A 55,143-nucleotide genomic window follows, 5' to 3' on the forward strand; every position below is an offset into this window, starting at 1 on the left:
AGCTGTTCGTGCCCGGCGCCACCGCGCTGCTGGCCAACGCCCTGGGCTTCATGGTGATCGCGGTGGTGGACATCCAGATCGTCCGCGAGCTGGCGTACATCTCGACCATCGGGGTCACGGTCATGATCCTGACCAACAAGATCCTGCTGCCGACCATGCTGTCCTACATCCACCTCTCGGAGCGGAAGATCGCCAGCCTGCAGAGCCACAGGACCGCGGGCTACGCGCTGTGGGAACGGTTCGGCGTGCTGGCCACGCGCCGGGGCGCGGTGCTGCCCATCCTCGCCGCGCTGGCGCTCACCGGCATCGGCATCTGGAAGGTCGGCGACCTGAAGGTCGGCGATCTGGGCAAGGGCGTCCCCGAGCTCAGGGACAGCTCGCTGTACAACCGCGACGTCGACGTCATCACCAGCAATTTCGCCATCGGGGTGGACCTGCTGCAGGTGATCGCCGAGGCCAAGGGCGAGGACTCGCCCTGCGTCCAGCGCGACGTCGAGGACAAGATCGCCGAGTTCGACTTTCTCATGCGCCAGACCGACGGCGTCGCCGCGGTGCGCAGCCTGCCCTCGTTCATCGCCGCCGTGACCCAGGACTTCGCCGAAGGCTGGTACGCCTGGCGCATGCTGCCCGAATCCACGCCGCAGATCGCCCAGGGCATCGGCGTCGCCACCCGGCTGGGCAACGAATACCGCAATTCCCAATGCACGGCGATCCCGATCTCGATCTACACGACCGACCACCAGGCCACCACGATCAATCACATCATCGACCGCATCAAGGCGTTCAAGGCCGAAAACGACACCGACACGCTGCAGTTCCGCCTGGCCTCGGGCAACGTCGGCATCATCGCGGCCACCAACGAAGTGGTTGCGCGCGCCGACAAGTGGGTGAACTTCACGCTCTTCACCTCGGTGGGGCTGCTGTGCCTGGTGATCTTCCGCTCGCTGCGCATCACCCTGTGCATCGTGGCGCCGCTCGCCCTCGTCACCCTGCTGTGCAACGCGACGATGGCCGCCCTGGGGATCGGCGTCAAGGTCAACACGCTGCCCGTGGTGGCGATCGCCGTCGGGGTCGGGGTCGATTACGGCATCTACCTGTTTGAATCCATGAAGCACGAGATGCGGGAGCACGGCCTCAAGCTCAGGGACGCCTTCGTCGAATCCCTTAAGGAGCGCGGCACCGCATCCGTGTTCACGGCCGTCACGATGACGCTGTCCGTCATGACCTGGGCCTTCTCCGCGCTCAAGTTCCAGGCCGACATGGGCATCCTGCTGGCCTTCATGTTCATGGTCAATCTGTTCGGCGCCATCCTGCTCATGCCCGCCTTCGCCGTCCTGCTGTTCGGCAAGACCCGCAACCTGTGAGCAGGGAGGCCATCCACCCAATGCACCCGGAGATCGAAAATGCCCCTGCGCGCTGATCCGAATGCGCTCCCGCGAGGCGCGGCGACCGCGCCCGACGCCGCGACGGTCGCGGCCAGCCACATGGCGCGGTTCGCCGCCGCCATGGAAGCCCGCCACGCGAGACGCTTCGACGACTACGACGCCCTGCACCGCTGGTCGGTCGAGCACCCGGACGAATTCTGGTGCGGCCTGTGGGACTACTGCGGCGTGGTGGCCGGCGCCCGGGGCATGATCGTTCTGGAACAGGGCGGATCGATGGAGGACGTGCGCTGGTTTCCCCAGGCCAGGCTGAATTTCGCCGAAAACCTGCTGCGCCACCGCGGCGACGCCGACGCGCTGGTGTTCTGGGGCGAAGACCGGATCAAGCGGCGCCTGTCGCGCGACCAGCTGTACGCCGCGGTGGCGAGGCTGGCGGCCGCGATGCGCGCCCGGGGCGTCGGCGCCGGCGACCGGGTGGCCGCCCTCATGCCGAACAGCCCCGACACGATCATCGCCATGCTCGCGGCCAGCAGCATCGGCGCGATCTTCAGTTCGGCCTCGCCGGATTTCGGCCCGCAGGGCGTGCTGGACCGTTTCAGCCAGATCGAGCCGGTCATGCTGTTCGCTACCGACGGCTACTACTACAACGGCAAGTCGCACGCCTGCCTGGAAAAGCTCGGCGAGATCGTCCAGGCGCTGCCCAGCGTCCGCACGGTGGTGCTCTGCCCCTACCTGGGGCTGGACCCCGCCGACCAGGGCATCCGGGACCTCGTCACGCTCGACGCCTTCACCGCCCCGCACGCGGCGGCGCGGGACATCCGGTTCGAGCAGCTGCCGTTCGACCATCCGCTGTACATCGTGTTTTCCTCGGGCACGACGGGCGTGCCCAAGTGCATCGTCCACCGCGCCGGCGGCGCGCTGCTGCTGCACCTCAGGGAACACCAGCTGCACGGCAACGTCCGCGAGGGCTCGCGCCTGTTCTACTTCGCCACCTGCAGCTGGGTCATGTGGAACTGGCTGGCCTCCGGCCTGGCGACGGGCGCGGCGCTGATGCTCTACGACGGCAGCCCCTTCGCCGCGGACAAGCAGATCCTGTTCGACTACATGCAGGCCGAACGCTTCACCCATTTCGGCACCTCGGCGAAATTCCTCGAAGCCTGCGCCAAGTACGATCTCGCCCCCCTGCGCACGCACGACACCGCCTCCATCGAGGTCCTGTTCTCGACCGGCAGCCCCCTGATGGCCGAAGGCTACGACTACGTCTATCGCGCCATCAAGCCGGGAGTGCACATCGCCTCGATCTCCGGCGGCACCGATCTGCTGGGCGCGTTCGTCGGCGGCAACCCCGCATTGCCCGTATGGCGCGGCGAGATCCAGTGCAAGCAGCTGGGGATGGCGGTGGACGTGTACGACGAAGCGGGCCGCCCCGTTCGTGGACAGAAAGGGGAGCTGGTCTGCACCGTCCCCTTCCCCACGCAGCCCCTCTATTTCTGGAACGATCCGGACCGGCGCAAATACCACGAAGCCTATTTTTCGCGCTTCGAGGGCATCTGGTGCCACGGCGACTTCTGCGAAGTCACCGGGCACGGCGGCTTCATCATCTACGGCCGGTCGGACGCCACGCTCAACCCCGGCGGGATCCGGATCGGCACCGCCGAGATCTACCGCCAGGTGGACCAGATCGAGGAAGTCCTGGAGTCGGCCGTGATCGGGCAAAGCTGGCCCCCCGACAAGCCCACCGACGTGCGCGTCGTGCTGTTCGTCCGCCTGCGCGACGGGCTGACGCTGGACGATGCCCTGGTCGCACGCATCCAGCGGCAGATCCGCGACAACACCACCTCGCGCCACGTGCCGAAGCGGGTGGTGCAGGTGCAGGACATTCCGCGCACCAAGAGCGGCAAGATCGTGGAGCTGGCGATCCGCCAGGCGGTGCACGGCCAGGAGGTCAGGAACACCGGCGCCCTGGCCAACCCGGAGGCGCTGGAACAATTCCGCCACCTGGCCCCCTCGCTCGCGGAAGACCAGCCATGAACTACGAGACGATCACCCTGGCGATCGACGCCGGCATCGCGCGCCTGACCCTGAACCAGCCCGACCTCGGCAACCCGTTCAACGCGGCGTTCTGCCGCGACTGGCTGGCCGCATCGGGCGAGCTCGCCGCGCGCACCGACCTGCGCGCCATCCTGCTCGCCGCCAAGGGCAAGGCCTTCAGCGTCGGCGGAGACATCCGCCTGTTCGCCGGCCAGCTCGACGCGCTGCCCGAACGCATCCGCGAATGGACCGCCGCGCTGCACACGGGCATGGCGCGCTTCGCCCGCCTGGACGCGCCGATGGTGGCCGCCGTGCACGGGATGTCGATGGGCGGCGCGACGGCCCTGGTCGGCAGCTGCGAGGTGGTCTACGCCAGCCGCACGGCGGTGCTCGGCGCGGCCTATCCCGGCATCGGATTCTCCTGCGACGCGGGCGCGTCGAGGTCGCTGACCTCGCGCATGGGCCACGCCCGCGCGCGGCGCTTCCTGATCTGCGGGGAAACCCTGGACGCGGAGCAGGCGTGCGCCGCAGGGCTGGTCGATTTCGTGGTCGAAGACGACGCGCTGTCCGCCGCCGCCGAGGCGATGGCCGCGCGGCTGGCCGCGGGCCCCACGCGTGCCTTCGGCGAGATCCGCCGCCTCTTCGCCACGGTGCTCAGCCAATCGCTCGAAACCCAGCTCGAGGACGAGGCCCAGGGGCTGGCCGCCGTCGCCCGCAGCGCCGATGCCCGGGAAGGCATCCGCGCCTTCGTGGAAAAGCGCCGGCCCCGCTTCGTCGGCGGCTGAGCCCTGGAAAGGCATTCATTCATAAAACGACATGGAAACGACATAGGGGACAGGACATATGTGGCTGCACACCGAGATCACCTCTCTGGCGGACATCCCCCGCCACTACGCGCGTACGGCCGGCGACCGGGTCGCCCTGATGAGCGCGACCCGGAAAATGAGCTGGCGGGAGCTCGACCTGGCATCGAACCGGCTCGCCAACCTGCTGATCGCGCGCGGCGTGCCGCCCGGCGGCATCGTCGCCTTCTTCGGCAAGAATTCCATCGAATACTTCATCGCGATCTTCGGCGCGAACAAGGCCGGCTGCGCCCTGCTGCCGCTGAACTGGCGGCTGGCCGCGCCGGAACAGGCCGCCGTGCTGCAGGACGCGCGGCCCCAGACGATCCTGGTCGATGCCGAATACGCCGAGGCGCTGCGGCAGGCCATCGAAGCCGGCGCCCCGCCGGCGGCCTCCATCGCATTCGACTCGGCCGGCGCGCAGGACACGGAACTGGCGGACGGCCTGGCGCAGTGCAGCGACGCCGATCCCCGCCTTGCGATCCGGCCGGAGGACACCGCGCTGCTGCTGTATACCTCCGGCACCACGGGCCAGCCCAAGGGGGTGCAGCTGACCCACGGCGGCCTGAACTACATGCGCCTGTGCGAGCATCTGGAGCCCTCGCTCGCCTGGCGGCCGGACGACATCATGATGCTCGTCATGCCGAACTTCCACATGGTCGGCACCGGCCTGTCGCTGCAGGGGCTCTACAACGGCGTGCCGCTCACCATCCTGCCCGCCTTCGAGGCCGGCAGCGTCCTGGCCGCGATCGAACGCGACAAGGCGACCGTCTGCTGCCTGGTGCCGACCACGATCCAGATGCTGATCGACCACCCCGACGCGGCGAAGGCGGACCTGTCCTCGCTGCGCCTGATCATGTATGCCGGCTCGCCCATCACGGCCGGCCTGCTGGGCCGCGCCATCCAGACGATCCACTGCGATTTCATGCAGTTCTACGGCGCGACGGAATCCGGCGGCGCCATCACCCTGCTGCGCCCGGAGCAGCACGACCTCGCCGCCGAGAAGAAGCTCAAGTCCTGCGGCTCGCCGGTCCCGCTGATCGAAGTCAAGGTCGTTTCCCCTTCCGGCGACACCCTGCCCGACGGGGAGGTGGGCGAATTCCTCGTGCGCTCGCCCACGCTGTTCAAGGGCTATCTGAACAAGCCCGAACTGACCCGCGCGGCATTCTCGGACGGCTGGTACATGACCGGCGACGCGGGCTACCGCGACCAGGACGGCCTGCTGTACCTGGTCGACCGCACCAAGGACATGATCATCACCGGCGGCGAGAACGTGTATTCGACCGAGGTGGAATCGGCCATCAGCAAGCATCCCGGCGTCTCGCAGGTCGCCGTGATCGGCCTGCCCGACAGCCAGTGGGGGGAACGGGTGGTCGCCATCGTCGTGCCGGCCGCGGACGCGTGCCCGACCGCGGAAGACATCATCGCCCACTGCCGCCGGCTGATCGCCGCCTACAAGGCCCCCAAGCAGGTCGTCTTCGCAAACCATCTGCCCATGACGCCCAGCGGCAAGATCCTCAAGGCCACCCTGCGCAAGCAGTTCAGGGAAATGGCGGAAACGTGAGGCCACGGATCCGGACGCATCCATGGACGACCCTGTGGACGCCCCTGCGGACGCCCCGACCAATGCCCCGGATCCGGACGCCCCGGATCCATACGCCACAGCAACCAGGAGACACTCAACGATGAACGACACCCAGGATTTCATTTCCGCGCAGGCCGCCGTGCTGCGCCAGGTCGGCGGGCCGCTCGCGGTCGAGCCCGTGCGCATCAGCATGCCCAAAGGCGACGAGGTCTTGATCCGCATCGCCGGCGTGGGCGTCTGCCACACCGACCTGGTGTGCCGCGACGGATTTCCCGTGCCGCTGCCGATCGTGCTCGGCCACGAAGGCTCCGGCACCGTCGAGGCGGTGGGCGAGCAGGTGCGCACGCTCAAGCCCGGCGACCGGGTCGTGCTGTCCTTCAATTCCTGCGGGCATTGCGGCAATTGCCACGACGGCCATCCGTCGAACTGCCTGCAGATGCTGCCCCTGAACTTCGGCGGCGCGCAGCGCGTGGACGGCGGCCAGGTGCTGGACGGCGCCGGCCATCCCGTGCAGAGCATGTTCTTCGGCCAGTCCTCGTTCGGCACGCATGCCGTGGCGCGCGAAATCAATGCGGTCAAGGTCGGCGACGACCTGCCGCTGGAACTGCTGGGCCCGCTGGGCTGCGGCATCCAGACCGGCGCGGGCGCGGCGATCAATTCGCTGGGGATCGGCCCGGGCCAGTCCCTGGCCATCTTCGGCGGTGGCGGCGTCGGCCTGAGCGCGCTGCTGGGCGCGCGCGCCGTCGGGGCGGACCGGGTCGTGGTGATCGAGCCCAATGCCGCGCGCCGGGCCCTGGCCCTGGAACTGGGCGCCAGCCATGCCCTCGACCCGCACGCCGAAGGCGACCTGGTGGCCGCGATCAAGGCGGCCACCGGCGGCGGCGCGACCCACTCGCTGGACACGACGGGCCTGCCCCCGGTCATCGGCAGCGCGATCGCCTGCACCCTGCCGGGCGGCACCGTGGGCATGGTCGGACTGCCGGCGCCCGATGCCCCGGTGCCGGCGACCCTGCTCGATCTGCTGAGCAAAAGCGTCACCCTGCGCCCGATCACCGAGGGCGACGCGGACCCGCAGCGCTTCATCCCGCGCATGCTGGATTTCCATCGCGCGGGCAAATTCCCGTTCGACCGGCTGATCACCCGCTACCGTTTCGACCAGATCAACGAGGCCCTGCACGCCACCGAGAAGGGCGAGGCGATCAAGCCGGTGCTGGTGTTCTGAGCAGGGCGCGACTCCCCACAGCGCACGCGATTCCCGGCACCACGAATCCATGGCAACGGCACCACGGCAACGGCCCCAAGACCACCCACGACACCCCAACGACAACCCACAACAACCTCACAACAACCTACGTCAACTCCAGGAGACAACCATGCACCATGTGAACGACGATCCGCTCTTTCGGAAGACCATGCGGTTCAGCGGCTGGTCCGGCATCATCGCCGTCATCCTCTTCATCATCGGCGGCGTCTGGCTGGGCGGCATGATCCCGTCCATGCTGCAAGCCAATTCCGCGCCCCAGGAAGTCGCCAGGGTATTCACCGAAAACCTGTTCGACATCCGGATTTCCTCGGTCATCATGATGACCTCGTTCGCCCTGTTCGGCTCCTACGGCGCCGGCATCGCCGCGCAGACCCGGCGCTTCGAGGTCAATCCCGCCTTTTCCTACCTCCAGCTGGTGTTCACCGCGGGCGGGATGGTGATCGCCCTGCTGGTGGCCTTCGCCTGGGGCCTGATGGTGTTCCGTCCCGAGACCTACGCGCCGGCCGCCATGCTGATGCTGATGGACTTCGCCTACTTCTGCGCGCTCTTTTCGGTGCCGCTGTTCGGCGGCTGGTGCGTCATGATCGCCCTGTCGATCCTTCTGTCGGAAGAAGGCCAGGAACCGTTCCCGCGCTGGGTCGGCTATTTCAACCTGTGGGCCGCCCTGCTGTACGTCCCCGGCCAGCTCATCCTGTTCTTCAAGGACGGCCCCTTCGCCTGGCACGGCATCGTCGCCCTGTGGATTCCCTACATCGCCTATTTCGGCTGGATCTGGGTCATGTCCTTCGCCCTGCTGCGCGTGGCCCGCGGCGCCGGCAACGAACCCGCCGCCCGGCGGACCGCGTCATGAGCCAGGCGAGGTCCCAGGCCAGACGGGGGATCGCGGCGGGGGGCGACCGCGCCGCCCCGCCGGCGGGCAGGCACATCCCGGGAGAACTCGGCATCTGGCTGTTCGTGGCCGGAGACCTCCTGGTCTTCGCCGCCTTCTTCATCGTCATCGCACTCGGGGACAAGCAGCAGGCCGACGTGTTCGCCCAGTCGCGCGCGTCCCTCGACATGTGGGTCGCCGTCGTCAACACCTTCCTGCTCCTGACGGGCTCCTGGTTCGTCGCCAAGGGAGTCGGGAAATGCCGGACGGCGCACGACGGCACCGTCAGCCGCTACTTTTCCCTGGGCATCCTGTGCGGGCTGCTGTTCGTGGTCAACAAGAACTTTGAATGGGGGAACAAGCTGTCGGCGGGGATCGGGCCGGGCACGAACGATTTCTTCATGTACTACTTCGTCTTCACCGGCATCCACCTGGTGCACGTGCTGGTCGGCCTGGCCGTGCTGCTGGTCGTCCGCGGCAAGAGCCGGCGCGCCGAGCTGCGGCCCCGGGACATCCGCACCATCGAGAGCGGCGCCACGTTCTGGCACCTGGTCGATCTTCTATGGATCGCCCTGTTCTCGCTGTTCTACCTGATCTGAAGCCACCCGACCCGAAGGAGAAGCATGATGGATTGCGGAAAACCCGGCGCGTTGCGCGATGGCACCAACCTGGCCTGGCTCGTTCTCGTGGGCTCCACGCTCGTCGGCTGGTGGCTCGGCCATGCGATCCAGACGGCGCAGGCGCCCATGCGCCTGGCGACCGCGGGCGTCCTGCTCATCGCATTCGCGAAGACCTGGCTGGTCGGGTACCAGTTCATGGAACTGAAGCATGCGCCCTGGTGGCTGCGCCACGGCTTCGACGCCTGGATCATCGCCGTGTGCGCCGCGCTCATGGCGCTCTATCTCGGATGAGCGGCGACGCATGGACGACGGCACATGGACAGCGGCACATGGACAGCGGCACACGGGCAACGACACACGGACGACGGCGGATGAGCGGCGGCACATGAACAGCGGCACGACGGCGCAGCGGCACGGGACCGCCCCGATGGACACCACGGACCCCGTCGCGTTCGGCCGATTCCTCGGTCGGCGCGCGATACACAGACACTGGCTGTCGGAACGCGTCCGCTGGTCGGACACCGACCACCTCGGCCACGTCAACAACCTGTCGATCACCAATTATTGCGAGATCGGCCGCACCGCGATGCTGCAGCCCTTCCTCGAACCGGGCGCGCCCCTGCGCGCGCTCTTCCTGGTGGCGCGCATGGCCACCAATTTCCACGGCGAGGTCCACTGGCCGGCGACCGTGGACGTGGGCACCAGCATCCTGGAATTCGGCACCAGTTCCTGCCGGATCGTCCACGGCGTCTTCGTCGGCGAGCGCTGCGTGGCCACCGCCGATTCGGTGATCGTGCACATCGACGAGGCGGCGCGGACGCCGCAACCGGTCCCGGAGACAGTACGGGCCCGGCTCTCGGCCTATCTGCTCGACCGATGAACCCGGCCGAGAAACCCGGCCGAGAAACCTGGCCGATGAAGCCGGCCGATGAAGCCGGCTGAGAGGTCCGGCCGAGGAAACCGGTCGGGGAATCCGGCTGGGAGATCCGGCCGAGGAAACCGGTCAAGGACGCGGCGGCCCGCAGGCCGCCGCGTCCCCCTTATTTCCCTGCGAGCTTGGCCGCCGGAGGCGGCATCCGAAGCAGGGCGCCAAAGCCGGCATGCACCTTGGCGAGGAACAGCAGCTCGTCGAACAGCAGGCTGCCGGGATGCTCGTACCGCAGCGAGGCCGAGACGATGCTCGGCTTGGCCGGCGGCTCCAGGTGATTCAGCAATTGGTCGAAGAGCTGCTGGTCGCCCATCTCGCGGGCCAGCAGCAGGGTGAACGCCGAAGCCAGGCCCACCCCGCCATCCGCGTCGTCCGTGCCGGCCGTCTCGCGCACCCGGGCCTTGCGGCCCTCGTCGTAGACCTCGACGAAGGTCTGCTTGAACCGGGGGTAGTAGCGCTCGGAAAAGGCGGGGTCCATGCCGTGCACCATGGCGAGCGTCCAGGCTGTCGTATACGCCGAGATCCACGGCTTCACCGCGCCGGACTCGGGGTGATAGGACAGGTAGAAGGCGCCCCGCTCGGGATCGATCAGGTCCTTCTGGATGAAATCCAGCCAGGCCCTGGTGGCCGCCCGGTAGTCGGTGCCATGCAGCCGGTCATAGACCCACAGGCTCAGGTAGGCGACCGAATTGCACTGGACAAAATAATTGTCCGGCTCGCAGACGATGCCGGCAAAGGGGTTGGCCGCGATCTCGTCATGGATGATGCGGGTGAGGTGGGCATGCTCGGCTTCGTACCGGCGGCTGCCGGTCACCAGCTGATAGAGGCCGTACATCAGGTTCAGGTGGCCCTTGTACATGATGTTCTCTTTCTCGATCGGGTCGGTGCCGAACCCGTCTTCCTCCCAGTCGCCCCAGACCCGCTTGCACTTCATCTTGGAGACCGCGATGTCCAGGTCATGGCCGGCGAGCGCACGCAGCTTCGGGTCGATGAGCGCCACGCTGGCCAGGCCATACGCATAGAAGGCGATCGAATACTTGATGACCCGCTGCGGCGTGTGCTTGAGCTCCCAGGCCTCGAAGGAGCAGCCCCGGCTGTAGAAGGGCGAGATGAAATCGATGTAGTTCATGTAGGCCAGCTGGGCCATCACGTCGGGGGTGACGGCCTGCTTCGCCTGCTGCGCGAAATAGTCCTCGGTGGTGGCGAGCCGCCCCGGCGGCAGTTCCGCCGCGCGGGGCGGCGGCCCGAAACCGGCCAGCAGGGCGGCGGCCGACACAATCGCCGTCGTCTTCAATGTGAACCGCATGTTCAGTCGCATGTCGTCTCCTCTGGGGAATGGCCCGGGGCCGGGTTCAGGACGTGATCTTCGATGAAGGCTCGGTCCAGTGCTTGCCCCGCTGCCGGTTGAGGCTCTGGACGGACTGGTTCTCCTGGGAGACGCCATGGCCCACCCGTCCGTCGGGCAGCGTCCAGCGCATCAGGGCGATGTAGACCATAGTGCTGACGTAGCAGACCCAGGGCGCGCCGACCTCGGCACTGCCATACATCCGCCATGTCTTGCCGCGCACGTCGGTCGCCTCGAACTCGTGCGCGCACGTGACCACGCCGGTGCGCACGGTGCGCAGTTTGAGATCGGTGAGGCCGTAGACCTCGCCCTGGTCGAGCACGTAGCCGTGGGCCAGGGTCTGCTGCCGGCCCACCGGCTTCTCGTAGTCGCACAGGACGATCCAGTGCAAGGCCAGGTCCTCGCCGAAGTGGGCATGCTGCCAGCCGATGCCCGGCATGTGCGTCTCGGGACGCGGCCCCCAGCTGTGGTCCATGGTCTCGATGCAGTCGACCGGATATTCCTTGCCGCGCACCTTCAGCGTTCCCGTGATGCGGCCGGTCAAATCGAAGTGGCCGCCGTAGCCCGTGCCGAAGCCGGAGCCTTCGATGCGTTTGACCGCGTCCGTGGTGGCCTTGGGACTGTGGGCGGGGTCATGGATGTCGAACGGCTCCATCAGCCCCTTGAAATCGACGTGGATCCCGGTGTCGTCGAAGCCGGCATAGTCGATCCGGTAGTCGCGCGGACTGAAAGCCTGGATCCGCAGGCCGGTGGGCGTCCGCACGTCGGAAAGGCGCTCCGGGGCCGGCAGATGCTGGTGATTGTCCACATACAGGCACTCGGCGCGCGTATCGACCAGCGCGCCATGGATGGCCACGTCGGCCGACATCACGCCCAGGCCCTTGCGATGGACGACGTAGACCGAAGCCAGCAGCCGTTCTTCGGGAATCGAGATGCTGAAGTAATTGGTTTCGGCCCACAGGTAGTCGGCGCCGGCGGGGGTGTGGAACTCGATGTCTTCCTGCTTGATCATGCTGATCTCCTATGCGGATGGGGAATGAACGGCGCAGTGATCCAAGGGGGCGCGCGCCTGATGCGCCAGAACGGTCGAGACATGCGGCACGTCCGCGGCGCCGGGAATGAATCCCGTGCGCCGCAGCCAGGCGGTTTCGCGCGCCAGCTGCCGCTCGATGCAGCGGTCCAGCAGGATGCGAAGTTCGCTGCCGGGAGACGGAGGCCACCCTTCCATCAGCGTGCGCAGGCATGATTTCCAATGCGCGATCAGCTCGCGCAGTTCGCGCGGCCCGGCCTCGCCGGCCGCGCAGCCGCTCTCATGCAGGGCGGTCCAGAAAGTCGCATCGCCGCTGTCCGGCCGCAGCCGCCGCCAGGCATCGAACAGCTGGCGCAAATCGGCCAACTCCTGCCTGGCATAGGCGAACTGGTGTTCCTGGACCTCGGCCAGCAGCTCCAGCGTGGCCAGCACGAGACCCGCCTGTTCGCGGGCGAAGGGCTTGCCCTCCAGCTCCGGCAAGATGATTCCGGACATGGCCTTGCACATGCTGCGCAGGTACTGATCGACATCGGGCGTCATGGACGGGCCTCCGTGGCATCGAGGATCCGGTAGAGGCCGGCAAGCGCGCCATACCCCAGTCCGGTGCTGAAATTCATCATCACGTCGAGATGGGTCTGGCCGTCCGCCGCGGCGCGCGCGTTGGTGGCCGAGCCCAGGACGGCGAGCTTGTAGAGGTTGAGGACCGTGTAGTAATGCAGGCGCCGCGGATCGACCGCGATGCCGGATTTCCGCTGATAGCGATCCAGGAAGGCTTCGCGCGTGCCCAGCCCGCAGATCAGCGGATTCCCCTGCTCGTCCTGCGCGGCGAAGCCCGGGAACAGCACCCAGGCGAGGTCTTCGTGGATATCACCCAGGCGGGCCAGTTCCCAGTCGAGGATCGCCGTGATCCTGCCGCTTGCTTCGTCGAACAGGAAATTGCCGTTGCGGTAATCGTTGTGCACGAGCCGGATTTCGTCGGCGACCGGAAGATGCTCCCGCAGCCACTGAGCGGCCAGGGTGATGACGGGATGCTCCTCGAAGGCATCCTCGGCCCAGACCCGGCTCCAATGGTCCAGGGCAAGGTGCGCCGCTTCCGTCGTGCCGGCGGAAGGGACATCGAACGAGGCCAGGCGGGCGGCGCGCCAGTCGAACCGGTGAATGGCCGCGAGGTGATCGACGAAGTCCTCGAACAGGCGCTCGCGCAGCCCCGCGGGGAACCCCGCGCCGATGCCGCTGATGCGGCCCCCCTCGCCCTGCACGGGCGTCGGCGCGGCGACGCCGGCCACGAATCCGCAGACCATGCCCGGGCTGCCCAGCGCGGAGCCGTCCGCATCGACCCAATGGACCGGCGGCACGGGAACCACGCCGTCCATCGCCGAAAGCACGTCGAATTCGCGCTGGCGATGGGTTTCGACGATGGACTCGCCCGGCGCCATGCGCAGGATCAGGTCTTCCTCGACCTGCGTCCCCCCGCCTTCGACGCGCCGGAGGCGGAAACGGAACATCTCTTTCGAGCCCCCGCCCGGCAGGCGCCGCAGCTCGTCGATCCGGAACGGACCCGAGACCCGGCTGGAAAGGAAGTTCCCGAGCCGGACCTCCAGTTCGCCGATCTGCGGCGGCCGGTAATCGGGACCCCGCCGCCGCAGCAGTTTCCAGGTCAGGGCCTCGTCTATGGTGCGCTCGACGCGGTAGGCGCGGCGGATGCGCTCGATCTCGGCATCCGCCAGATGGCGCTTGTCGATGGCCGGCATGGCTTGACGTCTCCTTCGTGGCCGCCCTTTGCGGAAATCCGCGAAAGGAGGCTAGATTATTGTATGTGTGCATATCATAGAGAAGAATAGACACTTCGTCTATAAAAATAGACATACTGTCTATTCCTGGCTGGGACGCCTCCGCCCAGGGCGGGGTACGGCGCTGGAAACGGCGCATGCGCGGCGATCCGATGGATCACCGACAAAACGTTCAATGGGAAGCCCGGGCAGGTCCGGAGGGAAGACCCGGACAGCCCGGCCGGAGGACGGATCAGCGCGCGCGGGACTGATCCGGGGAGAAGATCGCGCTGTTGCAGATGTGCGCGAACGTATCGATCAGCGCATCGAGCTGCGCCGGGTCGCACTGGCCCGCGAAACGGACGCAGTATTGCTCGACGCACCAGGTCAGCACGTCGGCCACGCTGTCCCAGGACACGCCGCCCGGGGGGCTGTCCGCCTTGACCGCCGCGAGCGCGCGCCGGCTGCGCTCGCACAGCTGCCGCATCATGTCCTCGTGCAGGCCTGCCACCGTCTCGTCCTGGCCGGCCATCGCGGCCACCGCGGACACGATGGCGTGGTGCTTGTGGAAGGTGGTGACGATTCCCCGCAGCGCCTGCTTCACCGTCTGCGGGCCGGACTGCCCCCTGGCCGCGAACCAGTCGCCCGCGCTGCCGACCACATCCTCGGTGAGCCGGCCCATCAGATGCGCGACCAGTTCGCCCCGATCGCGGAAATGGAGATAGAACGTGGCGCGGGATATGCCGGCCTCCCGCGCGAGTTCCTCGACCGTGATGGCGGAGAAGCCCTGGCCATTTTCGAGCAGGCGTTCCATCGCCGCCAGGAGCCGATCGTCGAGGGACGCCCTGGGCGTGCGGCTGCGGGATCGTCTCGGTCTGCTGGTCACGATGCCTTCATTCTGAACGACGTTGGCGCACGGCTCCCTCCGTGCTGCGTGCCGATAGTGTAATGGCCCGCGCCATGGGGTTCAAAGAGAACCGCATGGCGCGGGCGGATGGCGGGGCTGGGCGGGACGAGGCGGGGCCGTCAGGCGGCATAGACGGCGATCAGCACCGCGGTCACCAGCAGCAGCCAGCCCTCGAAGATGCCGCGCCATGCGCGCGGCGCGTGGCGCAATTCCATGAAGTCCAGCACCACCAGCCTGCCCTTGAGATAGGCGATGGCCAGCGTCGCCAGGCCGACCAGGACGTCGGCGGCCGCCTCGACGCGCAGGGCGTAGCCGGCGACGGTCAACCCGATCAGCAGCAGCCAGCCAAGATCGAGACGGTACATTGAGTGTGTTTTCATGATGTTCATCGCAGCAAGTAGAGGAGGGGGAACATGACCAGCCAGATCAGATCGACCAGATGCCAGTAGGAAGCGCCGGTTTCAAGGCCGGTCATATCGTGGCGATAGCGGCCGGCGCGCGTCTTGCGCCACAACAGGGCCAGGATGGCGCAGCCGCCCAGCACGTGCGCGGCATGCACCATGGTGAAGACGAAATAGAACATGTAGAACTCGTTGGTCATCATGGTGATGCCGACGGCGAACTTGGCGGAATACTCCAGATACTTGACCACCAGGAACCCCAGACCGAGCAGCATGCCAACCAGCAAGAGGCGGGCCGCCTTGTTGTCATGGCCCGCGCGCACGGCGGCAACCGCCCGTGCGACGCACCACGAACTGGTCACCAGCAGCACCGTGTTGAACGCGCCCATGAACTGGTCGAGCTCGAGCTGAGAGCGGTTGAACAATTCGATGGCCTGCGAGCGGTCGGAGATGTAGACGATGAAAAATGCGCCGAACATGAACAGTTCGCCACAGATGAACATCCATACACCCTGGTCCCCCGGCAGGGTCGGTCGCTGCGGGGCAGCGTGAGCGGGCATTGCAATATGACTCATGGCGAGGTCTCCGTTCAGGAATGTGCGCGGACGCGACGATCCACCGCATCATCGGCCAGCGGCATGCGGCGCATCACATCGCGGACCATGTAGCCGGAGACGACCAGGCACCAGATCAGCCACGCGGCCCAGGGAAGGTAGTAGCTAAGTACGCCATCCCACGCAAAGGGGCCGGTTTTCAGGAACATAGTCAGGCTGGCCGGAGCGAAGCTCAGGCTGCACCAGATCGACAGAAAGCATACCCAGCGGGGGAACAGCGGCGTCTTGCGCTTGTCGGACAGGCCGACGAGCGCCATCGCGACCATCTGCATGGTGGTCAGTATCCATTGCAGCTCGATCCCCAGCCAGCCCATGTCGATGAGCATGCGCAGTACCACGGGATCGATTTCCGGCCGGAAGGTCGCCGTGGCCCAGCACACCATGCCGAAGCACATCACGAACACAGTCAGCGCGCCGCCTATCAATTGCAGATTGGTCATGGTGTGGGAGTGGCGCTCCAGACGCGCCAACTGAGTGCCGATCTGGGCGGTCCACGGCATGTACAAGCTCATGACCAGCAGCGCCACCACCCAACCCACGCGCATGTTGCCGAGATTGTCGTTGATGCGTGCCGCGATCGCCTCCGCGCCCAGCGCCGGCGAGGGAGGCGACGGCAGGTTGAAGCCGAAAATCCCGAAAAAAATGACTAGGCCGATGGCGAAAGCCGGGCCACACCAGGCACTGATCAGTTCAAGGTTGAGACTGGATCGTTCGTTTTCGCTCATCGGCGAGGATGCGCACGGCGGTACGGCGAGGCCATCGGCCCCCCGAGGCTGGTTCTCTCATTCATGGCATGTCTCCATTGATCGTGTGAGGTACTGCGAGAAAAAAACGGGTGAATCAGGCTGCGGCCTCAATCGAGATCGCCCCTTTGTCGAAGGACAGGACAAGTCTGCGGATCAGCTTGCCGAGCACGGCGAATTCCTCAGGTTCGAGGTCGGAAAACGCGCGCCGGATGGGTTCCGCGATCAACGGCACCGTGGCACGCACCTTGGAGCGTCCCGAAGAGGTGACCGAGATCTCGTGGCGGCGCCCATCGTGCGACGTGACCGCACGCTCGATCCAGCCATCGCGCCGAAGTTCTTCGAGAATGCGGGTCATGTTCGAACGACTGGTGCCCACCATTTCGCTCAATTCGCTGGGCGAGGCGGTGCCATGCTCGCTGGCAGTCAGCAGGCACAGCACGTGGAAGGAATGTTCGGATAGCCCCGCCGAGCGAAACACCGGTTCGAAGAAATCGTTCAGGCCAGCGCCGCAGATGCGCAGCAGACGGACCATCACGGTGCCGTCCATAGGCAAATCCGGCAACGCCCTGGCCATGCGGGGGGTACTGGAATCAACCTTGAAAAGCCGAAGCTGTCCGTTCATAGAACACCTATAATTTATCGATAAACTATCGCGCTCAAAAAACAGTTCACAAAGAACAACGCGGCTTGAAAAGAGCGAGAAGAAGGGGGGCGCCGGCCAGCCGCGCGGCTGGCCGCCAGGCCTTCGGAACCGCTAGAAAGCCTGTGATTCAAAGGTTCCCTGGTGTCCGTCCATCCTAGCCAAGCAGGTACACTGACTTGTAACGCTGGTAGGCGCCAATCGATTCCGGCCCGAGTTCACGCCCCATGCCGCTGGATTTCACGCCGCCGAAAGGCGCATTCAGGTCAGGCATATAGCCGTTGATCCCAACGGTGCCGGTTTCCATGCGCCGGGCGATGGTCACAGCATGATCATGATCGGTGGACCAGACGGTCCCGCCCAATCCGTACTCGGAGTCGTTGGCAATCTCGACGGCCTCGTCTTCGCCTTCGTAGCGGATGATCGAGAGCACCGGCCCGAAGATCTCTTCGCGGGCGATGCGGGAACGGTTGTCCACATCGGCAAAAACCGTGGGCTGGACGAACCAGCCGCGGTCCTGCGACGTCCGGCCGCCGCCAACGACGAGCCGGGCTTCTCCGGTGCCCAGTTCGATATAGCGCTGCACACTGTCGCGATGGGCCGCCGAGGCCATCGGGCCGACGACCGTCGCACGGTCGAGCGCATCGCCGACGGAGTAGGCGCTCACCGCGCCGGCAATGGCATCGACCACTTCGTCATATCGCCCGGCCGGGGCGAGAATCCGGGTGCAGGAAAAGCAGGCCTGGCCGTTGTTGAGTACCGAGCTCATGGGCAGGCTCCGGATCAGCGCATCGAGGTCCGCATCCTCGAGCACGATCGCGGCGGACTTGCCCCCGAGTTCGAGCGTGACGGGACGCAGCAGGCGTGCGCACGCCTCGGCGATGATGCGGCCGGCCGACGTCGAGCCGGTGAAGGCCACCTTGTCCACCCCGGGATGGCTGACCAGATGCGAGCCGATCCCGCGATCGCCGGGCACCCAGTTGATCACGCCGGGCGGCAATCCGGCCTCGGCCGCCGCTTCGGCCAGGACATAGCTGTCGAGCACGGTGCCGGATGAGGGCTTGACGACCACCGCGCAGCCGGCCGCCAACGCGGGCGCGATCTTGAAGATCGACAGCGCGACCGGGAAGTTCCAGGGGATGATCGCACCGACCACCCCCACCGGATCGCGGCGCACCAGCGTGGTCGAGCCGGTCGGCGACGGCCGGGCCTCTTCTTCCACCAGGTTCTCCGCCAACGAGGCGTAATAGCGCAGGAGGCTCACCACAAAGGCCGATTCGAGCTGGTCGGCCACGTTGATGGGCATGCCGTTCTGCAGGCTGACGGAACGGGCGAGCTGTTGCCCGCGCCGCTCGACCGCGTCGGCGAATCGCCGCAGATGCTGCGCCCTGCCCTTCCCGTCGAGGCCGGCCCAGGCAAGGCTGCGCATGGCCTCGCGCGCGGCGGCCACCGCGCGGTCCATGTCCTCGTTGTTGCATTTCGGCACGCTGCCGACGAGTTCTTCGGTCGAAGCATTGAGGATGTTTGAACGCTGTGTCGATTTCGGGGCGATCCACTGTCCGCCGACGAAGATGTGCTGGTGATCGATGGTCATCGAGGGTGTCTCCTGAGTGATTTGTCTGTGACGGGGCGACGCTACAAGCTGCGCGCGATGAGTTCGCGCATGATTTCGGAGGTGCCGCCATAGATGCGCTGCACGCGCGCATCGGCATACAGGCGGCAGATTTCGTATTCCCGCATGAAGCCGTAGCCGCCGTGCAGCTGCACGCATTGATCGACCACGCGGCCCTGCATCTCGGAGCACCAGAGTTTCGCGGTCGAGGCGTCCTGCGAGCTCAGCTGCCCGGCGACGTGGCGCGCCAGGCACTGGTCGATGAAGGCCCAGCCGACCGCCAGGTCCGCCTTGAGATCGGCCAGCTTGTAGCGGGTGTTCTGGTATTCGGCGACGGCCTTGCCGAACGTCTTGCGCCCGTGCGCGTAGACGCAGGTGAGATCGAAGGCTTTCTGCGCGGCGGCGATCGACTGGAGGGCGATGGTCAGCCGCTCCTGGGGCAGTTCCCCCATGAGATGGGCCATGGCCCGGCCTTCCTCGCCCAGCAGGTTCGCCACCGGCACGCGGACGCCATCGAAGAACATCTCCGAGGTGTCGGCCGAGAGATGGCCGAGCTTGTCGAGATTGCGCCCGCGGCGGAAGCCCGGCCGATCGGTTTCGATCAGCAGCAGGCTCATGCCGGCCGAGCCTTCGCCTCCCGTGCGCACCACGGCGATCACCAGATCGCAGTGCTGGCCGTTGGAAATGAAGGTCTTCTGGCCATCGACCACGTAATGGTCGCCATCCCGCACGGCGCGGGTGCGCACGCCCTGGAGGTCGCTGCCGGTGCCGGGCTCGGTCATGGCGATGGCGCACACCGTCCGGCCGGAGACCATGCGCGGCAGCCAGGTGCGCTTCTGCGCCTCCGTGCCGAAAGACAGGAGATAGCCGCAGCAGACGTCGCTGTGCACCGAGAAATCCGCGCCCGGCCCCGCGTATCCCGCATACCAGAGCTCCTCGATGACCACCGCATTGAAGCGGAAATCGCCGCCCGCGCCGCCGTAGGCCTCGGGCACCTGGGGGCAGAGCAATCCCGCGGCGCCGCCTCTGGTCCAGTAATCCCGGTCGACCAGGCCGGCCGACTCCCAGCGCGAGAAGTGCGGCGCGATTTCCGCCTGCGCGAACCGGCGCACCGTATCGCGCAAATCCCGATGTTCCGGGTCGTAGACCGCTCGATGAGGGAGCATGCAACCTTCCATGAGAGAGTTCAGCGGCGCAGCAGGCCCGCCTGCCTGGCCTTGAAAATCGCGCCCGACCGGTTGCGCACCCGCAGCTTCGCGTACAGGTTGTGCAAGTGCCACTTCACCGTGCCGACGGTCAGGTCCAGCCGATCCGCGATCCCCTGGTTCGACAGGCCCAGGGCGACGTAGCCGAGCAATTCGATCTCGCGCACGGTCGGCGCCTCGGACCCGACGTCCTGATCGGCCCGCCCCGCCGGTCCCGCGCCGGCGCCGGCGTCATCCGCCAGGCCGAGCCGCTGGCGCAATTCGCCGAGAAAGCCGCGTTCCTGCTCGACCACCAGCGCCCGCTGCTTCTTTTCGTCGGCCGCGACCAGCGTGCGGATGACGTCGCCATATTCGATGAAGGGCTGATACAGATTGCGCGGCGCGGCCAGCCCGACCGCCCGCAGGAACGCCTTGCCCGCCTGGGCGGGCTGGCCGGTGGCCTGGAGGATCTGCGCCTGGACCAGCAGCAGGTGGACCGTCCACGGCGCGCAGACCGACTTGAGCGCGGTGCGCAGCCCCGCTTCGACGAGGGCATGGGCGGCATCGAAATCCCGCCGCGCCATGCGCCAGGCGATGCGCGCGGCCAGCAAGGCGCGCTGGACGCTGGCCAGCCGGCCCGCCGGGAAATCCGGCTGGCTCGCATCGAGCAGCGGTTCGAGGTTCTGCCGCCGCACCCAATCGGCCGCGGCCTGGTCGAGGCCGAGACGCACGAGCCGGACCAGGACCGCGCAATCATGCATCACCTGCAGGCGGGCGGGAAAGCTGGTCACGATCTCTTCGAGGCGGGCAGGCGCGAAGACCGAATCCTGGCGGCCGTCCCAGAGGCGGACCGCCACGCCCAGGGCGATCCGGACCGTCTCGATGAAGCCATGCTGCCTGGCCTGGCCCAGGCCGCGCAGCACGCAGGCGCGCGCCAGGTCGGGATCCCCCCGATCCAGGGCGATCCGCGCCATCATGATGTCCATGGTCGAGAGGATGGGCGAATTCGGGCCCAGTGCCCGGCCGGCCCGCTCCATCGCGTCCTCCAGGGCCGAAGGGTCCAGCGGCGCATCGCCTTCTTCGAGGTCGAGCAGGGTTTCCAGGCAGCTGATCCAGGCCATGCCGTATGCGCTGTCCGTGCGGCTCATGGCGATGCGGGCCCGCAGGATGCCGTGCCGGGCGGTCTGGAAATCCAGGTCCGCGATGCCCGCGGTGCCGACCACGCAGCAGACCCCCGCGGTCTCGAAGGGATCGAGCCCATCGTCGGCATTCAGCCAGCATTCGCTGCGCAGGCGGGCCTCGGACACCCGGTCGAGGGAAAAGAGGATGACGGACAGCAGCGCTTCCTTGCGCAGGAGCATCCGGCCATCGGCGGCGTCCGCGGCCCCGCCGGCGTCCTGCGCGGCGTCGCCGGACGGGATCGACGCCAGGGCCCGATAGGCCTTTTCGTATTGCCGCGCAAAGACCATGGCCCATACGTACCAGTACGCGGCCTCGTTCGCCGGGCTGGCGTCCAGCGCCTGCAGGCGTTCGTAGGCGGCGATGTAGGAATGCGGCTGGCCCTGGTCGCGCACCAGCAGTTGCGCGCACTCGGCGAGCAATCCGCCCGCCTGCCTGCCCTCGCGGATCGCCAGCGCCAATTCCAGCGCATCGTGGTGATAGCCGTGCCGGTGGTGCCAGCGCAGCGCCCTCGACAGCAGCGCCTTGCGTTCCGTTTCGGGGCGGGAGGAGCGGCGCTCGCGGCGCAGATAATCCCGGAACAGATGATGGAGGCGGTACCACCCGGGCCGGCCGGCGGCGGGGACGATCATCGTATTGTTGCGCACCAGCGCGGCCAGCGTTTCCCCCACGCGCGTATCGCCCAGCATGTAGACGCAGAGTTCCGCATCGAAGCATTCCAGCTCCGCGATCTCGAGCAGGAAATGGACGGCCGCCGGCTCCAGGGCGTCCAGGACCTGGCGGGACAAGGTATCCGTCAGGCTCAATTCGTAGCCTTCCCTGCGGCGCGTCGCATCGGATGCGCCGCAGGCGGACATGGCGACGTGCACGAGACGGACCGCCGCGGGCCAGCCCTCGGTCAGGGCCGCCACGGCGGCAAGCTGTTCGCTGCCGAGCACGACCGGATTGGTGGGCGCGTTCGAGAACAGCGCGCGGATTTCTTCATGGCCGAGGCTCAGTTCGATCGGCCCGATTTCGTGGATGCCCCCGAGCAGGCGCACCTTGTGCACGAGATCCACGGGCAGTTCGGTACAGGCGAAGACCATGCGCACCCGCGCCAGATCGCCCGCGGCCACGCGTTCGATCAGGGGATCGAGCGTGCGGTCGCGCGCGGGCTCGAAACCATCGAAGAACAGCACGACGTCGTCTTCGATGGCTTCCATCGCCCACAGGATGGCATCGATCCGCGCGGGCCAGCCGGCCATCGACGCATCCCGAGCCGTCACCGCGCCCGCGCCGGCCTCGCAGCCGAGCGCCCGCTCGACCCGCCGGAGCATGGGTTCGGACGCGGGCGCGCCCGCATCCGACGGAAAGACCGGCGTCCTGCACCCCTGGCTGCCCAGGGAGCGCGCCACGGAGGAGATGAACAGCGTCTTGCCGTAGCCGGAGGGCGCCAGCACCAGCAGAACGGGCGGCAAGGAGGCGAAATGGGAGAAGTGCCGGATGGCATGGGTCTCGATGGCCCGGGGGAAAGGCGCCGCCGGGCGCCGCCGGTCGTGCGCGGCGCTCTCCACGGCGGCGAAGGTTCCAGGTGCTGCGGTTCCGGCGTAGTCCATGTCCATTCCTTACCGGCCGCCCGGAGGCGGCGTCACCACACGTAAAGGAGCGCGAAGACCGCGATCCAGAGCAGGACCACCAGTTGCCAATACACGGCCCCGCTTTCGATGAAGCGGAGATATTTCCCGTCCCGCAGGCCTTCGTCGGTCGTCCTGCGCACGATCATGATCAGGGCGGCCATGCCCGCGAGCAGATGGACGAGCAGCGCGCCCGTCAGGGAAAAGAAGTACATGTGGAAGCCGCCGGTCGTCAGGCCGGCCCCCGCGCCGATCAGGCCCGCGTATTGAAAGGACATGCACACCAGGAAGCCGGCGCCCCACAGCAGGGCCAGGACCAGGCGGCTGTAGACGACGCCCGCGACGCCCGCGCCCTCCTCCCTGGCGGCATGGACCGCGCGCACGGCATGCCATGCGCTGGCCAGCAGCAGCACCGTGCCGATCGCCCCCGGAACCGGATGCAGGGCCGCCCTGGCGCGCCGGAACTGTTCGGCATCGCCGAGCCGGTCGTATGCGTAGGACGCGAAGAGCAGGATGAAAAGCAGCGCATCGATTGCGATGAAGAACCAGAACCCTGCGCTGCCCGGCAGCCTTTTCCGGATGGATTGCGCGGTCGAAGCCATCGGCACGATCTCCTTTTTCATACCGCCAGGGCGGTCACTTCCACCCGCGGATCGACGAGCTGCTCGCGCGAGAGCACCGACTTGCGCAGGATCATCTGCTTGCCCGCCGCGAATTCCAGCGGCGCATCGACCGTCTCGACGGCGAGCACCCGGCCGTCTTTCATGTGAAAGGCCGAGAAAGCCCCGGCCGCGGGGTCGCCGCGCAGCACGAGGTCGTCGGCATCGAAAGGCACGCCGGCGATCTGCACCTTGAGGTCGAACTGATGCGACCAGAACCAGGGCACCTCGGGCTTGGGGCGAGGCTTGCCCATCATGGCGGCCGCGGCCTGCTTCGCCTGTTCGAGCGCATTGGGCACGCTGCGCAGGCAGAACATGCGGTCGTCGTACAGCGGCATGGGACGGCAGGTCACGTCGCCGATGGCGAAGATCGCCGGATCGGCGGTGCGGGCATCGTGATCCACCACGATCCCGTTCGCGCCGTCCAGCCCGGCGGCGACCGCCAGCCCGGTATTGGGGACGACCCCGACGCACACGACCGCGGCGTCGCAGGGCACGAGACGGTCGTCGCCCAGGCGGATACCCGTCACGCGCCCCTTGCTGCCTTCGATGCGGGCGACCTGCACGCCCGTCAGGAACTCCACGCCGCGGTCCTCGTGGGCGCGGCGCAGGTAATCGGACAGCGGAACGCTGGCCACGCCGGCCAGGACCCGGTCCTGCTGCTCGATGACGACGGCGCTGCCGCCCAGGCCCACCACGCTGGCGGCGACCTCCAGGCCGATGTATCCCCCGCCGACGAGCGCGACGCGCTTGCCGGGGCCGATCGCGGCCTTGAGGCCGTCGGCGTCCTCGATCGTGTGCAGGCGATGCACGCCGGCCAGGTGGATGCCCGGCAGGGCGATCTCCCGCGGCCGGGATCCCGTGGCGATCACCAGGCAATCGTAGGAAACCTCGGTCTTGTCCGCCAGCCGGACGTATTTCCCGGCACGGTCCAGGGCCGCCACCGTCGCGCTCTGCACGAGCATGATGCCCTTGCTCTCGTAGATCTCGTCCGGCCACAGCTTCAGGGACTCGGCATCCTCTTCCCCCGCGAGATAGGCCTTGGACAGCGGGGGACGCTGATAGGGCGAGAACCGCTCGTCGCCCAGCAGGATGATGTCCCCGGCAAAATCCATTTTCCGCAGCTGCATGGCCACGGTCGCCCCCGCATGGCCGGCCCCCACGATGATGACACGCTCATTCGCATTCATCTTGCTTCACCCAATGTTGAACTGACGCCCCATTCGACATGGCCCGCCTTCGTTTCCGCGATGGAAACGAAGGGTTCATTCTTCCGGCTCCAGCGTGTGGATGACCAGGCCGTCCAGCGCTTCGCTGAGCGTGATCTGGCAGGACAGGCGCGAATTCGGCCGCCGCGTCTCCTGCAGGGACAGCAGCCCGTTCTCGACCTTGGAAGCCGTGCCCGTCTTGTCCACCCAGTCCGGATCGACATACACATGACAGGCCGCGCAGGTGCACACGCCGCCGCAATCGGACTCGATCTCGGGGATGTCGTTGGACCGGGCCGCCGCCATGACCGAAACGCCCGGCGCCACCTCGATCGTCCGGGACACGTTCGCCGAATCCACGTAGGTCACTTTCACCATCATTCGACACTCCCTTGAGGCTGCTTCACCCGGATCAATCCCAGCATCCTCGGGAAGCGCCGCAGGCCGAGCAGCACGATGAACTTGAGGATGTACCAGCCCATCTTCAGCGTGGCGCCGAAGCCGACCGACCGGGCGATGAAGTCGCCCGCATCGCGGCTGGTCGCGGTATTCAGGATGGCGAGCCAGTCGTCCAGATGCACCGTCACCTCGTATTCCCAGGGCGCCGGCGCATCGACGATGCCCGTCAGGAGGATGCCTTTCTCGTTGAGATCCAGCTTGGAGCGGTCGAGCCCCATGACCAGCTCCCGATCACCCAGACCTTCGGACCAGAAATTCATTTCGCCTCCTTTCTGCGGAATTTCCCGATGGTTTTTTCCGTCAGGACGTTGAAGACCAGTCGGGGCAGCACGGCGATCAGCTTGACGACGAAGGGAATCAGGATGCCTTCGCGCTCCGCGAGAAAGCCGATCGTCTTCGGATGCGTCAGAAGTTTCAGGAACGCCAGCAGGTCCTGCGGGCTGAGCTTGATCGAGTAATTCCAGAACACGGGCTCGATGATGCCTTCCATGGCCAGATGATCCGGTTCCCTGCGCAGCGCGGAATCCTTGAGTTCGATCGGGAGCCGCTGCTTCCCGAGGCCTCTGGACCAGACGATCATAGGAGGAGCCCCTTTTCCCGGGCGGCGATGACCTCGTCGGGCTCGGTCCACCAGATGTTCAGCCCCATGTCCTGGGCCACCGTCTTGGCCGCGTTGTATCCGCCGCCGAAGGTGATCATTCCGCCCGGGAAGGTGCTGGCGCCGCAGACGTACAGGCCCTTGATGGGCGTCTTGTTGGACGAGCATTGCACGTTCGGCCGGGAATAGCCCATCTGGGTCATGACGTACGCGCCGTGCTTGAACGAGCCGCGCTTCATCTGCGGGATCTTCATTTCGATGTAGACGGGCGTGTACTGGTAGCGCCGGATGATGTCGGCCGGGTCGAAATCGACCATGTATTCCGCCAGCTTGGCGATCAGGCGGTCGCCGTACGGGCCGGCGACGTCGGCCCAGTCCCCCTGCGCCGGCGCATAGGGCACGACCGCCTCGATCCGGGCCACCGCGCTGCCCGGCTCGGTTTCCTGGGGCGCCTGGTTGGGATCCAGGTCGGTGGTGAACGTCACGTGCCCGATGTCGTGCAGCAGGTGGCCTTCCATGACTTCGTTGAAGTGCTTCACGACGTCTTCGGGGGACTCCACGCCGAACACCCGGATGAAGGCAGTCTGCACGGCGGGGTCCTGGTCCTCGGCCTTGAAGCGGGGCTTCTTGCGCAGGCCCAGGTGGCACAGGAACAGGGAACTGTGCTCCCATTCCCAGTTGCGGGCGGTATTGAGACAGAGCTTGGACCGCTGCTGCATTTCTTCTTCGGAGATGAACGTGCCGAAGGTGGTGGTGGGATCCGTGGAGGTCACGATGGATTTGGCGTCGATCCTGATCAGCGGCCCGTCCGTGCCGGTGGGGGCGACTTCCACGCCGACGGCGGCGCCGTCTTCCATGATGATCCGCTTGACCTCGTGGTTTTCCATCACTTCCATGCCGGCGAGGATCCCGGCCTTCTGGAGGGTGGAGGACAGGCGGTGCGAGCCGCCGCGCACCAGCGTGGCGTTCAGCATGCGGTTGAAGTAGAGCGGCACCAGGTAGCTGGAGTTGGTCTCGGTGGGATCGATGCCCCACATGCAGATCAGGTAGAGCAGCAGGGCGCCCAGTTCGGGGGTCTCGAATCCCCAGCTCTGGCAGATCTGATAGGGCGTGAGTTCGGAGACCTCGAGGATTTTCTTGCCGAGTTCGGTTTCCATGTAGGTGCCGGCGAGCTGCGCGGAACCCACGGGCTTGCCATAGGTGGCCGGTATCAGATATTCATCGGACATCTGCTTGTATTCGAGATAGATCTCGCGGAAGCGCTCCGCATCGCGGGGGGATATCCTGCGGATCGACTCGACGCTCTTTTCCAGGTCGCCGTGCAGCGTGACCGCCGTGCCGTCCTTTTTCAGGATAGAGGCCGCCACGTCCGGCCGGATGTAGACGCAGCCGTCGGCCTCCAGTCCCAGATCCTTATACGGCGGCGCCACGTCCAGCATCATCATGTAGGTGGCATGCAGATTGAAGCGGAAGCCCGAGAATTCCTCGGTCACCAGGGCGCCGCCGGTTTCGTGGCGCCGCTCGACGACCAGGACCTTCGCGCCGGCCCGGGCCAGGTAGGCGCCCGTCGTGAGGCCGTTGTGCCCCGCCCCGATCACCACCACATCGCATTGTTTGACTTCAGACATTTGGATTCATCTCCCAGAAGCTGTCAGGTTTCGTTTGCGTTCAATCGACACTGGTCCGTCGTTCGACGCCCTCGCGCCGCCAGAGCTCCTTGGCGCCATCCATCGCCTTGGCCCGCCACCAGTCGGGCCGCTCGATCCCCAGGTCGCCCATGAGTTCGCTGGCGGCGACGTAGGCCGCGCCCAGGTGGGTGAAATTGGACATGCCCATCGACTGGCAGATGTACAGGCTGTCGATCGGCGTTCTCGGCGCATCGCAGCCGGCGAACGGCTTCCAGCTCCACATCTGCGCCTCGGTGGTGGCGCCGCTCGGGTGCATGTTGCCGAACGAGTGGGCATTGCGGCGCACATAATCGTGCGGCGTGTTCACGTAGCGCGCGACCTTGGCGGTCTTCAGGTTGGGCAGATACTGGACCAGGACTTCCTCGGCCTTGTCCGCATAGGATTCCCGGATGTCGTCCCATGCCCCCGGTCCGCCCAGGGAATTGAGCTTGTACGGCACGAAGCACCAGGACATGACCGTATACATTCCCGGGGGCGCCTGGGTGGGGTCGGCGATGCAGTAATTGGCGCAACCGCCCCAGGCCACCGGAGGATCCGGCAGCACGCCCCGCACGTCGCAGCGGTCGAACAGATCGGCGGCCTGGTCCACGGTTTCGGCGCCGAAATTGAAGGAATAGGTATTGTTGGCTTCCGGGAATTTCTGCGCGCAGGCGAAATCGGGACGCTCGTTCATCACGTAGTAATTGGTGAACAGGGTGCCGCCGCGATAATCGTAGCGCTTCAGGGATGCGCGCGCGGAGACCGAAAGATGCTCTTCGCCGACCAGGCCGAGGAAGGTGGTCTGCGCGCTCAGGTCGCTGATCACGGCCTTGCCGGCCTTGAATTCGGCATCGGGGTAGCAGGAAATACTGGACAGCACGATGCCTTTCGCTTTCTTGTCCTCGATGATGATTTTCTCGACCGGGCAGTTGTAGAAAATCTTGCCGCCGTGCAGGACGAAGCACCGGACCAGCGCATGGACCACGTCGTGGCTGCCGCCGCGCGCCGTATAGAAATTCGAGGTGAAGCCGCACAGCGCCGCCAGGATCGACAGCGGGCCGGCCAGGCGGCTCTTGAGATCGTCCGCCGCCATCGCGGCGGAGCTGAGCAGGCCCACGCGGATCTGCTCGTGCTCGAACAGGTTTTCGACGAATTCAAATCCGCTCATGAAGAGCCAGTCTTTCGGGAAGACCGGGACGTCGCTGAATTCATCCAGAAACTGCAGGAAACTTTCGTCGGTATGCTTGGAACAGAGCGCCTGCTGCAGGATCACGTCCTGGCGCGGCCCCAGGAAATTCGCCACCTTGCGGTAGGTTTCGGCGTCCTTGGGGGAAATCCGCTGCCACATTTCATAGGTCTTGCGCGCATCGTAATGGGCGAACATCGCCGCATTGCCGTCCAGGAACGGATAAAAATAGCCATATTCGGCCCCGGCCGGCTTGCACAGTTCGAGGCCGAATTTTTCCAGTTCCAGGTCCACCATGGCGGGGCCAAAGTGGGTCACCAGCAGGGAGGCGTGAAGATTCAGCTTGACCCCGGGAAACAGGACCTCCTCGGTGGCGCAAAACGTGCCGGATTCATCCCTGCGCTCGAAAATGCCTACGCTGAGCCCCGCCTTCTGCAGATATGCCCCGGTGGCGAGGCCATTCAGGCCGCCGCCCACGATGATCACGTCATATTCGCTTTTCGGATTTGCCATTTCTGTTTATGTCCCTTAAATATCCACCCGGACACGATGGATAAACCGAACGGGTGTTTCCGTTTATCCACGTGCTTGGATCCATCAAATGGATTCATTAAAATTCGCAGATTTTTTCCTTGAATTCCACGGCCTCTATATGACCATGGATGCGGCTTCATTGCGATATTCAGGATGCCAACATTAGTTATATATTCTGCCAAGGCCGGAATACGGAACCACGCCGGGCATCCAGCCGCATGTTCGTCCTCCTTCGCGCCCGGCGGGCCGCCTTGCCGCGATCGCCGGGAGCATCAATCCGCCCGGAGGCGGTTCATACCCTTTCAAATATCGCCGCGATGCCCTGGCCGCCGCCGATGCACATCGTGACCAGGGCATAGCGCCCCTGGATCCGGTGCAATTCGTGGATCGCCTTGATCGTGATCATCGCGCCCGTCGCTCCCACGGGATGGCCGAGGGAAATGCCCGAACCGTTCGGATTGACGCGCAGGGGATCGAGATCCAGTTCGCGGGAAACGGCGCAGGCCTGCGCGGCGAAGGCCTCGTTCGATTCGACGACGTCCATGTCCTGCGCGGAAAGCCCCGCCCGTGCCAGCACCGCGCGCGATGCGGGCACGGGGCCGATGCCCATGTACCTGCGGTCCACCCCGGCATGCGCATACCCGACCAGCCGCGCCAGAGGCGCGAGCCCCAGCCTGGCCACGGCCGGCGTGCCGGCCAGGATCACGGCGGCGGCGCCGTCGTTGATCCCCGACGAGTTGCCCGCGGTCACGGTGCCGTCCTTCTGGAACACGGGCTTCATCGCCGCGAGCTGTTCGAGCGTCAGCCCCGACCGGACGTGCTCGTCGCGGTCGAAGACCACCGGCCCTTTCCGGGTCGGGACCGTGACCGGCACGATCTGGCCCTGGAAGCGGCCTTCCTCGATCGCGCGCTGCGCGCGGTGCTGGCTTTCGAGCGCCAGTTCGTCCTGCATCCGGCGCGTGATGCCATGGCGGCGCGCGACGTTTTCCGCCGTGATCCCCATATGGACGCCGTCCCAGGGATCGTGCAGGATGCCGTTCATGTAATCGACGACCGCCGAATCCCCCATGCGCGCGCCCCAGCGCTGGGCCGGCAGCAGGTAGGGGCCCCGGCTCATGGATTCGGCGCCGCCGCCCGCGGCGACGTCGGCGTCGCCGGCATGGATCACCTGGGCCGCGGAGATGATGGCCTGCAGGCCGGAGCCGCACAGCCGGTTGACGTTGAAGGCCGGGGTCGTGTCGGGCAGGCCCGCCTCGAGCGCGGCGAACCGGCTCAGGTACGCATCCGCCGGCTCGGTGGGAATCACGTTGCCGAAGACGACGTGCCCGACCTCGCCGGCGGGCACCCCGCTGCGATCCAGCGATTCCTTCAGGACGCGCGCGGCCAGATCGCGCAGCGGCACGTCCTTCAGCGCCCCGCCGAAACTGCCGATGGCGGTACGCGCCGCACCGACTACGAAGACATCACATGACGGCATGCGGACCCCCGATCCAAATTTATTAAACTAACCATAAAGTATCGTATCATACAATATGATTGTGTTCAATCGAATCGCGGCGCGGGGGTCGCGCCATCCGCGCAGGCGGGGAAAGGCGGGGGAAAAGCGGAGAGCGCTACTCGACGGCGCTGGTTTCCTGGGCCATCGTCTCGGAGAGCTCGTCGAGCGGCAGGTCGGACAAGGCGTTCTTGATCAGGGTGAGCATGCGGATCAGGGACTTGCGGTCCTCGGCGCTCAGGCCGGACAGGATCTGTTCGTTGAAGCGGGCTTCGACCTCGGACAGTTCTTCCAGCAGCTGCCTGGAGCTGCGCGACAGGAATACGCGCTTCACCCGGCGATCCACGGCATCGGGACGCCTTTCGATGAAACCCGTGGCTTCGAGGCGGTCCAGCAGCGAGCCCAGGCTCGCCTTGCCCACGTCCAGGATGGCGGCCAGCTGGGTCTGCGCCATGCCGTCCTGGCGCGAGAGGTGCGCCAGGACCCACCACTGCGCCCGGGTGACCCCCAGCGGCTTCATCAGATGATCGAAAGCGGTCCGCCGCATGCGCGAGACGTCGTGGATCAGATAGCCGAGGCGGATCCCGGTGCGCAAGGCATCCTGGTCGGCCTGGGCGCCGCGCGGGGCGGCCGGCGCCCTGGACGTGCTTTCCTTGGTCTTCCGACCGTTCGGCGTGTTGGACATTCCTTTCCTTTCCTGGTTGCTCATGGCGTGCGATCCCCTCTTTCCTGAGCCGGGGGGCCTGGAGGTTGCAAATGGAAATCGCCGGCGTCATTCCGGCCGACGATCAAACGAAAATTGTACGCTTAAATACCGTAATCTACGAGATTCTCGTCCTGAAAAGGAAGGCGGCGGCACTGCGCGGGCGGCGGCGAGGCAGGCGCGCATCCGGACGGCGCACCGGGCGCACCGAAAAAAAAGACGCCCATCGTGCGATCGCGCGATGGGCGCCATAAGCCGCCTCGGGGCCGGCCGCGCAAGCCGGATCACCCCCCTCCCCGAGGCAGTGCAGGAGAATGGTGCGGAGCGGAACCGGATTCAGCCTCCGGTGGCGGTCACGATCCAGAGGCCGGCGATGACCGCCGTGGTCGCGATCCCCCAGATCTCGAAGGTCGCGCTCCAGGCCAGGGGCGCCCGGGCCAGCTCCATGAAATGGCGCATGATCATGCGGCCCTTGACGAACGCCACCAGCATGATGAACACGGGAGTCCACGGGCCGGCGAAGGACTGGTGGCCGGACATCCAGACGCTGCTCAGCGTGGCGCCCACGAGGAACAGGAACACCAGTACGGCCGGACGAAGGGAAGGATGGGTATTCATTGCGACGCCCCCAGGAGATAGAGCATGGGAAAGATGAAGATCCAGAGCAGATCGACCATGTGCCAGTAGAGCGCGCCCGCCTCGATCGTCTTGTACAGCCGGTGGTCGGCCGGGTCGCGGCCCGCCTTGAACCACAGGGCGGCCAGGATGATCATGCCCGCGATGAAGTGAAAGAAGTGCGCGCCGGTCAACGTGAAATAGAACATGTAGAAGTCGTTGGTGTGCATGGTGATGCCATGCCCGAAGATCTTCTCGTTGTATTCGGTCATCTTGGTGACGCCGAAGCCGGCGCCGACGATGAACGACAGCAGCAGCCACCGCCGGGTCGCGGCCCGGCGGCCCGCATGGGCGGCGTGCACCGCGAGGACCACCAGGAATCCGCTGGCGATGAGGATCAGGGTGTTGAGCACCCCGAGGCGCACGTCGAGCGTCGCCGCGGACCGGTTGAACAGTTCGAGCTGGCCCATCCGCTCGATCATGAAGCCGGCAAATATCATGGTGAAGACGATCATGTCCGCGAGCATGAAGACGAGGACGCCGGACACCCGGTGATCCGCGGGCGAGGCGGCCGGCGCTGGTGTCCGCCGGCTCATGGCGTCCCGGATGGACGAGACGGACGAAAGCGTGGTTTCGGTCATGAGGATGATCTCCGATCGATGAGGCGTGCGCTCAGGCGCCGGCGAGGAAGGCCGTGCGTTCTTTTTCCAGGCGCGGAATGGCCCGGAATACGTAGTAGGTGACCAGGACGATGTAGGCGAACCACACCACGAACTCGACCCAGAAGTTCAGCCAGCCCTGGCGCGCGAACAGGCCGGACGTGTAGAACGGCATCAGCAGCTCGAACAGGAAGCTGATCCCCGCCCAGATCGTGTACCAGCACACCCAGCGGGGGAACAGGGGCTGGTCGCGCTGATCGGCCAGGCCGCCGACGCCCAGGGCGATCATGGCGACCGTGGTGATGGCGTAGAACATGTCGATCAGCAGCCACCCCTGGTCGTAGAGCATCTGCAGGGTGACCACGTCGAGCACGTCGGGCCGGTAGGCGCCCGTCATCCAGAAGACCGACGAGCCCACCAGGGGAACCACGGTCAGGCCGCCGCCCCACATCTGCAAGGTGGTCATGATGTTGTTTTCATGCGGATTGATCCAGGCCATCACCCGGGAGATGGACAGGGTCCACGGCAGGTAGAGCACGCCGAACAGCATGGCGCCGGCCATGCCCGCGCGCACCTCGTTGTAATGGCCACGGAAGAATTCCGCCATCTGGTCGGCCGTGCGATCGGCCGGAATGGGGGGGATGTTGTGCCCCAGCGCCCCCCAGAAGATCAGGAAGGCGGCCAGGAAGACCGGCCCCATGGCGGCGCACAGCCGCCAATAGCGGAAATAGGCCTCGTTGCTGAGCACGGGAGGGCGCGGGGCGAGGGGAACGGCGGCATCGTCGGGCAGATGGCTGCCGAGCGCCTGGCTGGATGGAGTGTTCATGGCATGTCTCCTGATCGTACCTTGTCGGTCTGTTGGAAAACGGATGAGGCAATTTATGTATGCCTGCTGATTATTAAATTTTTGAACAATTCTGTCAAGAGTGTCCGGGTGGGGAATCCCGCGGCACGGCGTCTCCTGCAAGAAGGCCTCCTGCAAGGAATCCTGGCGGAGGGCATCCTGGGGAGGCAGGGGTTCCCGCTCCCTCGCAAGAGGTCCGCCCTCCCCTTCCTCCCTAGCGATCCGGGAGCGTCGGCGGACCGAAGGCGCGGCCCAGGAAGCGGACGCCGTCGCGCAGTTCCCGGTCGGACAGATGCGGCAGCAGTTCCCTGAAGAAATCGATCGCGGCGCCGACCATGGTCTCGAAGTAGCTGCGGCCGGCATCGGTCAGTGCCACCAGCTTTTCCCGCCCCGAATCCGGATTGGTCTTCTGCACGACCAGCGCCAGAGGCGGCCGGGACAGGTCGTGCAGCAGCTGGGTGACGTGCGAGTTGCGCGACTCGAACCAGTCGCCCAGCGCCTGCTCGATGTGCTTGCGCCGTACCCAGCCGTACGGGCCGGCCTCGGATTCGATCAGCCAGATGATCGCGACCTGCTGGCGCGACAGCCTGCCCTGCGTCATGCAGCGTTCGAGCGCCATGCCGATCCGGTAGTGGATCGGATAGAAGAAGCCGAGCAGTTCGAGGAAGCTCGCATCGGTCGGCGCGCGGCGGGGGGGATCGGTCTTCGGGGACGGCATCGGTCCGGAACGGGCAAGGACGTGGGACAGGGTCAGGGCGCCATCAGGGCGGAACGTGCAGCCATCATGGCGGAAAGCATAATTATGCACCGGAGCATGCCCGAAACAAGTATTGACGCATACTATATTATAGGTGACAATATCGGCGTAACCCACCCAGACGCCGATCGCCGCGGCATGCCGCCCAGCCGCATGCCGCGGCACCCTCCGGAGAAGGAAGCGCAATGAACGACCGCACCCCGCCGGGCCAGACCTGGCCTCCCGTCGATCCGTCGCACGATCGGCGCCATCTGCTGCCCGCCGAGCCCCTGGCGCGCGAATCCCTGGTGTTCATGCTCCAGCTGCCCGAGCACGACGTCGCCTGCTTCGTCTACACCTGGGTCAGCGGACTGGGCAAGGCGGGCTCCGCCTTCGTCGTCTACGGCCCGGCCATCGGCGCGCCGCTGGTGGAAATCCACGACGGCATCGACGTCCCGGCGTCCGCCGGATTCGACGACTGGCGCGTCGGCGAAGTCCACGTGCGCCACGGCCGTCCCTTTGAAACGGCCGAGGTGCGGGCGGCCGCGGCGGGCCGCGCGGCGCTCGACTACCGCTTCGAGGCCGTGCATCCGGCCTACGCCTACGGCAGCCACCCGGACGGCTGCCCGGGATGGGTCGCCGACAACCGCATCGAACAGAGCGGCAAGGTCAGCGGCACGCTGACGCTCGACGGCAAATCGATCCCCTTCGAGACCATGGGCCATCGGGACCACTCCTGGGGCACGCGCAACTGGCTGTTCTCGCAGCACTGGAAATGGCTGGAAGCGCAGGCGGGGCCGGACCGCGCCGTCCACTTCTGGCAACTGCACGCCCTGGGCCGCACCATGCTGCGCGGCTACGTCCTGCGCGACGGCGAGACCTGCGAGGTCGATGCGGTGGACTTCCGCTTCGAGCACGACGCGCAACTGGTGCCCACCCGCATCCACGTCGTCGTACAGGACAAGCTCGGGCGCGAGACCGTGGTGACCGGAGACACCTTCGCCACCTACCCCTTCGCGGTCAGCCCGGGCGTCATGATGCACGAGAACTCCATGCGCATCGCCATCGACGGCGTGCCGGGCGTGGGCCACGTCGAGACGTTCTGGCCCGCCGCCTACCTGGACCACGTCACGCAATCCGACCTGTCGGCCGGCTCGCCCATCACGCGCGGCCTGCCCGATGCCGAGGGACTTCACGAACGGACGCACGATGAGCGAACGCAGCCATAAGGCCCCCCAGGAAACCAGGCGCGGGATCCTGTCGATCGGCGCCTACGTCCCGCGCCTGCGGCTCGACCGCCGGGCCGTGGCCGATGCGCACCGCTGGATGGCGCCGGGGCTCAAGGCGCTGGCGCAGGGCGCGCGCGCCATCGCCCACTGGGACGAGGACGCCGTCACGATGGCCGTCGAGGCGGGCCGCGCCGCGCTGGGCAAAGACCGGCCGGCGAAAGTCGATACGCTGGTCCTCGCCTCGACCAGCCTGCCCTTCGCCGATCGGCTCAACGCCGCCATCGTCGGCGCGGCGCTGGGCCTCGATGCCGCCGTGGGCGCGCACGACACCGGCGGCAGCCTGCGCGCGGGCAGCACGGCGCTCATGGCCGCCCTGCAGGCCGGCGCCGGCAACGCGCTGATCGTCGCATCTGACCGCCGCATTCCGCCCCCGGCCAGCACCGCCGAACTCCGCTTCGGCGACGGCGCCGCCGCCCTGCTGGTCGGCGAAGGCCGGCCGATCGCCGTGCTGCTGGGCGCGGCCAGCACGACCGCCGACTTCGTCGACCATTTCCGCGAAAGCGACCGCCACGGCGACTACCGCTGGGAGGAACGCTGGATCCGCGACGAGGGCCTGTCCAAGCTCGTGCCTCCCGTGGTCAGGCGGGCGCTCGGCACGGCAGGCATCGAAGCCGGGGAAATCGATCATTTCGTCATGCCCGACACGCTGCCGCGCAGCGCCGCCCTGCTGGCGAAGAAACTGGGCATCCGTCCCGAAGCCGTCCACGGCGCCCTGCACGAGGAATGCGGCGACACGGGAACCGCCCACCCGCTGCTGATGCTGGCGCGCGTGCTGGCCCAGGCCGGCCCCGGCGAGCGGATCGTGGTGGCGCAGTTCAGCAGCGGCTGCGACGTGCTGGTGCTGGAGACCCGCCCCGAGATCGCGTCCCGCCCGCCCGAGCCGGACTGGCTCGGGGGCGGACGCGCCGAAAGCCAGTACCTCAAATACCTCTCCTTCACCGGCCAGCTCCAGCCGGATTGGGGGATGCGCGCCGAAATGGACAACAAGACCGCCCTGTCGGCCGCCTGGCGCGCCGCGGCGATGACGAACCGGTTCGAGGGGGGGCGCTGCGGACAGTGCGGCACCACCCAGTTCCCCGCCGGACGGATCTGCGTCAATCCGGCCTGCGGCGCGACCGACACGCAGACCCCGCACCGCTTCGCGGACGAGCCGGTGCGGATCCGCAGCTATACCTGCGACTGGCTGTCCTACCGCCCCTGCCCGCCCTTCATGTTCGGCCACGTCGAATTCGAGAGCCGGGCCCGGGTGCTCATGGAATTCGTCGATTGCGACCCCGGCGAGCTCGCCGTCGGCCTGCCGCTGGAGACGGTATTCCGCATCAAGGACTTCGACGCCGCGCGCGGCTACAGGCGCTATTTCTGGAAAGTGCGCCCCCAACACAAGGCTGGAGAATGAGCATGGCCACTGGAATCCGCGACCGCGTCGCCATTCTCGGCATGGGGTGCTCGCGCTTCGGCGAGCGCTGGTCGGACAACGCCGAAGACCTGATGCTCGAAGCCTATTCCGAGGCCCTGGCGGACGCCCGCATCGAGAAGAACCAGATCGAGGCGGCCTGGCTGGGCGTGTGCCTGGAGGAAAACAACGTCGGCAAGACCGCCGGCCCCCTGGCCCAGGGCCTGCGCCTGCCCTTCATCGCCGCGACCCGCGTGGAGAACGCCTGCGCGACGGGCACCGAGGCGCTGCGCGGCGCGGTCTACGCCGTCGCCTCGGGCGCGTACGACGTCGCCCTCGCGCTCGGGGTCGAGAAGCTCAAGGACACCGGATACGGCGGCCTGCCGGTGCGCACGCGCGGCATCGTGCCCGACCTCTGGCAGCCGAACGCCTCGGCGCCGGGCGCCTTCGCCCAACTCGCCACCGCGTACCAGGCCCGCTACGGCATCTCGCTCGAAGACCTGAAGCGCGCGATGGCGCACGTGTCCGTCAAGAGCCACGACAACGCGGCGCTCAACCCCAAGGCCCACCTGCGCAACCGCATCACCATCGAGGACGTGCTGAAGGCGCCCACGGTGGCCGCCCCGCTGGGGCTCTACGACTGCTGCGGGGTGAGCGACGGCGCGGCCTGCGCCATCGTCACCACGGTGGAAACCGCGAAAAGGCTCGGCCGGCGCGACATGGTCACCGTCAAGGCGCTGCAGGTGGCGGTCTCCAACGGAGAAGAGGCCCAGTTCAACACCTGGGACGGCGCCTCGATCCGCACGGCCGAAGTCGCCGCGGCGCGCGCCTACCGCGAGGCGGGCATCGACGATCCGCGCGCCGCGCTCGACCTGATCGAGGTGCACGACTGCTTCTCGATCACCGAGCTGGTGCTGATGGAAAGCCTCGGCCTGAGCGACCCGGGCCGCGCGCCCTACGACATCCTGGACGGCCGCTACGATCGCGGCGGCGCGATCCCCTGCCAGGTGGACGGCGGCCTGAAGTGCTTCGGCCACCCCATCGGCGCCTCGGGGCTGCGCATGGTCTATGAACTCTACCAGCAGATCCTGGGCCGCGCGGGCGAACGCCAGCTGCCCAAGGCGGACCTCGGGCTGACGCAGAACCTGGGCGGACATCCGCACCAGAACGTCTGCGCCATCTCCATCATCGGCCGCCTCGGCGCCTGAAGGACCGGCCATGATCGGCTCGCCGCCCCGACGCTCGGCCGAGGCCATCGTCGATACGCTCGAACCCGGCATGACCGTGTTCCTCGCCGGCATGACCGGCGAATCGCTGGTCCTCCGCGACGCCCTGCGCGCCCGTCCGGAAAAGGCCGCCGACGTGCGCTTCGTCGGCGTGTTCTTTCCCGGCATCAACGACGGCGCCTATGTCGGCCTGCATCCGCGGGCCCGCCAGCGGGCCTATTTCATGTCGCCCGCCTTCCGGCCCGGCTTCCAGGACGAGCGCGTCGAGCTCCTGCCCACGGACTATCTGGGCGCATGGCGGGACCTGAGCTCGCTGGAGATCGACCTGGCCGTCGTGCAGGCCAGCGAACCGGACCCGGCCGGCCGGTCGAGCCTGGGCATATGCCACGATTTCGCGCCGGCGGCCTGGTCCAGGGCGAAGCGCAGGGTCGCGCACATCAACCCGGCCATGCCCCGCACGCACGGAGCCGCCCACGTCCGGCTGGACGAATGCGACGCCGTGATCGAGGCCCCGGCCGACCTGCTCACCTACCCCGCCGAACCGGCATCCGCGTCCTATGCGTCCCTGGCCGGGCACATCGCCGGCCTGGTGCGCGACGGGGACACGATCCAGCTCGGCATCGGCAGGATGGTCACCGGGGTGCTCGATGCGCTGCGCGGGCACCGCGGGCTCAGGCTGCACGCCGGCATGGCCACGCAGGCCGTGGTGCCGCTCATCGACGGGCGCGTGATCGAGGGACGGGCCGCCGTGACGCTGGGCGTGGCGCTGGGCGACCGCGACTACTACCGGCGCGCCGCCCTGGACGACACCTTCCTGTTCGCCCCGGTCGACGAAACCCACGACCCCCGCAGGATCGCGGCGATCGACAACTTCGTCGCCATCAACGCGGCCCTGGAGGTCGATCTGTTCGGGCAGGTCAATTGCGACACGCTGGGCCGGCAGTTGGTGGCCGGCGTGGGCGGAATGCCGGCGTTCGCGGCCGGCGCCCGGCTCTCGCGGGGCGGCCGCGCGGTCTTCGCGCTGCTGTCCACGGCGGCCGCGGGCGCGCGATCCCGCATCGTGTCCAGGCTCTCCGGCGGCGCGCTCGTCGGCGCGCCGCGGCACGTCGCGGACCTCATCGTCACGGAGCACGGCGTGGCCGACCTGCGGGGGGCATCCATTCCGCAGCGCGCGCAGCGGCTCATGGCGATCGCCGCGCCGCAACACCGCGCCCTGCTGGAAGCCCAATGGAAAACGCTATGCGCATCGCTCTGATGCCGCGCCACGGCCGGCCCGCGGCCGCCTGAAACCACCGCCGAATTCCACATCCATGCAAAGAAGGGAGCAACATGAAGATTCTGGTGCCCGTCAAGCGCGTGCTTGACTACAACGTGAAGGTCCGCGTCCGCAAGGACGAAACGGACGTGGATCTGGACAACGCCAAGATGTCCATGAACCCGTTCGACGAAATCGCCGTCGAGGAGGCGGTCAGGCTGAAGGAGGCCGGAATCGCCAGCGAGGTCGTGGCGGTGAGCTGCGGCGCGGCCGCCTGCCAGGAAACCCTGCGCACCGCCCTGGCCATCGGCGCGGACCGCGGCATCCTGGTCCAGACCGAGGCCCGCCTGGAGCCCCTGGCCGTGGCCAAGCTGCTCGCGGCGGTCTGCGCGCGAGAAACGCCGCGGCTGGTGATCTGCGGCAAGCAGGCGATCGACGACGATGCGAACCAGACGGGGCAGATGCTGGCCGCCCTCATGGGATGGCCGCAGGCGACCTTCGCCTCCAAGGTGGAGGTCTCGCAGGACCGCATCGCCGTGACCCGCGAGATCGACGGCGGCCTGGAAACCCTGGAGGCGCGGCTGCCCGCGATCGTCACCACGGACCTGCGCCTGAACGAGCCGCGCTACGCCACCCTGCCCAACATCATGAAGGCCAAGAAAAAGCCGCTGGATGTCCTCCCGGCCGACGGGCTGGGCGTGGACACGAGGCCCCGGCTGGAAATCGTCAAGACCCGGGAACCCGTGCGGCGCGCCGCCGGGGCGCGCGTCGCCGACGTGGCCGAACTCATGGACAAACTCAAGAACGAAGCGAAGGTGATCTGAAAATGACGATCCTGATCATTGCCGAACACGACAACCGATCGATCCACGGCATGACGCGCAGCGCCGTGACCGCCGCCGTGCGGATGGGCGGCGACGTCCACGTGCTGCTGGCCGGCGCGGACTGCGCCGCCGCCGCGGCCCAGGCGGCCGGGATTGCCGGCGTCTCGAAGGTGCGAGTGGCCGACGCCGCGCATTACGGGACGCAGACCGCCGAGAACATCGCCGCCCTCGTCGTCCAGCACGCGGCGCAGTACAGCCACATCGTCGCGCCGGGCTCCAGCCACGGCAAGAACCTGATGCCGCGGATCGCGGCGCTGCTCGACGTGGCGCAGATCTCGGACATCGTCGCCGTCGAATCCGCCGACACCTTCGTGCGTCCGGTCTACGCCGGCAACGCGCTGCTCACGGTCCGCAGCGGCGATCCGGTCAAGGCGATCACCGTGCGGTGCGCGGCCTTCGAGCCGGCGGGACCGGGCGGCGCCGCCGCCATCGAGGCGCTCGCCGCCGGGCCGGACCTGGGCCTGGCCACCGTCACGCGCCGCGAACTGACGCGCAGCGCCCGCCCCGAGCTGGTGTCCGCCGACATCATCGTGTCCGGCGGACGGGGCCTGGGCAGCGGGGAAAAGTACCGCGAGGTGCTCGAACCGCTCGCCGACGCGCTGGGCGCCGCCCTGGGCGCTTCGCGCGCGGCGGTGGACGCGGGATTCGCCCCCAACGACTGCCAGATCGGGCAGACCGGCAAGATCGTCGCGCCGCAGCTCTACATCGCCATCGGGATCTCGGGCGCCATCCAGCACCTGGCGGGCATGAAGGACTCGAAGGTGATCGTCGCGATCAACAAGGACGAGGAGGCCCCGATCTTCCAGGTCGCCGACTACGGCCTGGCGGCGGACCTGTTCGCCGCCGTCCCGGAATTGACCGCGGCGCTGGCCTGAGCCATCCCCCCGGATCGGCACGGCCGCGGCAAGGAGACGCACCATGGATTTTCGCCTCACCGAAGAGCAACAGGCCTTCGCCCAGGCCGCCCGCGAGTTCGCCCAGGGGGAACTGGCCCCCTACGCGGCGCAGTGGGACGAGGAACACATCTTCCCCCGCGAGGCCTTCGCCAAGGCCGGCGCGCTCGGGTTCTGCGCCATGTACGCGCCCGAATCCATCGGCGGGCTGGGCCTGCCGCGGCTGGACGCCACGCTGGTGTTCGAGGAGATGGCCGCCGTCGATCCCTCCACCACCGCCTTCATCACCATCCACAACATGGCCACCTGGATGATCGGCTCCTGGGCCCAGCCCGGCGTGCGCGAGCACTGGGGGCCGCTGCTGGCCAGTGGCGAAAAGCTCGCCTCCTACTGCCTGACCGAACCCGGCGCGGGCTCGGACGCCGCCTCGCTCACCACCAGCGCGCGCCGCGAGGGCGAGCACTACGTCCTGAACGGCGCCAAGGCCTTCATCTCGGGCGCGGGCGACACCGACGTGCTGGTGGTCATGGCGCGCACGGGCGGCGAGGGCGCGCGCGGCATCTCCGCCCTGGTGGTGCCCGCCGACAGCGCCGGCATCGCCTACGGCCGCAAGGAAAACAAGATGGGCTGGAACAGCCAGTCCACGCGCCCGATCACCTTCGAGAACGTGCGGGTGCCGGTGGCAAACCGCCTGGGCGAGGAAGGCGAGGGCTTTCGCTTCGCCATGAAGGGCCTGGACGGCGGGCGCATCAACATCGCCACCTGCTCGGTGGGCGCGGCCCAGGGCGCCTACGAGGCCGCGCGCCGCTACATGGGCGAGCGGCGCCAGTTCGGCCGCGCGCTGGCCGACTTCCAGGCGCTGCAGTTCAAGCTGGCCGACCTGCTGGCCAATATCGTGGCCTCGCGCCAGATGGTGCGCCTGGCCGCCTGCAAGCTCGACGAGGGCGACCCCCAGGCCAGCGCCTACTGCGCCATGGCCAAGCGCCTGGCCACGGACCTGTGCTTCCAGGCCTGCCTGGATGCGCAGCAGATCCACGGCGGCTACGGCTACCTGAAGGACTACCCGCTGGAACGGCTGGTGCGCGACACGCGCGTGCACCAGATCCTGGAAGGCACCAATGAAATCATGCGCCTGATCGTGGCGCGCCACATCCTCACCCAGGAGGCCGATCTGCGATGAGCGCGTCCCCCCTTGCCGAATCCGCCGGCCAGGCGCCGGTACTGTTCCAGGAGCTTCCCGCGGGCGGCGGGCGGCGCATCGGCGTGGCCACGCTCAACAGCCCGCGCACCTTGAACGGCCTGTCGCTGCCCATGTGCCGGCTGCTGGACGACCGCCTGCGGGCCTGGCAGAACGATCCGGCCATCGCGGCCGTCCTGCTCGAAGGCGCAGGCGGCAAGGCCTTCTGCGCCGGCGGCGACCTGCACAGCCTGTACCGCGCCATACTCGAAAACGGCAGCGGCCAGGCCTGGAACAATCTCTACGCCCGGCGCTTCTTCGAGACCGAATACCGGCTCGACTTCCTGATCCACAGCTACCGCAAACCCCTGATCTGCTGGGGCAGCGGCATCGTGATGGGCGGCGGGGTGGGCCTCATGATGGGAGCCAGCCATCGCATCGTGACCGAGACCACGCGCTTCGCCATGCCCGAAATCGCCATCGGCCTGTACCCGGACGTAGGCGGCACCTGGATGCTCAGCCGCCTGCCGCGCGGCATCGGCACATTCCTGGCGCTCACCGGCGCGCAATTGGGCGCGTCGGACTGCATGCGCCTGGGGCTGGCCGACCGGGTCTGCCGATCCACGCGCCTGGAGGACCTGCGGGCCGCCCTGGCGGCCGCCGACTGGAGCGCGGATCCCCAGGCGCATGCGCGCCAGGTGGACCACGTCCTCGACGGCCTCTGCGATTCCGGACCGGCGCAGTCGCCGGGCCCGCTGCAGATCCGTTTCGACGAGATCCGGGCGGCCTGCGACCGCGCGGACTTCGACGAGATCCGCGCCCGGCTCCTGGCCTGGGCCGACCACGAGGATCCCTGGCTCGCGCGCGCCGCCGCGGCCTTCGCCGCCGGCTCGCCCGGATCGGCGCGCCTGGGCTACACGCTGATCGCACGGATGCGTCCCCTGTCGCTCGCCGACGCATTCCGCCAGGAATACGTGGTCTCGCTGCATTGCACGGTCCAGGGGGATTTCCAGGAAGGCATCCGCGCCCTGCTGATCGACAAGGACAAGTCGCCGCAGTGGCTGCCGGCCACGCACGAACAGGCCGACAGCCACTGGGTCGAACGCTTCTTCCGTCCGCCCTGGCCCAAGAGCGAGTCCCATCCGCTGGCGGACCTGGAGGGCTGAGCCGGCGGCCCGCGATCGCGGGCCGCGCGCATCGCCCCCGGCAGCCCGCGCATCCACAACCGCAACCCACGACCGCAACCCACGGCCGCACACCCGCGGGACCGGGCAGCCACAAGAATTCCACGCATCATCACAGGAGACACACATGAGCAGCACCATCGGATTCATCGGACTGGGCCACATGGGCGGCCCGATGGCACAGAACCTGGTCAAGGCCGGCCACCGGCTCCAGGTCTTCGACCTGGTCCCCCAGGCCGTCCAGGGCCTGGTCCAGGCGGGCGCCACGGCCGCGGCCTCGGCGGCCGCAGCCGTGGCCGGGGCCGACGTGGTCGTCACCATGCTGCCGGCCAGCCGCCACGTCGAGGGCCTGTACCTGGGCGAGGACGGCCTGCTCACGGCCATCGCCCCGCGCGCACTGGTGCTCGAATGCAGCACCATCGCCCCCGAATCGGCCCGCAAGGTCTCGGCCGCCGCCGCGCAGCGCGGCATCCGCATGCTCGATGCGCCGGTGTCCGGCGGCACCGGCGGGGCCGTGGCCGGCACGCTGACCTTCATCGTCGGCGGGGCCGCCGCCGACCTGGAGTCGGCCCGGCCCTACCTGCAGGCCATGGGCAAGAACATCTTCCACGCCGGCGACGCGGGCGCGGGCCAGGTCGCCAAGATCTGCAACAACATGCTGCTGGGCATCCTGATGGCCGGCACCGCCGAGGCCCTGGCCCTGGGCGTGGCCAACGGCCTGGACCCCCGGACGCTGTCGGACATCATCGCCAAGAGCTCGGGGCGCAACTGGGCGACCGAGCTGTACAACCCCTGGCCCGGCGTGATGGAGAACGCCCCGGCCTCCAAGGGCTACGCCGGCGGCTTCGGCGTGGACCTGATGCTCAAGGACCTGGGGCTGGCGGCCGAGGCATCCATGCAGGCGCGCGCGACCACGCCGCTGGGCGAACTGGCGCGCAACCTGTACGCGCTGCACAGCGCCCAGGGCCACGGCATGCTGGATTTTTCCAGCATCCTGAAGCTCTACAGGCGCTGACCGCAGGCGCGGGCCACGGGCGCCGATCAAAGGCGCCGATTACAGGGGCGCCGACCGCCGGCGCCGGCCCTGCAAGCGCCGGCCCGTCCCACGGTGCCGCCTCCCCGGGAAGCACGCCGCCCCCTCACCCCAGCGCCGTATCCAGGAACATCATCACCGCGAAGCCGCCCATCAGGCCGACGGTGGCCGCCGTCTGGTGGCCGTTGCGGTGGGTCTCGGGGATGACTTCGTGCGACACCACGAAGATCATGGCGCCGGCGGCCAGGCCCAGGCTGACCGGATAGGCGATGGGCAGACCGCTGGCGATGCCCACGCCCACCAGCGCGCCCAGGGGCTCCATCAGGCCGGAGGCGACGGCGACGAGCACCGCCCGCGCGAGCGGCAGGCCGATGGCGCGCAGCGCCAGGGCCACGGCCAGGCCTTCGGGGATGTCCTGGATGGCGATGGCCGTGGTCAGGGGCAGCCCGACCGCCAGGTCGCCGTGGGCGAAGCCCACCCCGATCGCCATGCCTTCGGGCAGGTTGTGCAGCACGATGGCCAGCACGAACAGCCAGACGCCGCCGATGCGCGCGGCGGCCGGGCCATGGGCGCCCGAGCTTTCATGCCGATGGGGCGTGAAATAGTCCAGTCCCAGCATCAGCAGCACGCCCAGGCCCAGGCCGATCGTGACCGTCAGGGCCGCGCCCGCGCCGCTGTCCAGCAGTTCGCGGGCCGCGTCCAGGCCGGGCAGGATGAGCGAAAACGAGCTGGCGGCCAGCATCATGCCGGCGGCGAAGCCCAGCATGCAGTCCTGGGCGCGGGTCTCGACGGCGCGCAGGCCCAGGGCCAGCAGCGCGCCCAGCGCCGTGGCGCCGAAGCCGGCCGCCCCGCCCAGCACCGCGTACCCGAGGAACTCGCGGTTGCCCTCCGCGAACGATTCCGCGCCGCCGCTGAGCAGCAGCCAGAGCACGGCCAGCAGGGCCACGCCCAGGCCGAAGGCCGCCGCCCGGTGCTCGCGCAGCTGCCGGCGCCAGGCCTGGGCGAAAGGCGCCGGGGCCGCCCGCGCGTCACTCATCGGCCTGCGCCCCCGTCGGCAGGGCCGCCATGGCCTGGGCCACCGCCGCCGTCAGCCGCCGGGCGTACGGCACGTGCAGGAATTCGTTGGGGCCGTGGGCGTTGGACTGCGGCCCCAGGACGCCGCACACCATGAACTGCGCGGCCGGGAAGCCCTGACGCAGCAGGTTCATCAGCGGAATCGTGCCGCCCTGGCCGATGTAGCCGCAGGGCGCGTCGAAATGCCGCCGCGACGCGGCGGCCAGCGCATCGCGCAGCCAGGGCGCGGACTCAGGCGCGTTCCAGCCGCTGGCCACGCCCGGATCGGGCTGGAACAGGACGCGCGCCCGGTAGGGGGCGTCCTGCTCCAGCAGGCGCTTCAGTTCGTCCGCGGCCGCGCCGGCATCCACCAGCGGCGGCAGGCGCAGGGACAGCTTGAAGGCGGTGCGCGGCCGCAGCACGTTGCCGGCGCTGGCCAGGGGCGGCAGGCCTTCGGCGCCGGTGACGGACAGGGCCGGCCGCCAGGTGCGGTTCAGCAGGGCCTGCTGCGGGTCGGTCGCCATCGGCAGGACGACGCCGCCCTCGGCGCCGCAGCTCCAGGGGAAGCGCTTCCAGACCTCGTCGCCCAGGATGCGGGCGGCCGCGCGGGCCTGCTCGGCGCGCTCGGCCGGGATCTCGCAATGGAAGCTCGCCGGCAGCACGCGGCCGGTGCCGCTGTCCTCCAGCCGGTCCAGCAGGTGGCGCAGGATGCGGAAGCTGGAGGGCACCACGCCGCTGGAGTCGCCCGAATGCACGCCTTCGTCCAGCACCTGGACTTCGAGCGTGCCGGTGACGAGGCCGCGCAGCGAGGTCGTCATCCAGAGCTGATCGTAGTTGCCCGCGCCCGAATCCAGGCAGACCACCAGGGCGACGCGGCCCAGGCGGGGGCGCAGGGCGTCGATGTAGGGCAGCAGGTCGTAGCTGCCGGATTCCTCGCAGGTCTCGATCAGGCCGACGCAGCGCGGACGCGGCACGCCCTGGCGGTCCAGCGCCTCGATGGCGGTGAGGGAGGCGTAGACGGCGTAGCCGTCGTCGGCGCCGCCGCGGCCGTAGAGCCTGCCGTCGCGCAGCACCGGGGTCCACGGCCCCAGGCCGGCGCGCCAGCCGGAGAATTCCGGCTGCTTGTCCAGGTGGCCGTACATCAGCACCGCGCCGCCATCGTCCCGGCGCGTCGCGGGGGCCTCGAACCATAGCACCGGCGTGCGGCCCGGCAGGCGGACGACCTCGACCGTCAGGCCCTGGATGGGCCGCGTCCGCGCCCAGCGGGCGGCGTCTTCCACCACGCGGTCGATGTAGCCGTGGGCGGCCCAGTCGGCGTCGAAGGCGGGGCTCTTGGCCGGAACGGCGATGTAATCGCTCAGCGCCGGGAGGATTTCACGGTCCCATTGCGTGTCGACGAAGGACCGGAGGGCGGCGGGATCCGGTCCGGCGGGGATGGCGGCCAGCGGCGTGTCCATGATGTTTCCTGGGAATGCGTCCAAAGGACCATTTTACGCCCGGCTCCAAGCCCCCGGATGACGTGGGGGATGATGCGGGCCGGCCGTTTTCATGTCATCCTTGGGCGGCAAACCCATCCACAGGAGACATCACCATGGCAGATACCTGGCTCACCTCTCTCATCACCGCCACCCCCCAGGAAGGCTTTGAACTGGCCATCAAGCTGGCGCGCATGGGCGTCAAATACACCCAGCCCTCGGCCGAAGTCCGCGACAAGCTCCGCCCCGTCTACGGCGAGGACGCCAACGCCCTGATCGCCTCGTCGCAGGTGGTCGCCATCAACTTCCAGACCATCGCGGCCGCCAACGGCTACTGGAAATAGATGGACGAGCAGGTCCTGGCCGCCATGGCCCGCTGGCCGGATGTGCCGGCGGTGCGCGGCTGGCTGTCGCTGTCGGCACGCGGCCAGTGGCGCCTGCATCCGCGCGGGCGCGGCTGGGGCGTGCCGGACGAGGAACCCGGCGAAGCCATCACCAGCCCGCAGATCCTCGCTTTCATCGGCCGCAACTACCTGTCGGACGACGCCGGGCGCTGGTTCTTCCAGAACGGCCCGCAGCGCGTCTACGTGCGCCTGGACGGCGCCCCCTGGATCCTCGGCATGGACGCCGATGCGCAAGGCCGCCCGCAGCTGCGCACCCATACCGGCCGGGACTACGGTCCCGTCGCGCACTGGTGGCTGGACTCCGGCGGCCGGCTGTACGCCCGGTCGGCCCAGGGCGCGGGCCTGGTGTCCGACCGCGACCTGGCCCGCGTGGTCGAGGCCCTGCGCACGGCCGAGGGCCGGCCGCTGGACGACTGGCTGGAGCGGCCCGATCCCGCCGGCATCGCCGTGCGCCTGACCGGAGACGCCGGGACGGACCGCGCCGGAGCCGCGACGCCGCTGGGCCTGCTGGCGGACGGCGCGCTCGAAGCCACGCTGGGTTTCGTGCGCCGGCCGTAGCCCCGCCCGCGACACGCATCCGCATGGGACGGCGCGCATCGGACGGCACGCATCGAGCCGCCCGGCCCAGATTCGATGTGTCAGGCCAGCGCGGCCCCCAAGCACCGCACCGTGTCCGGACCCATGATCAGGGTTTTCCCGAAATCCGAGAAAAGTGCCATGTTCGGGTGGAAATGTACATCAGGAAAATTCACTAACATATTTACAATTTTCGTGAGTCGTTCATCCGCCATCCGATTCTTCCGACCCAGGAGACAACAGCCATGACAAGCACGAACCCCATGCTGGAACGCATCCAGTCCATCCTCCCCGAACTCGCCTCCCGCGCCGCCCAGTCCGAGCAGGAGCGCCAGGTGCCCGCCGAGAGCATCGCCCTGCTCAAGGGCACCGGCCTGCACCGCGCCTTCCAGCCCAAGGCCTACGGCGGGCTGGAAATGTCGCTGCCCGACTTCGGCCAGTGCGTCGTGGCCCTGGCGGGCGCCGACGCCGGCGCGACCTGGGCCTTCAGCCTGCTGTGCACGCACAGCCATCAGCTCGCCATGTTCTCCAAGCAGCTCCAGGACGAGCTCTGGGCCGAGAATCCCGATGCCACCGCCAGCAGCAGCATCGCCCCCTTCGGGCGCACGGAGGAGGTCGAGGGCGGCGTGCTGTTCAGCGGCGAGATGGGCTGGAGCAGCGGCTGCGACCACGCCGAATGGGCCATCGTCGGCTTCAACCGCATGAATCCGGCCGGCGAGAAGACCTACTGCTTCGCCGTGGTGCCGCGCAAGGACTACACCATCCGCGACGACTGGTACGCCGTCGGCATGCGCGGCAGCGGCTCCAAGACGCTGGTGCTGGACAAGGTCTTCGTGCCCGAGCACCGCATCCAGGCCGCCAAGGACATGATGGAAGGCCGCTCCGCCGGCTTCGGCCTGTACCCCGACAGCAAGATCTACTACACGCCGTACCGCCCCTATTTCGCCAGCGGCTTCTCGGCCATCAGCCTGGGGATCGCCGAGCGCATGCTCGAAGCCTTCAAGGAAAAGACCCGCAACCGCGTGCGCGCCTACACGGGCGCCAGCGTGGGCACGGCCACCCCGGCCCTGATGCGCCTGGCCGAGTCCACCCATCAGGTGGCGGCCGCCCGCGCCCTGCTCGAAAAGACCTGGGAAGACCACCGCGTGCACGGCGAGGCCAAGCGCTACCCGTCCACCGACACGCTGACCGCCTGGCGCACCAACCAGGCCTACGTGGTCAAGATGTGCGTCGAGTCGGTCGACCGCCTGTTCAGCGCCGCCGGCGCCACCGCCTGGTTCGAGACCAACGAGATCCAGCGCCTGTTCCGCGACAGCCACATGACGGCCGCCCACGCCTACACCGACTACGACGTGTGCGCCCAGATCCTGGGACGCCAGCTCATGGGCCTGGAGCCCGACCCCACGATGATCTGAGGAGGACCGCCCATGGACGCCCCGCACCCCGCCGAACCCGCGGCATTCGACCCCCGCATCCTGCGCAGGGCCTTGGGCAACTTCGCCACCGGCGTCACCATCGTCACGGCCCGCGCCGGCGAGGACATGGTCGGCGTGACCGCCAACAGCTTCAGCTCGGTCTCGCTCGACCCGCCGCTGGTCCTCTGGAGCATCGACAAGCGCTCGGGCAGCCTGCCGGTGTTCCGGCGCGCCAGCCACTTCGCCATCAACGTCCTCGCCATGGACCAGATCGAGCTGTCCAACCGCTTCGCCCGGCCGCACGAGGACCGCTACGCGGGCGTCCCCTGGCGCCCGGGCGAGGGCGGCTGCATCCTGCTCGAAGGCACCAGCGCCAACTTCCAGTGCGAGAAGGTCGAAATCATCGAAGGCGGCGACCACTGGATCCTCATCGGCCGGGTGCGGGCCTTCGAGGACCATGGCACGGCGCCCCTGGTGTACCACCAGGGCTCGTATTCCATGGTGCTGCCCCACCCCCACCGGCAGCCGCCGCAGGGCGCGGCCGCGGGGGAGCCGGCCGACGGCCTGCAGTCCCGGCTGGCCGACCATCCCTACTACCTGATGACCCAGGCCGTGCGCAGCTACCAGGAAAGCTACCAGCCCAAGCAGATCCAGACCGGCTGGCGGCCCGGCGAGGCGCGCCTGCTGATGATCCTGAACGACGGCCCCGCGCGGGACATGGCCGCGCTCACGCGCCAGGCCGACATGCCGCAGCACCAGGTCGAGCACACCCTGGATCTGCTGCGCAGCCGCGGCCTGGTCGAACGCACGCCCGAGGGCGTGGCGCTGACGGCGGCCGGCGCCACGCAGGTCCGCGGCATCTGGGCGCTGGCGCGCAGCCACGAGGAACAGGTCTTCGCCCGCTTCGACCGCGCGCAGGTGGAGAACTTCAAGCTGGTGCTCCGCGGCATCATCGCCGCGGCGGCCTGAGCGCGGGCCGAAACCCCGGCCGGCGCCCGGGAGCGCCGGGGTGCCCGGGAAGTCCCCGGGCCCGGCTCAGCCGGCGTCCGCCGGGCCCGGGCCCGCGGCCCGGCGTCCGGGCGCGCCGGCCATGCGCGCCCGGTAGCTGCCGGGCGATTCGTCGGCCTGCCGCAGGAAGAAGCGGCCGAAATAGGCCGGATCGTCGAACCCCAGCGCATAGCCCACCTGGCTGACGGCCTGGCCGGAATAGAGCAGCAGGCGGCGCGCTTCCTGCATCAGGCGGTCGTTGATCAGCCGCTTGGGCGGCTTGCCGGTCATGCGGCGGCACACCTCGTTGAGCCGCTGCTCGCCGATGCCCAGCTCGGCCGCGTAGCGGGACAGCGTCCAGTGCTCGCGGAAGCGGGCTTCCATCAGCGCGCTGAACTGCTGGAAGAGCTGCAGTTCCTCGCGGCACGGCGGGGGCGAGCCCAGGGCCTGGGAGGACAGGCGCAGCAGGCTGATGAAGATCAGGCGCGCCAGCAGCAGCAGGCTCTGGTCCCGGCCCGGCCGCCACCCGGCGTGCTCCCGGCGCAGCAGGTCGAACAGCTGGTCCATGCGGCGCGCCTCGTCGGCGTGTTCGCCTTCCAGCGCGCCGATCGACAGGCAGACGGGCGCGATCTGGGCGCCGCTCGCGGGCCAGACCGTGTCGTCGTGCGGCATCGGCCAGAGCGACTGCGGCCTGACGGTGAGGACGTGGCCGTCGGCGTCGTCGTCGGTCACGAACGCATGCAGGAACGCCGGCGGCGTGAGGAACACCATCGGCCCGCGCAGGCGGTAGAGGCCGTCCTCCAGCTGCACGCGCACCATGCCCTCCAGGACGTAGTGGACCTGGAAGAACTGGTCGTGCCGATGCATCGCCATGCTGCGCCCCAGCTGGCTGGCCAGGGTGCCGAGCGCTTCGTAGTGCAGGTCGGCATCCGCGTGATCCGGACCCGCGATGTGGCTCAGATCGAGATTGGGAATGTCCTGCCGCGACATGCCGTTTCCGGGGGAGTTGTCCAGGCGTCCATTCTACGCCGGATGCCGGGGGGTCCCGCCGGGCATCCCTGCCGGACGTTCCCGTCCGGCATGCACCCGGACATCCCGCCGGGACATCCCGCCCGGGCATTCCCGCCGGGCATCGACCGGGCACCCACGGAGGCGGTCGCAGGCTAAAATCGCCGCATGACTTCGTCCGATCCCGCCTTCTACCACCCCGCCCCCCGCTCCCAGCAGTTCTGCTCGCAGTGCGGCCATGCGCTCAGCCGGGAAATCCCGCCGGACGACAACCGCATCCGCGACCTGTGCACCCACTGCGGCGCGGTCCACTACCAGAACCCGCGCAACGTGGTCGGCGTGGTGCCGATCCTGGACGACCGGGTGCTGCTGTGCCGCCGCGCCATCGAGCCGCGCCACGGCAAATGGACGCTGCCGGCCGGCTTCATGGAACTGGGCGAGACCACCGAGCAGGGCGCCGAGCGCGAGAACCAGGAGGAATCCGGCGCGCGCATCCGCATCCGCTCCCTGCTCACGGTGATCGACGTGCCCTCGGTCAACCAGGTCCACCTGTACTACCTGGCCGACGTCCTGGGGCCGCATCTGGCGCCGGGACCGGAAACCCTGGAGGCCGCCTTCTTCGGCCTGGACGAGATCCCCTGGCGCGAGCTGGCCTTCCGCACCGTCAGCACGACGCTGGAGCACTACCTGCGGGACCGCGCCCTGGGCACGTTCCCCACCCACCACTACGCCATCGACCTGCGGTTCCCGGACTGAACGGCCGCACGGAACGGCAACCGCGCAGCCGCCATGACGCTCGCCTGGGTCGAAGACCGCGATCCCCTGCCCGACCCGGCCCGCGCGCCGGTGCCCGCCAGCGGCCTGGCGGCGGCGGGGCTGGACCTCTCGCCCGCCCGGCTGGCCGAAGCCTACCGCAAGGGCCTGTTTCCCTGGTACGGCCCCGGCGAACCGGTGCTGTGGTGGAGCCCGGACCCGCGCATGGTGCTGCGCTGCGAGGATTTCCGCGTCAGCCGCTCGCTGGCCAAGCGCGTCCGGCAGTTCGACCGGGCCGCCGGCGGTGAGCCCGTCCCCGAACCCGCCACCGGATCCGCCTCTGAGTCCGCCACCGGATCCGCCTCTGAGTCCGCCACCGGATCCGCCTCTGAGTCCGCCCCCGGATCCGCCTCTGAGTCCGCCGACCGCCCGCCGCGCACCGACGCCCCGCCCGCCCTGTGCGTCACCCTGAACCTGGCCTTTTCCGAGGTGATCGCCCGCTGCGCGCGGCGCGGCGCCCCGCGCATCGGCCTGGGCGCCGCCCGCGCCGGCCGGGACTGGGCCGAACCCGGCGCGGCGCAGGGCCGGGACGCCACCTGGATCACGCCGGACATCATGGCCGTCTATACCGCCTGGCACCGCATGGGCCGCGCCCACAGCGTGGAAACCTGGATCGGCGGGCGGCTGGCGGGCGGCCTCTACGGCGTGGGCCTGGGGCAGTGCTTCTTCGGCGAATCCATGTTCAGCCTGGCCGCCGACGCCAGCAAGGTCGCCCTGGCCTACCTGGTGCGCCACCTGCGGGCTCGGGGCGCGCCCTGGATCGACTGCCAGCAGGAAACACCCCACCTCGCCAGCCTGGGCGCGCGGCCCGTGCCCCGCGCGCGGTTCCTGGAGATGCTGGCGGCCGGCCGCGACGCGCCGGCCCCGCCCTGGGGGCGCGGGCGCCTGCGGGCCGACGGCGGCCTGGAGCCGCCGCCCGCGGGCTGGCGGGCGCGCTGACATACGGACGGCGCACCGACCACGGCCGGCGGGCCGCCGCGGGCCGCCACAAGCCGCCGCGGGCCGCCCGGCGCTGGCCTTCGCGCGCCGCCGGTGCCACAATGAATCGGTCGCCACTCTGGGGGCCCTCCGGTCCGGAGGATCCCGGGCCCGATCCATGAGCAATCCCAGCGAATCCATCTTCCGCCGCCTGCAGTTCTACACCACGGCCAGCTATCCGTGCAGCTACCTGCCCGGGCGCATGGCGCGCTCGGAGGTGGCCGCCCCCACCCACCTGGTGGACGAGGCCGCCTATGCGCGGCTGATCGAGCAGGGATTCCGCCGCAGCGGCCTGTTCACCTACCGGCCCGCCTGCGAGCTCTGCCAGGCCTGCATTCCCATCCGCATCGACGTCGGGCGCTTCCGCCGCGACCGCACCCAGGGCAAGCTCTGGCGCCGCCTGCAGCCCGTGCTGAAGGCGCGCCTGGCGCCGCTGCACTGGGACGCCCGGCATTTCGACCTGTACCTGCGCTACCAGAAGCGGCGCCACCCCGGCGCCGGCATGGACCAGGACGACCAGGCCCAATACACCCAGTTCCTGCTGACCAGCCGGGTCCATTCCGAAATGGCCGAATTCCGCGACGACGGCGGCGCGCTGCGCATGGTGGCCATCATGGACCGCGTGGACCACGGCCTGTCGGCGGTCTACACCTTCTACGATCCCGACTGGCGCGCCAGCCTGGGCACTTACGGCATCCTCTGGCAGCTGGACTACGCCGCCCGCCTGGGCCTGCCCTGGCTGTACCTGGGCTACTGGATCGGCGAAAGCCGTAAAATGGCCTACAAATCGCGCTTCAGGCCGCATCAGATCCTGCGCGGCGGCGTCTGGACCGAACCGCCGCCGGACGGCGACTGAGCCCGGGCCGGCGCGCCGCGTCCCCACCCAACCGATCCGTCTTCGCCCCATGTCCCTGCTGTTCCAAGCCTATCCGCTGGCGCGCGCCGCCCTGTTCTCCATGGACCCCGAACAGGCCCACGAATGCACGCTGCGCGCGCTGCAGCGCAGCCAGGGCTGCGCCCTCACGCGGCTGCTGGCCGCGCGCCAGCCGGTCCTGCCGCGCACCGTCATGGGCCTGCCGCTGCGCAATCCCGTCGGCCTGGCGGCGGGCCTGGACAAGAACGGCGCCTGCATCGACGGCCTGGCCGCCCTGGGCTTCGGCTTCATCGAGGTCGGCACCGTCACGCCGCGCGCCCAGCCCGGCAATCCGAAGCCGCGCATGTTCCGCCTGCCGCGGGCGCGCTGCCTGATCAACCGCATGGGCTTCAACAACGACGGCCTGGACACCTTCGTCGCCAACGTCCAGCGCAGCCAGTGGCGCCGGCACGGCGGCATCCTGGGTCTGAACATCGGCAAGAACGCCGACACGCCGATCGAGCGCGCCGTGGACGACTACCTGCTGTGCCTGGACGGCGTGTACCCCCACGCGGACTACGTCACGGTCAACATCTCCTCGCCCAACACGCGCAACCTGCGCAGCCTGCAGAGCCACGACGCGCTCGACGCGCTGCTGGGCGCCCTGCGGGAACGCCGCGAGGCCCTGGCCGACCGCCACGGCCGTCGCACGCCGCTGGTGGTCAAGATCGCGCCCGACCTGGCGGCCGAGGAAATCGACGCCGTCGCCGAACTGGTCCCGCGCCACGGCATCGACGGCATCATCGCCACCAATACCACCCTCGCGCGCGAGGCCGTGCGCGGCCTGCCCCACGAGGACGAGGCCGGCGGCCTGTCCGGCCCGCCGGTGCACGCCCTGTCGCTCGCCGTGATCCGCCGCCTGCGCGAGCGCCTGGGCCGGGAAACCGCGATCATCGGCGTGGGCGGCATCGAATCCGGCCGCCAGGCGGTGGAAAAGGTCCAGGCCGGGGCCGACGCGGTGCAGCTCTACACCGGGCTGATCTACCGGGGGCCGGCGCTGGTCGCCGAATGCGTGCGGGCGCTGGAAGCCGCCTGAGGGCCGCGGCCCCGCCCTGTCCAGCCGCCGCTGGCGGCGCCGGCGACGGAGCCGATGAGGGGGCCTTCCATGGGGCGGGCGATGGAGCCGGCGGCGAGGCCGGCGCCCCGGCGCGCGGTCAGCGGCGCTCCGCGCGGGGCACGCCCCACGGATTCGCCGCCTGCAGCGGTTCGGGCAGGAAGGCGTCGGGGATGTCCTGGTAGGCCACCGGCCGCAGGAAACGCAGGA

The 55,143-nt window shown here is 68.4% G+C and carries 56 protein-coding genes (2 of these 56 running past the window's edge); 27 read left to right on the forward strand and 29 right to left on the reverse strand.

Annotated elements, in window-relative coordinates; translation table 11 throughout:
• The 9 genes from BN940_RS13615 to BN940_RS13655 form a co-directional block, all read left to right on the forward strand.
• On the forward strand, positions 1-1,364 hold the 3' portion of the coding sequence (locus BN940_RS13615) for an efflux RND transporter permease subunit (RefSeq protein ID WP_084330694.1). 1,000 nt of this gene lie to the left of the window's left edge; only the last 1,364 of its 2,364 coding nucleotides appear in the window; its start codon lies beyond the left edge, outside the window; it ends in the stop codon at positions 1,362-1,364.
• A 39-nt stretch (positions 1,365-1,403) separates the two neighbouring features.
• Positions 1,404-3,413 (forward strand): acetoacetate--CoA ligase, encoded by a 2,010-nt coding sequence (locus tag BN940_RS13620; protein ID WP_084330695.1) that lies wholly within the window; start codon positions 1,404-1,406, stop codon positions 3,411-3,413.
• Complete coding sequence (locus BN940_RS13625) at positions 3,410-4,198, forward strand: enoyl-CoA hydratase/isomerase family protein (protein WP_043683913.1); 789 nt, start codon at positions 3,410-3,412, stop codon at positions 4,196-4,198. The genes BN940_RS13620 and BN940_RS13625 overlap by 4 nt, the downstream gene beginning before the upstream one ends.
• A 58-nt stretch (positions 4,199-4,256) precedes the next feature.
• Entirely contained in the window at positions 4,257-5,819 is a 1,563-nt protein-coding gene (locus BN940_RS13630; RefSeq protein WP_043683914.1) for an acyl-CoA synthetase, read from the forward strand.
• Between the two features lie 121 nt (positions 5,820-5,940).
• Positions 5,941-7,062 (forward strand): NAD(P)-dependent alcohol dehydrogenase, encoded by a 1,122-nt coding sequence (locus BN940_RS13635; protein WP_043683915.1) that lies wholly within the window; start codon positions 5,941-5,943, stop codon positions 7,060-7,062.
• 151 nt (positions 7,063-7,213) lie between these two features.
• On the forward strand, positions 7,214-7,954 hold the full coding sequence (locus BN940_RS18045; RefSeq protein WP_052355872.1) for a hypothetical protein: 741 nt from the start codon (positions 7,214-7,216) through the stop codon (positions 7,952-7,954).
• Positions 7,951-8,571 (forward strand): cytochrome c oxidase subunit 3, encoded by a 621-nt coding sequence (locus tag BN940_RS13645; protein ID WP_052355873.1) that lies wholly within the window; start codon positions 7,951-7,953, stop codon positions 8,569-8,571. The genes BN940_RS18045 and BN940_RS13645 overlap by 4 nt, the downstream gene beginning before the upstream one ends.
• Positions 8,572-8,595: 24 nt before the next feature.
• The gene (locus BN940_RS13650; RefSeq protein WP_084330696.1) at positions 8,596-8,883 is read left to right on the forward strand and encodes a cytochrome C oxidase subunit IV family protein; all 288 of its coding nucleotides are present in this window, start codon (positions 8,596-8,598) and stop codon (positions 8,881-8,883) included.
• A 94-nt stretch (positions 8,884-8,977) separates the two neighbouring features.
• Positions 8,978-9,472, forward strand: a complete 495-nt coding sequence (locus BN940_RS13655) for an acyl-CoA thioesterase (protein WP_052355874.1) — start codon at positions 8,978-8,980, stop codon at positions 9,470-9,472.
• Positions 9,473-9,632: 160 nt separating this feature from the next.
• Here BN940_RS13655 and BN940_RS13660 read toward each other — a convergent pair whose 3' ends face one another.
• The 21 genes from BN940_RS13660 to BN940_RS13760 form a co-directional block, all read right to left on the reverse strand.
• Positions 9,633-10,838 carry a linalool dehydratase/isomerase domain-containing protein gene (locus BN940_RS13660; protein WP_043683919.1) on the reverse strand — a complete coding sequence of 402 codons (1,206 nt, stop codon included), beginning with the start codon at positions 10,836-10,838 and terminating at the stop codon, positions 9,633-9,635.
• Between the two features lie 34 nt (positions 10,839-10,872).
• On the reverse strand, positions 10,873-11,877 hold the full coding sequence (locus tag BN940_RS13665) for a DUF7064 domain-containing protein (RefSeq protein ID WP_043683921.1): 1,005 nt from the start codon (positions 11,875-11,877) through the stop codon (positions 10,873-10,875).
• Between the two features lie 9 nt (positions 11,878-11,886).
• Positions 11,887-12,435 (reverse strand): hypothetical protein, encoded by a 549-nt coding sequence (locus BN940_RS13670; protein WP_043683923.1) that lies wholly within the window; start codon positions 12,433-12,435, stop codon positions 11,887-11,889.
• Positions 12,432-13,646 carry a phosphotransferase family protein gene (locus tag BN940_RS13675; RefSeq protein ID WP_043683925.1) on the reverse strand — a complete coding sequence of 405 codons (1,215 nt, stop codon included), beginning with the start codon at positions 13,644-13,646 and terminating at the stop codon, positions 12,432-12,434. Before BN940_RS13675 ends, BN940_RS13670 begins: the two co-directional genes overlap by 4 nt.
• Before the next feature lie 271 nt (positions 13,647-13,917).
• Positions 13,918-14,550, reverse strand: coding sequence for a TetR/AcrR family transcriptional regulator (locus BN940_RS13680; RefSeq protein ID WP_148304972.1), 633 nt, complete (start codon positions 14,548-14,550; stop codon positions 13,918-13,920).
• 140 nt (positions 14,551-14,690) lie between these two features.
• Positions 14,691-14,951 carry a cytochrome C oxidase subunit IV family protein gene (locus tag BN940_RS13685; RefSeq protein ID WP_043687360.1) on the reverse strand — a complete coding sequence of 87 codons (261 nt, stop codon included), beginning with the start codon at positions 14,949-14,951 and terminating at the stop codon, positions 14,691-14,693.
• Positions 14,952-14,956: 5 nt separating this feature from the next.
• A complete protein-coding gene (locus BN940_RS13690; protein WP_052355876.1) occupies positions 14,957-15,547 on the reverse strand; it encodes a cytochrome c oxidase subunit 3 in 591 nt (196 codons plus the stop codon).
• Between the two features lie 14 nt (positions 15,548-15,561).
• On the reverse strand, positions 15,562-16,311 hold the full coding sequence (locus BN940_RS13695) for a hypothetical protein (protein ID WP_043683930.1): 750 nt from the start codon (positions 16,309-16,311) through the stop codon (positions 15,562-15,564).
• A gap of 115 nt (positions 16,312-16,426) precedes the next feature.
• A complete protein-coding gene (locus BN940_RS13700; protein ID WP_043683931.1) occupies positions 16,427-16,879 on the reverse strand; it encodes a MarR family winged helix-turn-helix transcriptional regulator in 453 nt (150 codons plus the stop codon).
• Between the two features lie 250 nt (positions 16,880-17,129).
• Positions 17,130-18,566 (reverse strand): aldehyde dehydrogenase, encoded by a 1,437-nt coding sequence (locus BN940_RS13705; RefSeq protein ID WP_043683932.1) that lies wholly within the window; start codon positions 18,564-18,566, stop codon positions 17,130-17,132.
• 41 nt (positions 18,567-18,607) lie between these two features.
• The gene (locus tag BN940_RS13710; protein WP_148304973.1) at positions 18,608-19,750 is read right to left on the reverse strand and encodes an acyl-CoA dehydrogenase family protein; all 1,143 of its coding nucleotides are present in this window, start codon (positions 19,748-19,750) and stop codon (positions 18,608-18,610) included.
• A 20-nt stretch (positions 19,751-19,770) separates the two neighbouring features.
• A complete protein-coding gene (locus BN940_RS13715; RefSeq protein ID WP_043683934.1) occupies positions 19,771-22,542 on the reverse strand; it encodes a helix-turn-helix transcriptional regulator in 2,772 nt (923 codons plus the stop codon).
• A 32-nt stretch (positions 22,543-22,574) separates the two neighbouring features.
• Positions 22,575-23,162, reverse strand: coding sequence for a cytochrome c oxidase subunit 3 (locus tag BN940_RS13720; protein ID WP_043687373.1), 588 nt, complete (start codon positions 23,160-23,162; stop codon positions 22,575-22,577).
• A gap of 17 nt (positions 23,163-23,179) precedes the next feature.
• On the reverse strand, positions 23,180-24,409 hold the full coding sequence (locus BN940_RS13725; RefSeq protein ID WP_043683936.1) for an NAD(P)/FAD-dependent oxidoreductase: 1,230 nt from the start codon (positions 24,407-24,409) through the stop codon (positions 23,180-23,182).
• A 75-nt stretch (positions 24,410-24,484) separates the two neighbouring features.
• Positions 24,485-24,808, reverse strand: coding sequence for a 2Fe-2S iron-sulfur cluster-binding protein (locus BN940_RS13730; protein WP_242404200.1), 324 nt, complete (start codon positions 24,806-24,808; stop codon positions 24,485-24,487).
• Entirely contained in the window at positions 24,805-25,146 is a 342-nt protein-coding gene (locus BN940_RS13735; protein WP_043683938.1) for a hypothetical protein, read from the reverse strand. The genes BN940_RS13730 and BN940_RS13735 overlap by 4 nt, the downstream gene beginning before the upstream one ends.
• On the reverse strand, positions 25,143-25,466 hold the full coding sequence (locus BN940_RS13740) for a hypothetical protein (RefSeq protein WP_043683940.1): 324 nt from the start codon (positions 25,464-25,466) through the stop codon (positions 25,143-25,145). Before BN940_RS13740 ends, BN940_RS13735 begins: the two co-directional genes overlap by 4 nt.
• On the reverse strand, positions 25,463-27,112 hold the full coding sequence (locus BN940_RS13745; RefSeq protein ID WP_043683942.1) for a phytoene desaturase family protein: 1,650 nt from the start codon (positions 27,110-27,112) through the stop codon (positions 25,463-25,465). Before BN940_RS13745 ends, BN940_RS13740 begins: the two co-directional genes overlap by 4 nt.
• A gap of 40 nt (positions 27,113-27,152) precedes the next feature.
• Positions 27,153-28,850 carry a phytoene desaturase family protein gene (locus BN940_RS13750; RefSeq protein WP_043683945.1) on the reverse strand — a complete coding sequence of 566 codons (1,698 nt, stop codon included), beginning with the start codon at positions 28,848-28,850 and terminating at the stop codon, positions 27,153-27,155.
• 313 nt (positions 28,851-29,163) lie between these two features.
• On the reverse strand, positions 29,164-30,348 hold the full coding sequence (locus tag BN940_RS13755) for an acetyl-CoA C-acyltransferase family protein (RefSeq protein ID WP_043683947.1): 1,185 nt from the start codon (positions 30,346-30,348) through the stop codon (positions 29,164-29,166).
• Positions 30,349-30,484: 136 nt separating this feature from the next.
• Complete coding sequence (locus BN940_RS13760; RefSeq protein WP_052355878.1) at positions 30,485-31,051, reverse strand: MarR family winged helix-turn-helix transcriptional regulator; 567 nt, start codon at positions 31,049-31,051, stop codon at positions 30,485-30,487.
• A 71-nt stretch (positions 31,052-31,122) separates the two neighbouring features.
• Between BN940_RS13760 and BN940_RS19075 the strand changes: the two genes are divergently transcribed.
• Positions 31,123-31,323 (forward strand): hypothetical protein, encoded by a 201-nt coding sequence (locus BN940_RS19075; RefSeq protein WP_148304974.1) that lies wholly within the window; start codon positions 31,123-31,125, stop codon positions 31,321-31,323.
• Between the two features lie 82 nt (positions 31,324-31,405).
• Here the strand turns inward: BN940_RS19075 and BN940_RS13765 are convergent, their stop codons facing one another.
• The 4 genes from BN940_RS13765 to BN940_RS13780 all read right to left on the reverse strand — a co-directional run bounded on the left by BN940_RS13765 (position 31,406) and on the right by BN940_RS13780 (position 33,905).
• Positions 31,406-31,687: a cytochrome C oxidase subunit IV family protein gene (locus tag BN940_RS13765; RefSeq protein WP_084330700.1), complete on the reverse strand. Its 282-nt coding sequence runs from the start codon at positions 31,685-31,687 to the stop codon at positions 31,406-31,408.
• On the reverse strand, positions 31,684-32,325 hold the full coding sequence (locus tag BN940_RS13770) for a cytochrome c oxidase subunit 3 (RefSeq protein ID WP_052355879.1): 642 nt from the start codon (positions 32,323-32,325) through the stop codon (positions 31,684-31,686). The genes BN940_RS13765 and BN940_RS13770 overlap by 4 nt, the downstream gene beginning before the upstream one ends.
• A 31-nt stretch (positions 32,326-32,356) precedes the next feature.
• Positions 32,357-33,169 (reverse strand): hypothetical protein, encoded by an 813-nt coding sequence (locus BN940_RS13775; protein ID WP_043683953.1) that lies wholly within the window; start codon positions 33,167-33,169, stop codon positions 32,357-32,359.
• Between the two features lie 232 nt (positions 33,170-33,401).
• On the reverse strand, positions 33,402-33,905 hold the full coding sequence (locus BN940_RS13780) for a MarR family winged helix-turn-helix transcriptional regulator (RefSeq protein WP_043683956.1): 504 nt from the start codon (positions 33,903-33,905) through the stop codon (positions 33,402-33,404).
• Between the two features lie 224 nt (positions 33,906-34,129).
• On the opposite strand from BN940_RS13780, the gene BN940_RS13785 reads away from it, so the two are divergent.
• From BN940_RS13785 to mmsB, 9 genes are all read left to right on the forward strand, one after another.
• Complete coding sequence (locus tag BN940_RS13785; protein WP_043683959.1) at positions 34,130-35,152, forward strand: DUF7064 domain-containing protein; 1,023 nt, start codon at positions 34,130-34,132, stop codon at positions 35,150-35,152.
• Positions 35,133-36,608, forward strand: coding sequence for a 3-oxoacyl-[acyl-carrier-protein] synthase III C-terminal domain-containing protein (locus BN940_RS13790; protein WP_052355880.1), 1,476 nt, complete (start codon positions 35,133-35,135; stop codon positions 36,606-36,608). Before BN940_RS13785 ends, BN940_RS13790 begins: the two co-directional genes overlap by 20 nt.
• A gap of 2 nt (positions 36,609-36,610) precedes the next feature.
• Positions 36,611-37,813: an acetyl-CoA acetyltransferase gene (locus tag BN940_RS13795; RefSeq protein ID WP_043683962.1), complete on the forward strand. Its 1,203-nt coding sequence runs from the start codon at positions 36,611-36,613 to the stop codon at positions 37,811-37,813.
• A 10-nt stretch (positions 37,814-37,823) separates the two neighbouring features.
• Entirely contained in the window at positions 37,824-39,086 is a 1,263-nt protein-coding gene (locus BN940_RS13800; RefSeq protein WP_043683964.1) for an acetyl-CoA hydrolase/transferase family protein, read from the forward strand.
• Between the two features lie 74 nt (positions 39,087-39,160).
• Positions 39,161-39,910 carry an electron transfer flavoprotein subunit beta/FixA family protein gene (locus BN940_RS13805; protein WP_043683966.1) on the forward strand — a complete coding sequence of 250 codons (750 nt, stop codon included), beginning with the start codon at positions 39,161-39,163 and terminating at the stop codon, positions 39,908-39,910.
• A gap of 2 nt (positions 39,911-39,912) precedes the next feature.
• Complete coding sequence (locus BN940_RS13810) at positions 39,913-40,845, forward strand: electron transfer flavoprotein subunit alpha/FixB family protein (protein ID WP_043683968.1); 933 nt, start codon at positions 39,913-39,915, stop codon at positions 40,843-40,845.
• 43 nt (positions 40,846-40,888) lie between these two features.
• Complete coding sequence (locus tag BN940_RS13815; protein WP_043683970.1) at positions 40,889-42,043, forward strand: acyl-CoA dehydrogenase family protein; 1,155 nt, start codon at positions 40,889-40,891, stop codon at positions 42,041-42,043.
• Positions 42,040-43,206 (forward strand): enoyl-CoA hydratase/isomerase family protein, encoded by a 1,167-nt coding sequence (locus BN940_RS13820; RefSeq protein ID WP_052355881.1) that lies wholly within the window; start codon positions 42,040-42,042, stop codon positions 43,204-43,206. The genes BN940_RS13815 and BN940_RS13820 overlap by 4 nt, the downstream gene beginning before the upstream one ends.
• Positions 43,181-44,239: a 3-hydroxyisobutyrate dehydrogenase gene (mmsB, locus tag BN940_RS13825; RefSeq protein WP_477021189.1), complete on the forward strand. Its 1,059-nt coding sequence runs from the start codon at positions 43,181-43,183 to the stop codon at positions 44,237-44,239. Before BN940_RS13820 ends, mmsB begins: the two co-directional genes overlap by 26 nt.
• Before the next feature lie 124 nt (positions 44,240-44,363).
• Here mmsB and BN940_RS13830 read toward each other — a convergent pair whose 3' ends face one another.
• Together BN940_RS13830 and BN940_RS13835 are read right to left on the reverse strand one after the other, a co-directional pair.
• Positions 44,364-45,293, reverse strand: a complete 930-nt coding sequence (locus BN940_RS13830; protein WP_043683973.1) for a ZIP family metal transporter — start codon at positions 45,291-45,293, stop codon at positions 44,364-44,366.
• Positions 45,286-46,767, reverse strand: coding sequence for a M20 family metallopeptidase (locus tag BN940_RS13835; protein ID WP_043683975.1), 1,482 nt, complete (start codon positions 46,765-46,767; stop codon positions 45,286-45,288). Before BN940_RS13835 ends, BN940_RS13830 begins: the two co-directional genes overlap by 8 nt.
• A 134-nt stretch (positions 46,768-46,901) precedes the next feature.
• On the opposite strand from BN940_RS13835, the gene BN940_RS13840 reads away from it, so the two are divergent.
• From BN940_RS13840 to BN940_RS19940, 4 genes are all read left to right on the forward strand, one after another.
• Positions 46,902-47,129, forward strand: coding sequence for a hexameric tyrosine-coordinated heme protein (locus BN940_RS13840; RefSeq protein ID WP_043683977.1), 228 nt, complete (start codon positions 46,902-46,904; stop codon positions 47,127-47,129).
• Positions 47,130-47,747 carry a DUF2946 family protein gene (locus tag BN940_RS13845; RefSeq protein ID WP_043683978.1) on the forward strand — a complete coding sequence of 206 codons (618 nt, stop codon included), beginning with the start codon at positions 47,130-47,132 and terminating at the stop codon, positions 47,745-47,747. It begins immediately after the preceding gene.
• Between the two features lie 263 nt (positions 47,748-48,010).
• The gene (locus tag BN940_RS13850) at positions 48,011-49,180 is read left to right on the forward strand and encodes a p-hydroxyphenylacetate 3-hydroxylase oxygenase component (protein ID WP_043683980.1); all 1,170 of its coding nucleotides are present in this window, start codon (positions 48,011-48,013) and stop codon (positions 49,178-49,180) included.
• 12 nt (positions 49,181-49,192) lie between these two features.
• Positions 49,193-50,149 (forward strand): p-hydroxyphenylacetate 3-hydroxylase reductase component, encoded by a 957-nt coding sequence (locus tag BN940_RS19940; RefSeq protein ID WP_043683982.1) that lies wholly within the window; start codon positions 49,193-49,195, stop codon positions 50,147-50,149.
• A 66-nt stretch (positions 50,150-50,215) separates the two neighbouring features.
• On the opposite strand, the gene hpaA is transcribed toward BN940_RS19940, so the two are convergent.
• Positions 50,216-51,157, reverse strand: coding sequence for a 4-hydroxyphenylacetate catabolism regulatory protein HpaA (gene hpaA, locus BN940_RS13860; protein ID WP_052355882.1), 942 nt, complete (start codon positions 51,155-51,157; stop codon positions 50,216-50,218).
• Between the two features lie 186 nt (positions 51,158-51,343).
• On the opposite strand from hpaA, the gene BN940_RS13865 reads away from it, so the two are divergent.
• The 4 genes from BN940_RS13865 to BN940_RS13885 all read left to right on the forward strand — a co-directional run bounded on the left by BN940_RS13865 (position 51,344) and on the right by BN940_RS13885 (position 54,915).
• Entirely contained in the window at positions 51,344-51,931 is a 588-nt protein-coding gene (locus tag BN940_RS13865; protein WP_043683983.1) for an NUDIX hydrolase, read from the forward strand.
• A 33-nt stretch (positions 51,932-51,964) separates the two neighbouring features.
• Entirely contained in the window at positions 51,965-52,927 is a 963-nt protein-coding gene (locus BN940_RS18650; protein WP_052355883.1) for a leucyl/phenylalanyl-tRNA--protein transferase, read from the forward strand.
• Positions 52,928-53,084: 157 nt separating this feature from the next.
• A complete protein-coding gene (locus tag BN940_RS13880; RefSeq protein ID WP_043683986.1) occupies positions 53,085-53,822 on the forward strand; it encodes an arginyltransferase in 738 nt (245 codons plus the stop codon).
• A 49-nt stretch (positions 53,823-53,871) separates the two neighbouring features.
• Positions 53,872-54,915 (forward strand): quinone-dependent dihydroorotate dehydrogenase, encoded by a 1,044-nt coding sequence (locus tag BN940_RS13885; RefSeq protein WP_043683988.1) that lies wholly within the window; start codon positions 53,872-53,874, stop codon positions 54,913-54,915.
• A 118-nt stretch (positions 54,916-55,033) separates the two neighbouring features.
• Here the strand turns inward: BN940_RS13885 and BN940_RS13890 are convergent, their stop codons facing one another.
• Positions 55,034-55,143, reverse strand: the final stretch of a protein-coding gene (locus BN940_RS13890; RefSeq protein ID WP_043683990.1) for an aldehyde dehydrogenase (NADP(+)). Its footprint extends 1,462 nt past the window's final position; 110 of the gene's 1,572 nt are visible here — the last part of the coding sequence; its start codon lies off the right edge, out of view — the gene reads right to left on this strand; its stop codon occupies positions 55,034-55,036.

It is taken from the genome of Castellaniella defragrans 65Phen (assembly GCF_000612685.1).
Taxonomy (GTDB): domain Bacteria; phylum Pseudomonadota; class Gammaproteobacteria; order Burkholderiales; family Burkholderiaceae_B; genus Castellaniella; species Castellaniella defragrans.

What these genes read in the sequence shown, in the direction of transcription:
- BN940_RS13815 (WP_043683970.1), top strand. Translation starts at nt 40,889, where the DNA reads ATGGATTTTCGCCTCACCGAAGAGCAACAGGCCTTCGCCCAGGCCGCC.
- BN940_RS13880 (WP_043683986.1), top strand. Translation starts at nt 53,085, where the DNA reads ATGAGCAATCCCAGCGAATCCATCTTCCGCCGCCTGCAGTTCTACACC.
- BN940_RS13695 (WP_043683930.1), bottom strand. Translation starts at nt 16,311, where the DNA reads ATGAGCGAAAACGAACGATCCAGTCTCAACCTTGAACTGATCAGTGCC.
- BN940_RS13740 (WP_043683940.1), bottom strand. Translation starts at nt 25,466, where the DNA reads ATGATCGTCTGGTCCAGAGGCCTCGGGAAGCAGCGGCTCCCGATCGAA.
- BN940_RS13700 (WP_043683931.1), bottom strand. Translation starts at nt 16,879, where the DNA reads ATGGACGGCACCGTGATGGTCCGTCTGCTGCGCATCTGCGGCGCTGGC.
- BN940_RS13755 (WP_043683947.1), bottom strand. Translation starts at nt 30,348, where the DNA reads ATGCCGTCATGTGATGTCTTCGTAGTCGGTGCGGCGCGTACCGCCATC.
- BN940_RS13810 (WP_043683968.1), top strand. Translation starts at nt 39,913, where the DNA reads ATGACGATCCTGATCATTGCCGAACACGACAACCGATCGATCCACGGC.
- BN940_RS13655 (WP_052355874.1), top strand. Translation starts at nt 8,978, where the DNA reads ATGAACAGCGGCACGACGGCGCAGCGGCACGGGACCGCCCCGATGGAC.
- BN940_RS13645 (WP_052355873.1), top strand. Translation starts at nt 7,951, where the DNA reads ATGAGCCAGGCGAGGTCCCAGGCCAGACGGGGGATCGCGGCGGGGGGC.
- BN940_RS13760 (WP_052355878.1), bottom strand. Translation starts at nt 31,051, where the DNA reads ATGTCCAACACGCCGAACGGTCGGAAGACCAAGGAAAGCACGTCCAGG.
- BN940_RS13635 (WP_043683915.1), top strand. Translation starts at nt 5,941, where the DNA reads ATGAACGACACCCAGGATTTCATTTCCGCGCAGGCCGCCGTGCTGCGC.
- BN940_RS13745 (WP_043683942.1), bottom strand. Translation starts at nt 27,112, where the DNA reads ATGTCTGAAGTCAAACAATGCGATGTGGTGGTGATCGGGGCGGGGCAC.
- BN940_RS13715 (WP_043683934.1), bottom strand. Translation starts at nt 22,542, where the DNA reads ATGGACTACGCCGGAACCGCAGCACCTGGAACCTTCGCCGCCGTGGAG.
- BN940_RS13630 (WP_043683914.1), top strand. Translation starts at nt 4,257, where the DNA reads ATGTGGCTGCACACCGAGATCACCTCTCTGGCGGACATCCCCCGCCAC.
- BN940_RS13675 (WP_043683925.1), bottom strand. Translation starts at nt 13,646, where the DNA reads ATGCCGGCCATCGACAAGCGCCATCTGGCGGATGCCGAGATCGAGCGC.
- BN940_RS13710 (WP_148304973.1), bottom strand. Translation starts at nt 19,750, where the DNA reads ATGCTCCCTCATCGAGCGGTCTACGACCCGGAACATCGGGATTTGCGC.
- BN940_RS13820 (WP_052355881.1), top strand. Translation starts at nt 42,040, where the DNA reads ATGAGCGCGTCCCCCCTTGCCGAATCCGCCGGCCAGGCGCCGGTACTG.
- BN940_RS19940 (WP_043683982.1), top strand. Translation starts at nt 49,193, where the DNA reads ATGGACGCCCCGCACCCCGCCGAACCCGCGGCATTCGACCCCCGCATC.
- BN940_RS13750 (WP_043683945.1), bottom strand. Translation starts at nt 28,850, where the DNA reads ATGGCAAATCCGAAAAGCGAATATGACGTGATCATCGTGGGCGGCGGC.
- BN940_RS13690 (WP_052355876.1), bottom strand. Translation starts at nt 15,547, where the DNA reads ATGAGTCATATTGCAATGCCCGCTCACGCTGCCCCGCAGCGACCGACC.
- BN940_RS18045 (WP_052355872.1), top strand. Translation starts at nt 7,214, where the DNA reads ATGCACCATGTGAACGACGATCCGCTCTTTCGGAAGACCATGCGGTTC.
- BN940_RS13665 (WP_043683921.1), bottom strand. Translation starts at nt 11,877, where the DNA reads ATGATCAAGCAGGAAGACATCGAGTTCCACACCCCCGCCGGCGCCGAC.
- BN940_RS13780 (WP_043683956.1), bottom strand. Translation starts at nt 33,905, where the DNA reads ATGCCGTCCCCGAAGACCGATCCCCCCCGCCGCGCGCCGACCGATGCG.
- BN940_RS13865 (WP_043683983.1), top strand. Translation starts at nt 51,344, where the DNA reads ATGACTTCGTCCGATCCCGCCTTCTACCACCCCGCCCCCCGCTCCCAG.
- BN940_RS13840 (WP_043683977.1), top strand. Translation starts at nt 46,902, where the DNA reads ATGGCAGATACCTGGCTCACCTCTCTCATCACCGCCACCCCCCAGGAA.
- BN940_RS13885 (WP_043683988.1), top strand. Translation starts at nt 53,872, where the DNA reads ATGTCCCTGCTGTTCCAAGCCTATCCGCTGGCGCGCGCCGCCCTGTTC.
- BN940_RS13765 (WP_084330700.1), bottom strand. Translation starts at nt 31,687, where the DNA reads ATGAATACCCATCCTTCCCTTCGTCCGGCCGTACTGGTGTTCCTGTTC.
- BN940_RS13850 (WP_043683980.1), top strand. Translation starts at nt 48,011, where the DNA reads ATGACAAGCACGAACCCCATGCTGGAACGCATCCAGTCCATCCTCCCC.
- BN940_RS13660 (WP_043683919.1), bottom strand. Translation starts at nt 10,838, where the DNA reads ATGCGACTGAACATGCGGTTCACATTGAAGACGACGGCGATTGTGTCG.
- BN940_RS13790 (WP_052355880.1), top strand. Translation starts at nt 35,133, where the DNA reads ATGAGCGAACGCAGCCATAAGGCCCCCCAGGAAACCAGGCGCGGGATC.
- hpaA (WP_052355882.1), bottom strand. Translation starts at nt 51,157, where the DNA reads ATGTCGCGGCAGGACATTCCCAATCTCGATCTGAGCCACATCGCGGGT.
- BN940_RS13835 (WP_043683975.1), bottom strand. Translation starts at nt 46,767, where the DNA reads ATGGACACGCCGCTGGCCGCCATCCCCGCCGGACCGGATCCCGCCGCC.
- BN940_RS13770 (WP_052355879.1), bottom strand. Translation starts at nt 32,325, where the DNA reads ATGACCGAAACCACGCTTTCGTCCGTCTCGTCCATCCGGGACGCCATG.
- BN940_RS13795 (WP_043683962.1), top strand. Translation starts at nt 36,611, where the DNA reads ATGGCCACTGGAATCCGCGACCGCGTCGCCATTCTCGGCATGGGGTGC.
- BN940_RS13785 (WP_043683959.1), top strand. Translation starts at nt 34,130, where the DNA reads ATGAACGACCGCACCCCGCCGGGCCAGACCTGGCCTCCCGTCGATCCG.
- BN940_RS13730 (WP_242404200.1), bottom strand. Translation starts at nt 24,808, where the DNA reads ATGATGGTGAAAGTGACCTACGTGGATTCGGCGAACGTGTCCCGGACG.
- BN940_RS18650 (WP_052355883.1), top strand. Translation starts at nt 51,965, where the DNA reads ATGACGCTCGCCTGGGTCGAAGACCGCGATCCCCTGCCCGACCCGGCC.
- BN940_RS13685 (WP_043687360.1), bottom strand. Translation starts at nt 14,951, where the DNA reads ATGAAAACACACTCAATGTACCGTCTCGATCTTGGCTGGCTGCTGCTG.
- BN940_RS19075 (WP_148304974.1), top strand. Translation starts at nt 31,123, where the DNA reads ATGGAAATCGCCGGCGTCATTCCGGCCGACGATCAAACGAAAATTGTA.
- BN940_RS13705 (WP_043683932.1), bottom strand. Translation starts at nt 18,566, where the DNA reads ATGACCATCGATCACCAGCACATCTTCGTCGGCGGACAGTGGATCGCC.
- BN940_RS13720 (WP_043687373.1), bottom strand. Translation starts at nt 23,162, where the DNA reads ATGGCTTCGACCGCGCAATCCATCCGGAAAAGGCTGCCGGGCAGCGCA.
- BN940_RS13845 (WP_043683978.1), top strand. Translation starts at nt 47,130, where the DNA reads ATGGACGAGCAGGTCCTGGCCGCCATGGCCCGCTGGCCGGATGTGCCG.
- BN940_RS13725 (WP_043683936.1), bottom strand. Translation starts at nt 24,409, where the DNA reads ATGAATGCGAATGAGCGTGTCATCATCGTGGGGGCCGGCCATGCGGGG.
- BN940_RS13620 (WP_084330695.1), top strand. Translation starts at nt 1,404, where the DNA reads ATGCCCCTGCGCGCTGATCCGAATGCGCTCCCGCGAGGCGCGGCGACC.
- BN940_RS13670 (WP_043683923.1), bottom strand. Translation starts at nt 12,435, where the DNA reads ATGACGCCCGATGTCGATCAGTACCTGCGCAGCATGTGCAAGGCCATG.
- BN940_RS13805 (WP_043683966.1), top strand. Translation starts at nt 39,161, where the DNA reads ATGAAGATTCTGGTGCCCGTCAAGCGCGTGCTTGACTACAACGTGAAG.
- BN940_RS13775 (WP_043683953.1), bottom strand. Translation starts at nt 33,169, where the DNA reads ATGAACACTCCATCCAGCCAGGCGCTCGGCAGCCATCTGCCCGACGAT.
- BN940_RS13735 (WP_043683938.1), bottom strand. Translation starts at nt 25,146, where the DNA reads ATGAATTTCTGGTCCGAAGGTCTGGGTGATCGGGAGCTGGTCATGGGG.
- BN940_RS13830 (WP_043683973.1), bottom strand. Translation starts at nt 45,293, where the DNA reads ATGAGTGACGCGCGGGCGGCCCCGGCGCCTTTCGCCCAGGCCTGGCGC.
- BN940_RS13800 (WP_043683964.1), top strand. Translation starts at nt 37,824, where the DNA reads ATGATCGGCTCGCCGCCCCGACGCTCGGCCGAGGCCATCGTCGATACG.
- BN940_RS13625 (WP_043683913.1), top strand. Translation starts at nt 3,410, where the DNA reads ATGAACTACGAGACGATCACCCTGGCGATCGACGCCGGCATCGCGCGC.
- BN940_RS13650 (WP_084330696.1), top strand. Translation starts at nt 8,596, where the DNA reads ATGATGGATTGCGGAAAACCCGGCGCGTTGCGCGATGGCACCAACCTG.